38 protein-coding genes are annotated in these 47,334 nt (G+C 60.4%); 20 read left to right on the forward strand and 18 right to left on the reverse strand.

The window, feature by feature from the left end:
* Nucleotides 1–806 precede the first annotated feature (806 nt).
* Complete coding sequence (locus Q0106_RS00755) at nt 807–2,729, forward strand: autotransporter outer membrane beta-barrel domain-containing protein (protein WP_297607608.1); 1,923 nt, start codon at nt 807–809, stop codon at nt 2,727–2,729.
* A gap of 184 nt (nt 2,730–2,913) precedes the next feature.
* Nucleotides 2,914–3,549 carry a trimeric intracellular cation channel family protein gene (locus Q0106_RS00760; protein WP_297607609.1) on the forward strand — a complete coding sequence of 212 codons (636 nt, stop codon included), beginning with the start codon at nt 2,914–2,916 and terminating at the stop codon, nt 3,547–3,549.
* Between the two features lie 309 nt (nt 3,550–3,858).
* Here the strand turns inward: Q0106_RS00760 and Q0106_RS00765 are convergent, their stop codons facing one another.
* Complete coding sequence (locus Q0106_RS00765; protein WP_297607610.1) at nt 3,859–5,940, reverse strand: cation:proton antiporter; 2,082 nt, start codon at nt 5,938–5,940, stop codon at nt 3,859–3,861.
* Nucleotides 5,941–6,184: 244 nt separating this feature from the next.
* Here Q0106_RS00765 and Q0106_RS00770 point away from each other — a divergent pair, with 244 nt between their 5' ends.
* From Q0106_RS00770 to Q0106_RS00790, 5 genes are all read left to right on the forward strand, one after another.
* Entirely contained in the window at nt 6,185–7,267 is a 1,083-nt protein-coding gene (locus Q0106_RS00770; RefSeq protein ID WP_297607612.1) for a glycosyltransferase family 2 protein, read from the forward strand.
* A gap of 51 nt (nt 7,268–7,318) precedes the next feature.
* Complete coding sequence (locus Q0106_RS00775; RefSeq protein WP_297607614.1) at nt 7,319–8,281, forward strand: hypothetical protein; 963 nt, start codon at nt 7,319–7,321, stop codon at nt 8,279–8,281.
* Between the two features lie 56 nt (nt 8,282–8,337).
* Nucleotides 8,338–8,922: an outer membrane lipoprotein carrier protein LolA gene (locus tag Q0106_RS00780; protein WP_297607616.1), complete on the forward strand. Its 585-nt coding sequence runs from the start codon at nt 8,338–8,340 to the stop codon at nt 8,920–8,922.
* A gap of 435 nt (nt 8,923–9,357) precedes the next feature.
* The gene (locus Q0106_RS00785) at nt 9,358–10,932 is read left to right on the forward strand and encodes an FAD-dependent oxidoreductase (protein WP_297607618.1); all 1,575 of its coding nucleotides are present in this window, start codon (nt 9,358–9,360) and stop codon (nt 10,930–10,932) included.
* A gap of 321 nt (nt 10,933–11,253) precedes the next feature.
* Nucleotides 11,254–11,751, forward strand: coding sequence for a helix-turn-helix domain-containing protein (locus Q0106_RS00790; RefSeq protein ID WP_297607620.1), 498 nt, complete (start codon nt 11,254–11,256; stop codon nt 11,749–11,751).
* 67 nt (nt 11,752–11,818) lie between these two features.
* Here the strand turns inward: Q0106_RS00790 and Q0106_RS00795 are convergent, their stop codons facing one another.
* Nucleotides 11,819–12,988 carry an iron-containing alcohol dehydrogenase gene (locus Q0106_RS00795; protein WP_152157984.1) on the reverse strand — a complete coding sequence of 390 codons (1,170 nt, stop codon included), beginning with the start codon at nt 12,986–12,988 and terminating at the stop codon, nt 11,819–11,821.
* Between the two features lie 188 nt (nt 12,989–13,176).
* A complete protein-coding gene (locus Q0106_RS00800; protein ID WP_297607622.1) occupies nt 13,177–14,964 on the reverse strand; it encodes a hypothetical protein in 1,788 nt (595 codons plus the stop codon).
* Nucleotides 14,965–15,186: 222 nt separating this feature from the next.
* Here Q0106_RS00800 and Q0106_RS00805 point away from each other — a divergent pair, with 222 nt between their 5' ends.
* On the forward strand, nt 15,187–15,501 hold the full coding sequence (locus Q0106_RS00805; RefSeq protein ID WP_297607624.1) for a helix-turn-helix domain-containing protein: 315 nt from the start codon (nt 15,187–15,189) through the stop codon (nt 15,499–15,501).
* Nucleotides 15,502–15,518: 17 nt separating this feature from the next.
* Here the strand turns inward: Q0106_RS00805 and Q0106_RS00810 are convergent, their stop codons facing one another.
* The 10 genes from Q0106_RS00810 to Q0106_RS00855 all read right to left on the reverse strand — a co-directional run bounded on the left by Q0106_RS00810 (nt 15,519) and on the right by Q0106_RS00855 (nt 25,521).
* Nucleotides 15,519–16,088 carry a strain DSM gene (locus Q0106_RS00810; RefSeq protein ID WP_297607625.1) on the reverse strand — a complete coding sequence of 190 codons (570 nt, stop codon included), beginning with the start codon at nt 16,086–16,088 and terminating at the stop codon, nt 15,519–15,521.
* A 15-nt stretch (nt 16,089–16,103) separates the two neighbouring features.
* Nucleotides 16,104–16,388, reverse strand: a complete 285-nt coding sequence (locus Q0106_RS00815; RefSeq protein WP_297607627.1) for an acyl carrier protein — start codon at nt 16,386–16,388, stop codon at nt 16,104–16,106.
* Between the two features lie 4 nt (nt 16,389–16,392).
* On the reverse strand, nt 16,393–16,653 hold the full coding sequence (locus tag Q0106_RS00820) for a phosphopantetheine-binding protein (RefSeq protein WP_152157980.1): 261 nt from the start codon (nt 16,651–16,653) through the stop codon (nt 16,393–16,395).
* The gene (locus Q0106_RS00825; protein WP_297607629.1) at nt 16,650–17,450 is read right to left on the reverse strand and encodes a lysophospholipid acyltransferase family protein; all 801 of its coding nucleotides are present in this window, start codon (nt 17,448–17,450) and stop codon (nt 16,650–16,652) included. The genes Q0106_RS00820 and Q0106_RS00825 overlap by 4 nt, the downstream gene beginning before the upstream one ends.
* 16 nt (nt 17,451–17,466) lie before the next feature.
* Complete coding sequence (locus Q0106_RS00830) at nt 17,467–18,285, reverse strand: beta-ketoacyl synthase chain length factor (RefSeq protein ID WP_297607631.1); 819 nt, start codon at nt 18,283–18,285, stop codon at nt 17,467–17,469.
* An 85-nt stretch (nt 18,286–18,370) separates the two neighbouring features.
* Nucleotides 18,371–19,885 (reverse strand): alkaline phosphatase family protein, encoded by a 1,515-nt coding sequence (locus Q0106_RS00835; RefSeq protein ID WP_297607633.1) that lies wholly within the window; start codon nt 19,883–19,885, stop codon nt 18,371–18,373.
* A gap of 74 nt (nt 19,886–19,959) precedes the next feature.
* Nucleotides 19,960–20,829 (reverse strand): ABC transporter permease, encoded by an 870-nt coding sequence (locus Q0106_RS00840; protein WP_297607635.1) that lies wholly within the window; start codon nt 20,827–20,829, stop codon nt 19,960–19,962.
* Nucleotides 20,830–20,854: 25 nt separating this feature from the next.
* On the reverse strand, nt 20,855–21,775 hold the full coding sequence (locus Q0106_RS00845; RefSeq protein ID WP_297607637.1) for an ABC transporter permease: 921 nt from the start codon (nt 21,773–21,775) through the stop codon (nt 20,855–20,857).
* A gap of 3 nt (nt 21,776–21,778) precedes the next feature.
* Complete coding sequence (locus Q0106_RS00850; protein ID WP_297607639.1) at nt 21,779–23,929, reverse strand: ABC transporter ATP-binding protein; 2,151 nt, start codon at nt 23,927–23,929, stop codon at nt 21,779–21,781.
* A 35-nt stretch (nt 23,930–23,964) separates the two neighbouring features.
* Nucleotides 23,965–25,521, reverse strand: a complete 1,557-nt coding sequence (locus Q0106_RS00855; protein WP_152157973.1) for an ABC transporter substrate-binding protein — start codon at nt 25,519–25,521, stop codon at nt 23,965–23,967.
* 248 nt (nt 25,522–25,769) lie between these two features.
* On the opposite strand from Q0106_RS00855, the gene Q0106_RS00860 reads away from it, so the two are divergent.
* On the forward strand, nt 25,770–26,582 hold the full coding sequence (locus Q0106_RS00860; RefSeq protein ID WP_297607641.1) for a tRNA threonylcarbamoyladenosine dehydratase: 813 nt from the start codon (nt 25,770–25,772) through the stop codon (nt 26,580–26,582).
* Between the two features lie 73 nt (nt 26,583–26,655).
* Here Q0106_RS00860 and Q0106_RS00865 read toward each other — a convergent pair whose 3' ends face one another.
* Nucleotides 26,656–27,843, reverse strand: coding sequence for an amidohydrolase (locus Q0106_RS00865; protein ID WP_297607643.1), 1,188 nt, complete (start codon nt 27,841–27,843; stop codon nt 26,656–26,658).
* A gap of 212 nt (nt 27,844–28,055) precedes the next feature.
* Between Q0106_RS00865 and Q0106_RS00870 the strand changes: the two genes are divergently transcribed.
* From Q0106_RS00870 to Q0106_RS00885, 4 genes are all read left to right on the forward strand, one after another.
* A complete protein-coding gene (locus Q0106_RS00870) occupies nt 28,056–28,586 on the forward strand; it encodes a methylated-DNA--[protein]-cysteine S-methyltransferase (RefSeq protein WP_297607645.1) in 531 nt (176 codons plus the stop codon).
* Between the two features lie 114 nt (nt 28,587–28,700).
* Nucleotides 28,701–29,189: a MarR family winged helix-turn-helix transcriptional regulator gene (locus tag Q0106_RS00875; protein WP_297607647.1), complete on the forward strand. Its 489-nt coding sequence runs from the start codon at nt 28,701–28,703 to the stop codon at nt 29,187–29,189.
* Nucleotides 29,186–30,334 (forward strand): efflux RND transporter periplasmic adaptor subunit, encoded by a 1,149-nt coding sequence (locus Q0106_RS00880; RefSeq protein ID WP_297607649.1) that lies wholly within the window; start codon nt 29,186–29,188, stop codon nt 30,332–30,334. The genes Q0106_RS00875 and Q0106_RS00880 overlap by 4 nt, the downstream gene beginning before the upstream one ends.
* A 2-nt stretch (nt 30,335–30,336) precedes the next feature.
* A complete protein-coding gene (locus tag Q0106_RS00885; protein WP_297607651.1) occupies nt 30,337–33,429 on the forward strand; it encodes an efflux RND transporter permease subunit in 3,093 nt (1,030 codons plus the stop codon).
* An 85-nt stretch (nt 33,430–33,514) separates the two neighbouring features.
* On the opposite strand, the gene Q0106_RS00890 is transcribed toward Q0106_RS00885, so the two are convergent.
* Together Q0106_RS00890 and Q0106_RS00895 are read right to left on the reverse strand one after the other, a co-directional pair.
* Nucleotides 33,515–33,943 carry a rhodanese-like domain-containing protein gene (locus Q0106_RS00890; protein ID WP_297607653.1) on the reverse strand — a complete coding sequence of 143 codons (429 nt, stop codon included), beginning with the start codon at nt 33,941–33,943 and terminating at the stop codon, nt 33,515–33,517.
* A 131-nt stretch (nt 33,944–34,074) separates the two neighbouring features.
* Nucleotides 34,075–35,619, reverse strand: coding sequence for an ABC transporter substrate-binding protein (locus Q0106_RS00895; protein WP_297607655.1), 1,545 nt, complete (start codon nt 35,617–35,619; stop codon nt 34,075–34,077).
* A gap of 693 nt (nt 35,620–36,312) precedes the next feature.
* Between Q0106_RS00895 and Q0106_RS00900 the strand changes: the two genes are divergently transcribed.
* From Q0106_RS00900 to Q0106_RS00915, 4 genes are all read left to right on the forward strand, one after another.
* Complete coding sequence (locus Q0106_RS00900) at nt 36,313–37,134, forward strand: SDR family oxidoreductase (protein WP_297607657.1); 822 nt, start codon at nt 36,313–36,315, stop codon at nt 37,132–37,134.
* A gap of 269 nt (nt 37,135–37,403) precedes the next feature.
* Nucleotides 37,404–38,417 carry an ABC transporter substrate-binding protein gene (locus tag Q0106_RS00905; RefSeq protein ID WP_297607659.1) on the forward strand — a complete coding sequence of 338 codons (1,014 nt, stop codon included), beginning with the start codon at nt 37,404–37,406 and terminating at the stop codon, nt 38,415–38,417.
* A gap of 240 nt (nt 38,418–38,657) precedes the next feature.
* The gene (locus Q0106_RS00910) at nt 38,658–39,542 is read left to right on the forward strand and encodes an ABC transporter permease (RefSeq protein ID WP_297607661.1); all 885 of its coding nucleotides are present in this window, start codon (nt 38,658–38,660) and stop codon (nt 39,540–39,542) included.
* A 42-nt stretch (nt 39,543–39,584) separates the two neighbouring features.
* On the forward strand, nt 39,585–40,376 hold the full coding sequence (locus Q0106_RS00915) for an ABC transporter ATP-binding protein (RefSeq protein ID WP_297607663.1): 792 nt from the start codon (nt 39,585–39,587) through the stop codon (nt 40,374–40,376).
* A gap of 96 nt (nt 40,377–40,472) precedes the next feature.
* Here Q0106_RS00915 and Q0106_RS00920 read toward each other — a convergent pair whose 3' ends face one another.
* Both Q0106_RS00920 and Q0106_RS00925 read right to left on the reverse strand, forming a co-directional pair.
* Nucleotides 40,473–41,099, reverse strand: a complete 627-nt coding sequence (locus tag Q0106_RS00920) for a response regulator (RefSeq protein ID WP_297607665.1) — start codon at nt 41,097–41,099, stop codon at nt 40,473–40,475.
* A gap of 46 nt (nt 41,100–41,145) precedes the next feature.
* Entirely contained in the window at nt 41,146–42,996 is a 1,851-nt protein-coding gene (locus Q0106_RS00925; RefSeq protein WP_297607667.1) for a PhnD/SsuA/transferrin family substrate-binding protein, read from the reverse strand.
* 281 nt (nt 42,997–43,277) lie between these two features.
* On the opposite strand from Q0106_RS00925, the gene Q0106_RS00930 reads away from it, so the two are divergent.
* The 3 genes from Q0106_RS00930 to Q0106_RS00940 all read left to right on the forward strand — a co-directional run bounded on the left by Q0106_RS00930 (nt 43,278) and on the right by Q0106_RS00940 (nt 46,890).
* Nucleotides 43,278–45,140, forward strand: coding sequence for an FAD-binding protein (locus tag Q0106_RS00930; protein WP_297607668.1), 1,863 nt, complete (start codon nt 43,278–43,280; stop codon nt 45,138–45,140).
* A 30-nt stretch (nt 45,141–45,170) separates the two neighbouring features.
* Nucleotides 45,171–45,560, forward strand: a complete 390-nt coding sequence (locus Q0106_RS00935) for a cytochrome c3 family protein (RefSeq protein ID WP_297607670.1) — start codon at nt 45,171–45,173, stop codon at nt 45,558–45,560.
* A 271-nt stretch (nt 45,561–45,831) separates the two neighbouring features.
* On the forward strand, nt 45,832–46,890 hold the full coding sequence (locus tag Q0106_RS00940; RefSeq protein WP_297607672.1) for a type II asparaginase: 1,059 nt from the start codon (nt 45,832–45,834) through the stop codon (nt 46,888–46,890).
* Nucleotides 46,891–47,334: the final 444 nt, after the last annotated feature.

The raw sequence follows: 47,334 nt of genomic DNA on the forward strand, positions 1-47,334 counted from the left end.
TGACGTTTCTGCAGGCATCTTAGGAGCGAGTGTAACTTTTGATGGGAAGTTCAGGAAATACGACGATCATTACTGATGCTGCATCCGGGGAAGCCAATCGTTATTCCGGCATCTCTGCAACGACGGGAAATACATCCGTCACGGTTGCGGATGGAAAAACTTTGAATATTGAAGGGACGCTGGAGGATATTCAGGGTGCCGATCGCATTTATTTAGTATCGAGCAGGCCGGGTGCTTCGCTTGATATAACGGGCGATATCAACGGCACATTAAAGACAGCATCCAATGCGTCCATTCGCGGCGTAAGGGCATACGGCGATACCAGGATTGATGGAAAGTTTAATCTCGTCGTCAATGGGGGATCGGGCGATATTGTCGGTGCAGAGGCATGGGAAGGGGGACATCTTCAATTTGCTGGAGAATCAACAGACATCACAGTTAATTCGACGGGAGGACGTGTTATCGGCGTTCAGAATCATACTAGCAATGGAGCAATTATCGATTTTAATGCCGCGCAAACCACCATAAGCGTGGATAATTCCTCTGGGTCGGGCACATATTCTCAGGGCGTTCTGGCGTATCAATCTACAACTAATTTCACTGGAAACGCCACTATTGCAGTAAAGGGAAATACTGCCGAGACTTACGGCGTGGATGTTCAGTGCGATCCGGGAAATAAATTTGATACCGTTGTTAATTTTTCCGGTTCCGAAACAAAAATCGTTGTTTCGGCAAAGAATCATGTATTCGGAGTAAGGCCCTCCGGCGTCCCGGGAGAAATTAATTTCACCGGAGAATCCGCATCCGTGGAAGTCGAATCCGAAAAAGGGGTGGCTGCCGGAGTCTGGACTCAATACGGCGGTCATGCGAACTTCGCTGCCGATGCATCAATCAAAGCTGTTACGCATGGTTCCGGAGCTGCGTACGGCGTGCGCGTGACGAATTACGCCAACTATGCCGGCAATGCAACATTCGAGAAATCCTTGACGATTACAGCGACGGCAGATGAAGCCAGCGCCTACGGCATTCTCAACGATTCGAACTCTAAGGAGGCGGGTTCGTCGACAGATGACGGCATCCTGTCCGTCGCCGGATCCACAGTTATTACTGTTTTCTCGAAGTCGAATCAGGCTGCAGGCATCGCAGCAAGCGGCGATCTCGCGCAGGTGACGCTCGGGAGCGTTGCTGTCCAGGCATCATCTGAATCCGGCACTGCTCTTGGCATTGCAGCAAACAACAGCGGCATCGTTGCGCTTAACGGGGACGTAAATACCATTGCGGCTTCGGGCGCGAGCTCCGTCGGCCTGGCAGCGCAGAAGTCCGGTCAGATCATCATGTCGGGTACAACTACGGCTGCCGGCGAATTGGCTGGCGTGATGATTGACGCGGATTCGTCCATGACGCTTAAGGAAGAGGCGGTTCTCTCAACCAACACGATGTCGAGCGAGGGCACGATCAATCTTGCAGACAGGTCGCTCCTCGCGGTTGCAGGAGAGGTGGGCGGCAGTTCGGAGCTTGGAACCATTGCAGCCGACGGCGCGACGGTAGCTCTCGGAGCCGGCAAGTTTGCGGTTGATTCGCTGAACGGAACCGGCAATACGCTCTATCTCTCGAATCTCAAGTCGACGGATTCCGTCGACATTAACTCTGCGTCATCCCTTACCGTTGCGGCCTCGGGAAGTTCTAATGACGGCTACGCCAATGGCCTCGAAGCATTCAATGCTCTGAAGACGAAAGTCGTTGTCGCCGAAGGCACGGACAATGTCTACGTGGTAGAGGAAGGAACCGTGAATGACGGCATAGCAGCTGCGCAGAACGAAGACGGAACATGGACGACGACGACAAGGGCGAATCAGAAGCTCGTCGGATTCAGTTCGGTCAATGCGCTTTCCGTACTGGCGTGGCGCCATGAGATCAACTCGCTCTCCAAACGCATGGGCGAGCTTCGTGATTCGCCGTCCGGCATTGGCAGCTGGGTGCGTCTCTATGGTTCAGAACAGGAATACGGCGCAAGGAGCATTACAAACAAGAGCACGACGATTCAGGCTGGCGCCGATGTTTCCCTCGGCGACTGGAAGCTTGGTCTCGCAGGCAGCTACACCGACGGCAAGGCGTCTTATGGTCTGGGAGAGGCCGACACGGACAACTACGGCATCGCTCTCTACGGCACCTGGCTGATTCCCTGCGGCGCGTACGTCGACCTGATCGCCCGCTACAACAGGCTCGACAACGATTTCGATCTCAACGGCATGAACGGTTCCTACAACAACAATGCCTGGAGCTTCAATGCGGAGGCGGGATACAAGTTCTCCTTTGCGGAAGAGCGCTTCTTCGTCGAACCTCAGGCCGGCCTGAGTTACGGTCTTGTGGAGGGCGCGAGCTTCAGGACGGAGAACGGCGTGCAGGTCGATCAGGATGATTTCAAGACTTTCATCGGCCGCGCAGGGCTCCGCGCCGGCATGTCCTTCCCGGAAAAGAAGGGCACCATCTACGCGCGCGCTTCCGTTGTTCACGACTTTGAGGGCGACCTTGATACTGCATACCGCTACGGAGCGGTCTCAAGAAATGCCACGCATGATGATCTCGGCGGCACCTGGATGGAATACGGCCTGGGCGCCAATTTCAATCTGACCGAAGGCACCTACATCTACGCGGATTTGGAACGCAATGACGGCGGCCGCGTCAAGGAGAACTGGCGCTGGAATATCGGCCTTCGCCATACGTGGTGATCAACAGGCGATAGGCTTTGAGAGAAGAGAGAGGGGGCATTCTCAAAACGGGAGTGCTCCCTTTTGTTTCTTTTTTTCATGAAAGATGTGGCTGCTCCCGTAAACCAGCCTCTCTCCCGCGCGATAATCATGAAAAGCCTTTCTGCGCATTTCGCGCAGCCCCAAAGCCTTTTGGGAGAAATATATGCAGTCCGGGCTTCTTGAATTCACGGATTTTCTCGGCATCGTCGCCTTTGCGCTCGCCGGGATTCTGGCTGCTGAAAACAAAAAGGTCGATCCGGTCGGCGTTTTCGTCATGGCTTTCACCACCGCCTTCGGTGGCGGGATCATTCGCGACCTCATCATCGACAACCGGCCCATGTACTGGATTGCGCACCCCGAGTACGTCTGGGTGACGCTCATCATGACGATGTTTGCGCCCGCCATCATCCGGCGCTTTCAGGCAAAGGTTCTGCGCGAGCTCTTCATCTGGTCGGACGCGATCGGGCTCGGATTCTTTGCTGCGGGCGGCACGTCGCTTTCCATCACCTGCGGGCTGCCCTATCTCCCGTCCGTGCTTCTCGGCGTCTGCACCGGCGTCTGCGGGGGACTCATGCGCGACGTCTTCCTCAACCGCCTTCCGATGGTAATGTCGGACCGCCAGCCCTATGCCTTTGCCGCATTCATCGGCGCCTGGCTCTATGTCGGCATGCGCGTCCTCGAATGCCCGGAATTCATCTCGCTCTTCGCCTCGACCTTCTTCATCGTGGGACTGCGCATGTTCTGCTGGTACAGGAAGATCATGTTTGCAGATTTCGGCAAATTCAGGCATAAAAGGTAGAACTTCCTGCAAGCCTGTTTAACTTCCCATCACTGAATATCTAGGGAATCGTTGTTTATCAATAAAAATCAATAGATTAAGATTTAAATTGGGAGAATTTCTCAGTGGATGCATAAGAAAAATCTCTGTTATAACAGAGAATCTTCCGGAAATTTCTCCGTTATAACGGAGATTTTTCCAATTGATCCGATGAGTGAATTTGCCTGAAGAGAGAGAATCAGGCAATGAATCCAGGTCTCCTGACGGGAAAAAGCCGGCACGCACCCAAATGCATGCCGGCTTTCTGAGGCTTCAGGATTCAAACGGGCTTCACGGCGCGTTTTTGCCGGTCGGCGCCTGAGGTGGAAGCGCGTCAGAGGAAGCTTCCGTTCCTGCGAGCGGATCCTCCTTTGATTCGTCAGCCTTTGCCTCTTCCGGAGCTGCCGGAGCGGGCTCAGGCTTCGGAGCCGGTTCTGCCGGAGCGGGCTCAGGCTTCGGAGCCGGTTCTGCCGGCTTCGTCTCGCTCTTAGATTCCCCCTGACCGAGCCTGGCCTTGAGGAAGTTGGCGAGCTTTCTCACCGGGCGGGGCTTCTTTTCCGCGTGAGGAACTACGTCCTGAGGGACGGCTTCCTCGCGAAGCTCTTCATCCATCATGGATTCTTCCTGACGGGTTTCCTCGGCATGCGTGCCGATCGGCTCGCCGATGGAGGCGCCGGCCTTGAGGGCCGAGGCCGTCTGGGCGGAGAAGAGACGGGCAGCGGCGTCGATCGTGGAGAGGTAGGTCACGTGTTCGAAGTCGGCTTCCGGCCAGATGCCGCGGCTTTCTGCGGCCACGACGATCGGAAGTTCAGGCGCCACGCGGCGGGCGGCTTCAGCCGTGTGGAAGGCGTCGACCGAGGAGTCGAGAAGCACAAGAAGCCGCGCCTGATGGAGATGCGCGCTCACCCAGGTGTCGTCCTTCGAGGGGTCGCCGAGAATCACGGCGATGCCCTTCGCGGCAAGGTTTTCGGCCGCGGCCTCATCGTCGACGACGGCAACGAGCGGAACGGAGGCCTGATCGAGCTGGAGCGCAAAGCACTCCGTGAGGTTGGCCGGACCCGTGACGACAACCTGGCCCGAAAGTTTCTCAGGAACCGTTTCAGCCGGGAGCGCCTCAAAGGGAGCTTCCCGCATCGCTGCCTTTCTCGCCCAGCTCCAGCGGCTCGTGAGCGCCTTGGAAATCTTAGGTTCGAGCCAGAATCCTACGGGGTTGAGCGCAATGGAAAGAATGGCGCCCGCGACCACGAGGTTCACGAGGTGTTGGTCGGCAAGGCCGAGCCCCGCCGCCTGACCGATCAGGATGAAGGAGAATTCGCCGATCTGCGAGAGGGAGACCGCAACGATGATCGCCGTATGGAGGGGATAGCGCAGCGTGTGGACGAGAAGGAAGGCCGCAAGCGACTTTCCGAAGAGAATGATGAAGAGAACGGCAAGGACCTCAAAGGGGCTCGTAATGAGGATGTGCCAGTCAAAGAGCATGCCGACCGCAACGAAGAAGAGCACCGCGAATGCGTCCTGGAGCGGAATGGATTCCGTGGCCGCTCTGTGGGCAAAGCGGCTCTCGCGCATCACCATGCCGGCGAAGAAGCTGCCAAGCGCAAAGCTCACGTGGAAGATTTCGGCGGCGCCGTAGGCGACGCCCACCGCGACGGCAAGCACAAAGAGCGTGAAGAGCTCTCTCGAACCCGTGCGCGCGACCTGGCCCATTGCCCAGGGGAGCACCCGGCGGCCGATGACGAGCATGATGGCGACGAAGAGCGCGGCGTTGAGGAGCGTCTTCAGAATGACGAATGCGAGGCCGCTTCCTGCAAGGCGCGCCGTGGTGCCGGGCTCGCCCGGGATCATGATGCTTGCAAAGGGCGGCAGCAGAACGAGGATGATGACGGTGGCAAGGTCCTCCACGACGAGCCAGCCGACGGCGATTCTGCCGTCAGAGCTCGCGAGCTTTCCGCGCACGTCAAGGGCTTTGAGGAGCACTACGGTCGAGGCGCAGGAGAGCGAAATCCCGAGCACGATCGCCTCCCCCCATGAGCGGTCGAAGAACCAGTGCGCGCAGAGGGCTCCGAGGAGCGTCGCGATCGCCATCTGGAGCACGGCTCCCGGGACTGCGATGCTCTTGACCGACCAGAGGTCCTTCATCGAGAAATGAAGGCCCACGCCGAACATGAGGAGCATCACGCCGATTTCTGAGAGCTGGTTCGCAAGCGCCGCGTCCGCGAAGACGCCGGGCGTATATTTGCCCGCCGCAATGCCGGCGAGCAGGTAGCCCACGAGCGCAGGCGCCTTCAGGAAGCGTTCTGCGATGAAGCCGAAGACAAGGGCAAGGGAAAACGCAATGACGAGCGTTGAGATGAGAGGAAGAGAGTGTTCCATCGTCGCGCTGGTAAGGTTCGGGGAAAGCGGGGGAATGCTTGCGGCAGTATAGCCTTTGGGAGAGGCATCGCTTACTACCCCGGGTGTAGAAGAAGAAAAAATTGTTCGCGCCCGGAGTTTTTCCTGAGAGAAGATTTATGCGGCGTTGATGTTCAGGCAGTGCGGCAGAAAGTACAATCCCCCCTGACAATCAACACCAAAGCCATTCAACGCTAACGTGCCGGCTTCAGAAGAGTCTGCGCCAATGTCTGAATCCAAAGAAGATAAGCCCAAGCCCGCTCAAGGGTCTTCCATTCCTCCTCAGCAGCCCGCTACGGTGAAGCCCGCGCGTTCGGGCATCCGCACGCCCCCTCAGCCCCAGGTGCCGCAGGTGCGCGTCTGCGCGCTCATACCGGTTTACGATCAGCCCGCGAAGCTCGAGGGCGTGGTGGCACAGCTCCGGCAGCTTTCTCTTCCGGTGATTCTCGTCGACGATGGGTCGCATGAGCCGACAAAGAGTCTCTGCGACCGGCTGGCAGCTCCCTTCGTGAAAGTGATTCATCACCCGGTCAATCAGGGCAAGGGCGCGGCCGTCATGACGGGGTTCAAGGCGGCGTCGCGTCTGGGCTACACGCACGTTCTGCAGGTGGATGCGGACGGGCAGATTGATCTGGCGGTGCTCCCCACATTGCTTCGGCTCATGCAGAAGTACCCGGCATCTCTCATCTGCGGCTATCCGAAATACGATGCGAGCGTGCCGAAGTCCCGCCTCTGGGGGCGAAAGCTCACGAACTTCTGGTGCGCGGTGAACAGCCTCTCGCTTTCGATTGAGGACGCGATGTGCGGTCTCCGGATTTATCCGGTGGCGGCAGCGCTCGATGTCTGCGAAAACGCGAGGCTCGGCCGCCGCATGGATTTTGACCCCGAAATTCTCGTGCGTCTTCTCTGGGCGGGCGTGCGCCTGAAGTACGTGCCGGTATCGGTGACTTACCCAGCAGACGGCGTGAGTCACTTCCGTCCCTTCGGCGACAACATGCGCATCAGCTGGATGCATGCGAAGCTCTTTCTCCAGATGATTACGCGCTTTCCCATCATCATCTGGTCGCGTGCCTTCGGGCGCGATCCGGTCTGCCTCCGCGAAGGAGCGCCCAAGCCCGCCGTGCAGAAGCCCCAGGAAGCAAAGCCCGCTCGTCCCGGAAGACCCCCTCTCGTCGATCCGGAGCGCGCCAGACGGGCAACCCATGCCGCGCAGGCGGCTCAGGAAGCTGCCGAACGCGTGCGCCTTGCCGCCACGGGGAACGCTGCTCAATCCTCGCCCCGCAAAGCCGATGACAGGCCTTCGTCCTGATCGTACTGAACGTCCAGGCCTTTTCTCTTCATAAAGCTTTTTCTGCGACTCATGCCGCCTCACGATCGACCGGAATGGCCGCTCCTCAGGGAGCGCACGAGCACCATCGGAATCCGGATCCTTCTGGCCGTTCAGAAGGTGCTCGGCGACAAAATCCTGCGGCTGATCCTGAAGCCCGTTCTGGCCTCATACTGGCTCACGAGCCCGAGATTGAGGCTGGTTGTTGGAGCGTATCAAAGGCGCGTGGAGAAGCTCGCGCCTTTTCTCTCACGCTTCGGGAGCCCGGAGCCCGGGATCTTTTCCGGCATCGCGCAGCTCGAACACTTTGCGCTCGCGATCTTTGAGAAGTTCGCGGCGTTGTCGGGAGAAGGAAAATCCGCGAGTCTCGATGTCGTCTCTGAGGAAATCTTCAGCTCGGACGGCAAAACTTCCGGAGCCGTGATTCTCACCTCCCACACGGGCTGTCAGGAGCTTCTCATGACGAGCTCCTCGGGTTTCACCGAGCATGAGATCGTGATCCTGCAGCATACGGCGCATGCCAGGAAATTCAATGACCTTCTTGCGAAAGCGGGTGCGAAGCCCCCGCAGGCAACCTTCTTCGAGATCGGGGAGACGCTCTCTCCGGCACTCGTGATGGAGCTCTCGGAACGCGCCGCCAAGGGCGCCTACATCATCCTCGCCGGAGACCGCGTGCCGATGGGGTCTGATGCTGCCGCGAGCGTGAGGTTCCTCGGCGACCCGGCCCGTTTTCCGACCGGAGGCGCGCTTCTTTCGCTTTTGCTCGGCATCCCCTTGAGAATGATGGTCTGCACGCGTTCGGATTTGAAAGAGCGCCGCTACCGCGTGTGCTTTTATTCACTCTGCGAAAAGCCGCCCCGCGTAAGGCGAGCAGCCCGGGACGCGTGGCTCGCGAGCATGGCGGCTCTCTATGCCGGCAGCCTCGAGGCGGAGCTCCTCAGGTCGCCCCTCGACTGGGCCAATTACTTTGATTTCTGGGAGGACTTCCGAAAGTGATGGGACTATTAGATTTTCTGCGCCGGGTTCTTCTTTCTTTCGCGGGGGCCGCCCTCATGCTTGCGATTCCCGCAGCGGGTGCGGCTGAGGTCGATGCGGGAGGAGCTCTCCCGTCCTATGAGGAGCTCCCCGCGCAGGCGCCCGATGAGGCGCTTCTCAAGCCCCTTGCCGCAAAGTCCCTGAAAGGCCGCTTTGAGGAGCGTCGCACGCTCCCCGGGTTCCCGAAACCGATGGTGACGACGGGCGTCTTTGAGCTCACGGGAAAGATCCTCCGCTGGGAAGCCGAGAAGCCTTTTCCGTCGGTCATGACGGCAGGGCCCGACGGCGTGGTGATGGAGGCGGCGGGAGAAAGACAGGTGCTTTCTGCAGCGGACATTCCGGCGGTTGGCAGAATTTCAGAGCTCCTTTCCGGGGTTTTCTCCGGGAATTTTGCGGCGCTCAAGGAAGCGTTCGATCTCAGAGCTGAAAAGCTTGCGGACGGAAGCATTCGAATCGCCGCGCGCCCGAAGTCTCCTGAGCTTGCGAAAGTATTAGGAGAAGTGAGGGCAAAGGGAAGGAGTTTTGTGGAGCGGATCGAGGTGGTGTCGGCTCAGGGAAGGACGGAAATTCTATTTTCGGATGTACGGGTGGAGAACGACTAGATCTGCTACTATCCTTGTCCGATCGACTAAATGCTGGTCTTTTCCCCGCGTGAGTGGGGGTGTTTCCCAGGTTAAAATCTCTTCCTCATCCGTAATAGCCTTTTCCCCGCGTGAGCGGGGGTGTTTCTTTTGTTGATTTTGTCTTCCGGCAAAAAATGGACTTTTCCCCGCGCGAGCGGGGGTGTTCTTAGCAACGATGGGGTTTAACCCATTCGTTCTTATTTTCCCCATCTCGGTGGGGTCGTTTTTCCAGCATTAGTCGATCTCTTCTCCTCGAGCGGCAGATTGATTCAAGATAGAAAACTTCTTGATCAGGGTTTCCACTCGATGCGTAATCCGGATGACGGAAGCAGAACTTGATCGCTCTTAGACTTTTTATTTAGTTGAGGTGCTTTTCAGTACTTCTCAGCTGGATCAAAAAGGAAAGGAGACATCATGAAACTCAATCGTCGTCAGTTTCTGGGCAGTGCAGCCGCCACGGCTGCGGTCGTGGCAGCCCCTGCGGGCGTGGCTGAAGCCGCAGTCGTCGAAAAGAAGACGGACCTGGTCATCATCGGCGCAGGTCTCGGCGGTCTTGCCGCCGGCTTTGCTGCTGTCCGCAAGGGCGTGAAGCCCATCATCCTGGAAAAAGAAGACTTCCTCGGCGGCGCCGGCCTTTTCCCTGAAGGCTCGCTCGGCGTCGGCACCCGGTACCAGAAAGAGCACGGGATCCATACGACCGTGCAGCAGGTCCTTGATGCGGCGCTGCAGTATCACCACTACCGCTGCGATCCGTCCGTCCTTCGTGTCCTGATCGAGGAGTCGAAGGAAACCATTGACCAGATCCAGGATCTCGGCATCGAGTTCCGCGGCATCCGCACGATGTACGATAAGGATGAGTCGCTGATGACCTGGCACCTTTTCAAGGGTGGTGCGGCAGGCGTCATCGCCAAGTTCGTGAAGGAGATTGAATCGCGGGGCGGCGAGATCCGCAAGCGCACGCCTGCGACGAAGCTGATCGTTGACCAGGGACGCGTCGTTGGCGTGGAAGCCTCCGGCCCTGACGGCAAGGTCATCATCCATGCCCGCAAGGTGATCATCGCCACGGGCGGCTTCGCTGCCAACCGGGAGATGCTGGCACAGCATGTTTTTGACTCCTCCGCGATCGGCATGGTCGAGCCGATTTGGCTTCGCGGCCCGGTAGTCGACGGCCGTACGGGCGACGGCATTCGCATGGCTCAGCTCGTGGGCGCGGGTCTTGCCGGTATGCATACGGTGGCTGGTAATGCGCCGTATCTCCCTGATGTTCCTCCGATTCGGCAGTTCGGCGAGGTTCCGGAACTGACTCAGGGACGCTGCGCGCTCGCTCAGCCCTGGCTCTGGGTCGATCACACCGGCCGCAGGTTCTTCAATGAGTCGCGCGGATCAGTTTTCGTTGATGTTTACAACGCAATGACGTCCGCCGGCGGCGTCTCCTACACCATCTTTGACCAGGAAAAGATGGATCGCCTGATCCATAAGGGCGCTGTGCTGCCCTTCAACGCGATCGTCCTCGCGGGCACTCCCTTGAAGGAGCTCCCCAAGACCTGGAAGGTGGGTATGGAACGCGGCTGGGCCTTCAAGGCGGATACGATCGAAGAGCTTGCGCTCCAGATCGGCGTGCCTCCTCAAAACCTTCTCGACACGATGAAGAAGGTAAACAAATACGCCGAACAGGGGCAGGATCCCGAATTCGGCAAGAAGCCGGAGCACCTGGAGAAGTTCAATCTTGAGAAGGGGCCGTACTATGCGCTTAAGGCCATCCGCTGCTTCTTCCTTACGCTTGGCGGCGTGCAGGTGACGCCTCGCTTTGAAGCTAAGACGCCTCAGGGCGATGTGATTCCGAATCTGTACGTTGTTGGTCAGGACATGGGCGGTCTTTACGACTCTTCGTATGACCTTCGCTGCGAAGGTTCGGCCTCGTCCTTCGCCATGACCTCCGGCCGCGTGGCGGCGCTCAACGCCCTTGCAGATATCGAGAAAGGGTTCTAATCGGTATTTTTGATTAGAATCAAAGGCCTCTGCTGAAGAATTTCGGCAGGGGTCTTTGTTTTTATGGCCGCGCTTTACCCGATTATGAGTGCTTCACCGAGATCCGTCTTCACCCTGGCATTTTCAAGCGACAGGATTTTTGCCTCAGTACCCTGGCTGCTCGAGCCTGATGATCAGGCGTTTGAAGCCATGTTCATGAAGTGTCCGCAGAAGATCATGCCTGCACATGAGTTTTTCTTTTTCGGAGTTCAGCGGCAGGTCTTCTATATCGAATCTGGCTTGATCGCTACTTGTTTTGGCAGAGGCGATACTTTTGACCGAATGGCGAGTCTTTTTCGACCCGGCAATCTTCTGGGGGCCCCGAAGGCCGTGCTGCATCCCGGGAAGGATATGCCGCTGATGGCGCTTGCATTGTCGCCGGTCTCAGTCAGGGTCATGGAGGAAGTTGCCTTCATCAAGCTCCTCGAGCAGGATAGTGAGCTCAAGCTCAAGTACCTTATGAGTCTTGCGAAGCATCACGAACGTCAGATCGGAGGGCTTCTCGTCTGCGGCGTCGATCCTTTGCCGCTGCGACTCGCAAAACTCCTCCTGGTGCTTCTCGAACTCGTCCCGGAGGATGCAGATGCGGCATGGAAGCGTCTTACCATCGATGCACGGGTCTCTGAAGTTGCCGAGTTGATTCATGCTACTCGTCCCGCAGTGAGCAAAGTGCTGAATGCCTGGGAGAAGCAGGCGCTCCTCAGAAGGCGGGACGGAAGGCTTGAGCTCGCCTGCGATTACCCGGAGCGCATCCGGGGACTTTTGATTCAGGATGAGTAACCCCAAAACAGTTCAGCCGCCCGAAGGCGGCTGAACTGAATACAAAAATCAAGCAGATGGAGCGGTATTAACGGTAAGCCGCCTCAAAAATCGCCACGGTGTCTTCAAAAGTCAGAGCCACAGGGTCCTGCTCAAAGAGCATGCCGCCGGCAGAGCGGGCTTTCTCAGCAAGCGCCGGGATTTCTTCACGCGTGACGCCGTAGTCGCTCATGCGGAGGTTGTCGACGCCGCAGGCGACCTGAAGGTCATGCAGCGCGCGCAGGAAGTCCGCAGGATGAACGGCATCGCGCACGCCCAGGGCTCGAGCGAGCTCGACAAAGCGATCGGAACGGGCGCCCGTCTTGATCATGTGACCGAAGTAGGCAAGCGAGAGCATGATGAGGCCGGCGCCGTGCGGCAGATCCTGATGGAAGGCGGAAAGCGCATGTTCCATCGAGTGCTGGCTCGTGAGACGTCCGCAGACCATGACGTAGCCCGAAAGCGTGTTGGCAATCGCCATGTGTTCGCGGGCTTCATAGTCGGAGCCGTCTCGGACGGCGCGGGCGAGGCCTTCGGCGCAATGGCGCACGCTCGCGAGCGCATACATTTCGGAGAGGTAGTTGGGGCGCTTCGTGACGTAGCCTTCGATAGCGTGGAAGAGCGCGTCGAAGCCCTGATAGGCCGTGAGCATGGGCGGAACCGAGAGCATCAGTTCCGGGTCGACGATGGCGATCTTCGGCAGAAGCGTCGGATGGCCGATGCCGCACTTTTCCTGCGTGACCGGATTCGTGATGACGCCGCCCGCATCCACTTCTGACCCGGTGCCGGCAGTGGTCGTGATGGCCACGATGGGGATCGGCGTGGCAGTGATCTGCTTCCTCCCGCCCTGGCCCTGCTGGACGTAGTCCCAGATGTCTCCGTCATTCGTGGTGCAGAGCGCAATCGCTTTGGCGCAGTCCATCACGGAGCCGCCGCCCAAACCAATCACGAAGTCGCAGCCTTCCTCCCGGGCGCGGTTGGCGCCGGTCATGACGGTGGTCGAGAGAGGATTGGGTTCGACGATGGCGAGATGCACCCATTCAATCTTCTGCGCATCAAGAGCGGCCGTCACGCGGGCGAGCGCACCGGAACGCACGACCGAGCCGCCGCGCGATGTAAGGAGCAGCGCCTTTTTGCCCGGCAGCTTTTCCGTGCGAAGGGCATCGAGTTTTCCCGGGCCGAAGATGAGTCGGGTGGGCGTCTCAAAAACGAACTGCATCAAGAGTCTCCTCGTTTTGAATTGGGTCTGAGCGGTCGGATGCCGCAGCAGTCGCGATGCCGGGCGGCTGGAACTGGGAAGAAGAGCTCCCCGCAGCCGTCAGGCATAAAAGACCATTTTACGACGCAAGCGCGTTTTGAAAACGCCCGGAGGAAAAAGGCGGGAGCGTAAAAACGCGGTGAAAGACTTCACTTCCTTGAGAAGACAATGGTGCCGCTCGATTGGACGTCTTCAGAGTCTCCGATTTTCTTCCAGGCAAATTTGAGAGAGAAGCTTTCCTCAGACGAAATGCCGCAGGGACATTCAAGCTCGAGTGCAAGCCGCATGCCGGGTGTTGTAACCGCCCGGAATTTGAGCGTCTTCACCTGCGTCGCCTTAAAGTCGCCGCTCACGTGCGCATAGGCGCGGAAAGCCCTTTCGACCAAAAGAAGCTGCGCCACGCCGGGGAGAATCGGAAGTCCGGGAAAGTGTCCCCTGAACCATTCGAGTCCGGGGGAAGCTTCGAGCCTCAGGCGCAGACGCCGGGTGCCTTCTAGAACTTCGTCGCTTTCCAGCAGCCACTCCGGGCGGCGCGGGTCAAAGAGGCTTTCGAGGGCCTTCACTGTAGTCTTTCCCTGAGCATTTGAAGGAAGTTCGTCGACCAACCGCCAGCGTCTGGGGATCGACACTGCCGGAAGATTTTGGCCAAGTTCTTCGCGAAGCTTTCGCACTGCGGCAGCTTTGCCTTCGGCAAAGAAGATGTCCCTCAACTGAGGTGTGGGCTTGAGCACAGCCGCGAGCGCTTCGCGCCTCCCTTCACCAAAGGCAAAGACTTTCGCTTCGCGTGCGAGCCCGCCCTTGACGAGAAGCGCTTCCACTTCAGGGAGCGCAACGCGCTTTCCTTCAATTTTGACGATTCTGTCCGCGCGGCCGAGGAGCGTAAACACCGTGTTGTCCAGGCGAATGCGGTCAGATCCATCGTTCCAGCCTTCATGATCAAGGTGGCGTCCGGAGAGCGTGAGGAGTCCTTCTCCCTCAGGAATCACGCGGCCGTCCTCGAGACGCACGCCCGCAGTGATGCCGGGGACAGTTTTCCAGGGAGGCGTTGAGATTGTCCCGTCACTTTCGAGAGACCGCCTGCGCCAGGCGATGCCGCCTGTTTCGGTGGAGCCTAAGACTTCCATGGGGAAAAGCCCGAGCGCTGCGCGTGCGACCCGGGCGCCCTCGTCATCGAGCGGGCCGGTGGAGGAAAAGGCGAGGATGACGCAGTCTCTCGCATCCTCAAAGAGCTTCGGATCCGTAAAGCGCTTCAGGTGCGCAGGAGCCGCAATGACGACGGCGCGATGTCCGCGGGCTTTGGCTTCCTTGAGCGCTTCGGCCAGATTTTCCGGATAGTGAAGGCGCTTTCCGACGATGAGCGCTTCTGGTGAAAGCAGCGGCCAGAGCGCCCGGAAGAGCAGCCCGTAAATATGCTGCGCGCTCACGGTGCCTAAGACTTCAATGGCGCCAAGGGCAGAAGTGCCTCCAGGAATTCCTGCGTCAATCGATTCGGGTTCGAAAAAGGCCTGCTCGAGGCGCTTTCTGCAGAGCTTTGCCTTTCCTGTGCTTCCGCTCGTTAGAAGAGACAGAAGCGGCGCTTTGTCGTCGAGCAGACCGAGATCATGAGGGGCTGCCAAAGCATTGAAGTCCGAGGTTCTCTCCACCGGCGAAACAAGATGCGCGACCCGGTTCCCGTCATCCATCCCGACGGCGCCGAGCGCGAGGATGGTTTTATCGAGCGCGACACCGGAATCCTCAAGGTGCTTCAGAGTGCCGGGCAGAATGTCTCCGGGCAGGATGACATGAACGCCTGCCGCCCAGAAGCCGAAGAGTGCGGGGAGTAGCTCGAGCGCATCTTCGGAATAGAGCACCGCATTTTCGCGAGTGTTGGGTGGAAGCGCCAGCGCTGCTTCCCGCCAGGCGGCAGTTCCCGCGAGAAAGCCTTTGAACGTAAGCACGCTTCCGTCGGAAAAAATGCCGATGGGCCGATCAGAAGGCTGAAGGGTAAGAATGCGGGAATTGCGGGTTTCGGAGGTCACGGCGCTGCAGGCAAAAGAGTTGGTTGCATTCGCTATTGTGCCTCAGGGATTCCGGAAAGATCAGAGTCGGGAGAATAATGATCCAGGTAAAACTCAATAATCCATAATAAAATATAGATTACTCAAAACAATCTATCTTTAATGATGACTAAAGCCACCCGTTCCACCTTGCTTCCCAGGAAGATTGCAGAGAAGCTCCGCATCGCGGGAGAACAAATCCGTCTGGCGCGTCTTCGCAGAAACTACACGGTGGCGCTAGTCGCGGATCGCGCTCAGTGCTCTGAGCTCACGGTGAGCAAAATCGAGCGCGGGGAGCCCACCGTCTCCATGGGCGCCTACCTGCGGGTGCTCTATGCGATGCAGCTTGCGGACGACATCGAACTGCTGGCGAAGCACGATCCCCTTGGGAGGGATCTGCAGGACCTGAAGCTGCGAAAGAGAGCGTCCTCGAGGTAAAACTGAGGGCGACCGGACTATTTCCTCGCGGCGGCGCGTCGCATGCGGATTCTGCGGAGCAGAAACTCCCCCGCAAAGAGGATGCCGATGAGGACATAGCTCACGCACCCGTTCCAGATCATCCAGAGTCCGCGGTCTCCATAGAGCACCGTGGCAAGCGCAACAGAGCCGTTCAGAACGAAGAACCCGCACCAGACCTTCGTGACGCCGCGGCACCAGCGGACGCCTTCGGGCGGGAGATCGGGCGTGCGGAGTCTCGCGAACTTTTCAACGATGGGTGTTGAGGATAGGGATGAGCCGAAAAGCCAGAGAAGGAAGCCGTTGACCGCGACCGGATAAAAGAGCATCGGCTCCTCGGCATCGAGGATCGCCGAGAGTGCGGCAAGGACAAGCGCAATGCCGGCGAATCCGAGGTTATTCCGCGAGGGCGACATGAGCGCCCGCAGAAGCATGATGCCGGCCAAGGAGAGCGCCACGGGCAGGATCCCGAAGCGGCTTAATCCCCACCAGGCCCAGAAGGGATAAAGGCAAATCAAAAGGGCGGCAGCGCCGCCCGTAATGACGTTCAGAAGTCGGGATGCCGACATGTCTGAAGATGGTCTTTAATCGGCCTTTCCGTCGGCGGGCTCTTCAAGGACGCGCGCGATGACCGCGACGACGTCGCCCAGGGTGCGCACCTGCTTGAAGGCTTCCGGGGAAATGCGGCGGCCGCCGAGATGGGGCTTGAGCTGCACGATCATATCGACCGCGTCGATGGAATCGATGTCGAAGTCTTCGTAGAGACGGGCTTCAGGCTTGATCTTGTCGGCGGGGATCTCGAAATCGTTCACGAGGATTTCGGAGAGGACCTGGTAGACCTTTTCTTCCTGAGGGGTGAAGGTTGTCATGTTCTTAATTCTGCTTATGCGTTTCAATGTAGGCGGCGAGCGTGCGGACGTTCCTGAAGACGGTCTTTGCCTCTTCGCTTTCCGCGGTCAGCGTGATGCCCCAGCGCTTCTTGACGGCAAGGCCGAGCTCGAGGGCGTCGATGCTGTCGAGGCCGAGCCCTTCGCCGAAGAGCGGTTCATCCGGGTCGATGTCCTCAGGCCGGATGTCTTCGAGCCCGAGCGAGGAAATGATGAGGGACTGGATTTCGGAGATCAGATCAGTCATGGCGCATCGGAGGAAGTAGGTTGACGAATCCCGGGGAAAAGTTCTCTGCCTAGGGCGAGCGTAAACCGCCGGGCAGCGAGCCGAGGGCACGAATTATAAAGGTCGAGATAGGGAGCCGCCTGAATCTCGGGAAGCGCTTCAAAGGTGAGCGTCATGGGCTTCTCGGGCAAATGCCACCAGCCGCGGTCCTTGGTGAGCCAGCGCGGGCTCGCGGTGATGCGGACCGGCGTGATCGAGCGCCCCGTGTGGAGCGCGAGCTGCGCGGCGCCCCGGTGAAGCCGCGGCATTTCGCCCTCCGGGAATTCGCTCGGCGTCCGGGTGCCTTCGGGGAATATGACGAAGGCCGTCCCCGAGTCGAGCTCCCGGGCGAGCTTTTCGATCGCATCCGGCCCCTCGGCATTAGAGACGTAGCCGGCGGCGCGAATGGGCGCGCGCGTGAAGATGTTCCTCAAAAGCGACGCCTTCACGATGGTCGTCGCCTCGGGCACGACGGAAAGGAGGCAGACGACGTCGATGAGGGAGGGATGGGAGCAGGCGAGAATCGCTCCCTCTTTCATCAGCGCCTCATGGTTTCTGACCTCTACCCGCACGAGCCGGAGCGCCGTGATGATGGCGACGAAGCGCCCGAACCACCACCGGACGACCGCACGGGCGCGCCGTCGCTCTTCTTCGGGACTCTTAGACGTCATTTTGAGCACGGGCGTAATGAGAAGCCCGAAAATGACGCCTCCGATCCCGAAGAGCGCAAAAGCGAAGGCCGTGCCCGCGAACTGGAAGGGCATCAGAACGTACCGCATGAAGGGCCTCTATGGGTCAGAGAGCGAGTGCGCCCGATTTCGCCCACACCCAGGCCGCATGGCGGTCGAGGTGCGTGAAGAAGGGCGCTTCCGACGCAATGAGCCACCTGAGAACCTCGAGGTTGGCAGGCGTGCCGGCGAGTTCCGCGAGGCGCGGGTCAGGGACTTCGCCGGATTCGAGGGGCCGCGTGGTAATGGCGCAATAGGGGCCCTTCTGCTTTTCCTTCGCCCAGACTTCCGGGTCCGCACTTTCATTCTGGCGCCCGAGGAGGAGTCCCCAGACATGCGTGACGCCGGGCGCATCAAAGTCGACCGGGGGCTTGGCTTCCGCAACGGTCAGAATGACCGTCTCGTGCTGAAGAAGTTCGCTCACGGCGGACTCGAAGGCGGCTTCAGCGCTCCAGGGGCCGTTCGCGAGTGCAGTCAAGGCTCCTTTGTGGCCGAGCGCAATCGAAAGAAGGCTCGCGGGGCCGTTGTGAACGCTCGCCGCAAATTTGGCGGGCGAAAGCGGCTCATCGTGCGCCGTAGCGGTGAGAAGCTCCGTCGCGAGCGCCGCATCTCCCCAGCGGGACGCATAAACCCAGGGGGCGTCGGGCGCTTTCGCGGCGAGGGGCCCCAGCACCTCGGCGAGCGCCCGCCCGAGAGGCGTGAGGCGCCGGCGAAGCATCGCAGGGATCGCAGCAGCTTTCGCCGACGGCTCTTCTGCACCGGGAGGCGCATAGGGCGAGGATTCAAGTCCGAAGGACGGGAGCGAGGCGGCCTCGCGCCAGTCGTCCTTCCCGGCGAGGCCGGGCGCCCAGGCTGCCCAGTCGAGGATCTGTGCGGCGTTCTGCATGAGGATGTGCGATTCCCGAGAAGATTGAAAGCTTCAGATTTTAAAGATTTCCCCGCCGCCTTTCTCCTTTAGCCTCCCCGATGCTTCAGAGCGGCAGTCTTTCCGTTCGTCCGCCCGAAAGCACGTAGCTCCGCCCCTCCAGGGTGAGGAAGTGAAGTGTCTGGGAAAAATCGCCCCTCGCAATCGTAAGCGTTTCCCGGGATGCCGGTGCTCGCCTCGCCGGTGCTTCTGCGGAAAGCGCCTCAGAGAGAATTCTTCCCGTCGGAAGCGGCAGCGGCGCATCGTCGTCGAGGAGCCCCAGCATCGTCATGAGGGTCGCCGCAAAGTCTTCGTGCGTCGCGGGTTCCGGATGGCGTCCGAAGCCGGGGAAGCGGCTCCCCTCAATTGCGAGAAGCGCATGCGTTTCCTGCGGCAGGAGCCCTCCGTGCGCGCCGCTCCCTAAGCAGAGTGCATTCGTCATGACGCAGCGCCCGGTTTCGGGGTCGCCCCTCGGGATGAACCGGATGTCGGGGCCGCGCGGGTGAGCGCTCGAGAGAAGTCCCTCCGAGAAGGTTCCGGGAATGAGGCCCTCGCGGGCGCCGGGACGGTCCGGATCGGGCTGGGAAAAGACCATGCCGACCTCGGGCGAATTCATAAGGGCATCCCGCACGGCTTCGAGCGTTTCCCGCTTCTTCCCCGGCACCCAGATGCCGGAGGTGTATTCGCCGATCAGAATGACGTCGTCTGCCCGGGGTTCTGCGCCCCGCGCGATGTCGCTTCCCGTCAGCACGTGAAAACCTGCATTCTCGAGAATCTCTTCAAAGTCGGCATGCCGCGCGACCTCAACATGGCCGTGGTCCGACATGACGACGAGCTGAATGTCCTTCGCGCGCCCCTGCGTTTCCCACCAGTCGAGCACCCGCCCGAATTCGTGGTCCGCCTGCCGGAGGCCCTCGAGCGTTTTGTCGGAGAAGAGCCCGAGCTCGTGCTCGCTGTGGTCGGGCTCCCCGATCCAGAGAACCGTCGCTTCGGCAAGCCCCTCGGGGCCGTCCTTCAATTCGCGCTCGAAAAAGAGGTCGACCGTGAGCTTCGTGCCGAGCATATCGGGGAATTCGAGCGGGACGCCTTTCCCGTGCGTGCGGATGAGTTCATGCGCTTCTCTCGCCGGAATCGTTTGGTCAAGCGCATGCACCGGAGCGTTGAGGTGGCCCTTAAAGTCCGAGGCATGCACATGCTGGAGCCGCGTGCTCCCCGGCGAATTGGCGCAGTAGATTCGAAGGCGCTTTCCCTCTCGCGCGAGCCGGGCGCCTAAATCCGGTACTGCATAGAGCCCGTGCATGAGGGCGTCGGCTTCCATGACGGAGTTGATGCGGAAGCCTTCAAAGAGGTGCGTCCGGCGCTTTTCGTCCTCGTAGCAGAAGCTGTTGGCGATGACGCCGTGGCGCTCCGGGCGGACCCCGGAAAAGATCGACGGGTGGTTGACGTAGGTTTCCGTAGGGAAGCAGGCGAGGTAGTTCTCCCACGTATGGGACTTTTCCAGAAAGCCCGCGAGCCGCGGCATGTTTTCGGGCGTCGCAAAGTCGGGCCTCAGCCCGTCGAAGCCCACGATCAGAAATTTCAAGGACATCTCAAAAAACATGCCGCACGAGAAAGCGGTTCTGCGTGCGGCATTTCATCCAAAACAATCAAAAAACCTTATCGGCTCTGCGGGTCGAGCTTCTGCTGGACCCAGTCGCCGAGAAGCGACATGGAAAGCGTCGAAATCACAATGACGACGCCCGGAATGACGGCGATCCACCAGGCGGTGGTGAGGTAGTCGCGCCCGAAGCCGAGCATGGTGCCCAACGAACTCATCGGGGGCTGCACGCCCACGCCGAGGAAGGAGAGCGACGTTTCAAGCAGAATCATCCCGGGGAAGTTGAGCGTCATGTTGACGACAAGAGCGCTCGCGATGTTGGGAAGAATGTGCCTCAAAAGGATCCGCCGGGTCGGAATGCCGAGGCTCTCAAGCGCTCCGGCATAGCCTTCGGTATAGGCCGACCGCGCGAGGTTTCTTGCGAGCCTCGCGTACCGGTCCCAGCCGTAGACCGCCATGATCACGATGATCACCTTCACGTCGGTGCCGAGGAAGGCAAGGATCGTAAGCGCAAGCACGATGAAGGGCAGCGACGCCGTAAAGTCGATCCCGGTGTTGACGAGGTCGTCGATGAAGCCCCCGAACCGGGCGGCGAGGAACCCGAGCGCCGTGCCGACGATGGCACCGAGAAGCGTGCCCGTCACGGCAAGGACGAAGGAAAGCCTCAGGGAATAGAGGAGCCTCGAGAGCACGTCGCGCCCGAGCTCGTCGGTCCCGAGCGGGTGCGCGAGCGACGTAAAGGGCGCTACGAGCCTCGACATCAGATCCATGTCCTCGAGCCCGTAGGGGGCGGCGACCGGCGCGAGAAGACCCGCGCAGAAGAAGACGACGAGGATTATGGCCGAGAGCCCGGCGAGCCCGCGGGGCCTTCCGGCAATGATCCGGGAGAGAAGCCCCGGTTTTTGAAGCGTGTCTGTGGCAGCAGTCATTTTCGTTTGATCCCCCGGGAAGCGGTCAGTTTTCCTTCCTCAGGCGCGGATTCACGACGAGGGCGAGAATGTCCATGAGGAGGTTGGCGAGGATGAGGGATGCGCCTGTGGCGAGCACGATCATCTGCACGACCGGAATGTCGCGAAGCGCCACCGACTGAACGAGGAGCTTCCCGACGCCGGGCCAGGAGAAGACTGTTTCCGTGATGACGGCGCCGGCAACGAGGGTGCCGAGGAAAAAGCCGAGAATCGTGAGAATCGAGAGCATTGCGTTCGGGAGCGCATGGAGCCAGATGATGCGGGCCTTCGGGAGCCCTCTCATCTTTGCCGCCCGCACGCACGGGAGCCGCATGGCTTCAAGCATCGCGCTTCTCGCGTAGCGCGAGAAGATCGCCGCTTCTGCGGTCGCCATCGTGATGATCGGCATGATGTAGTGGAGGAGCGTCGCATTACCGTAGGACGGAAGCCACCCGAGCCAGATCGAGAAGACGAGAAGAAGGAGCACGCCCATGAAGAAGTTGGGAACCGCGTAGCCGAAGACCGAGAGCACCATCATGCCGCGGTCGAGCGCGGTGTCGCGATGGAGCGCCGCAATGACGCCCGACGGAATGCCGATGAGAAGCGTCACTATGGCCGTGGGGACCATGAGGTCGATCGTGGCGTCGAGCGCCTCGAGGAAGACGTCCTTCACGGGCTGGCTCGTCGCGTAGCTCACGCCCATGTCGAGCGTGAGCGCCTTCTGGATGTAGACGATGAACTGCTCCCAGAGGGGCTTATTCAACCCCCACTGTTCGCGGAAGGCGTCGAGCGCGATCTGGTCGGCCGAGTCGCCGAGCATGAGGCGCGCGGGGTCGCCCGTCATGTGAAGCCCGAAGAAGACGCAGGCTGCAAGGAGGAGGAGCGTCAGGGCCGAGCGGAAGACAAGTCTCGAAATGAGTGCGAACATGAATCAGTCTCCCGATTGCTGCGAGGGGCCGGGAAGCGGCGCATCGGTGATGAAGGAGTGCTTCACGAAGCAGGCGGTCTGGTGATGGTCGTTGACGGCCTCGAGCTGCGGAACCTCTTTTCTGCAGCGGTCGCACGCGACGGGGCAGCGGTTCGCGAAGACGCACCCCTCGGGGCGCTCCATCGGACTCGGCATCACGCCCTTCGGATAGAAGCGGATCACGTCGTCCTCGGCGCCGGGCGTTGAGGCGAGAAGGAGCCTCGTATAGGGATGCTGCGGGTGGTGGAAGACTTCGTCGACGGGCCCGAGCTCGACGATGCGGCCCAGGTACATCACCGCCGCGCGGTCGCAGAGGTAGCGCACGACGTTCAAGTTATGCGAAACAAAGAGCATCGCCATGTGGGTGGCGGCCTTCAGGCGATTCAGAAGCGCGAGGACCTGGGCCTGAATCGAGACGTCGAGCGACGCCACGGGTTCGTCGCAGACGAGGAGTGCGGGCCGCAGCGCCACCGCTCGGGCAATCGCCGCGCGCTGAAGCTGCCCGCCCGACATGACGCCGGGGAGCTTCTTCGCATTGTGTTCGGGAAGACCCACGGCGCGAAGAACCTGGAGCGCCTTCGTGCATGCGTCTTCGTGGGAGAGGTGGAGGTGCACCTCAAGAGGTTCCGCGATCTGGTCTAGGACGCTCATCCGCTCGTCAAAGCAGCTGAAGGGGTCCTGGTAGATCATCTGCGCGGCGGCTCGCTGCGCTCTCCAGGGAGCGGTCCGGGGTTCGGGATATTCCTCGTCGCGGAATTTGACCGACCCCGAGGTCGGGCGCATGAGGCCGAGCATGAGGCGGGCAAGCGTGGACTTGCCGCACCCCGATTCGCCGACGAGCCCGAGCACTTCGCCGCTCTTAATCTGAAGATCAATGTCCTCGAGCACGTTCCAGGGCGTTTTGCGTCCGAAGAAACCGCGGCGCGCGTAGTAGCAGTGCTTTTTGATCCGGGCGTCGACGATGACGGGGAAGTCGCTCTTCTGAACGCTTCCGAACCCCTTCCGGTCGATTTCCTGTTCGATCCTGATCGACCCCGCGCCTTCCGGAGCCGCAGCCGCGAGCTCCTCGAGCTTTTCGAGGTCGGCCGTGCGCGTATGGGCATTGTCGCAGCGCGTGCACCAGTCGGGCGCAATGGCGATCATGCGTGGAAGATTTTCGCGGCAGCGGGTTTCCGCGAGCACGCACCGGCTCGCGAAGGGGCAGCCTTTCCCCAATTCGGAGGGCGAAGGCACTTCGCCCTCAATGGGCTTTAAGGACCCCCGGGGGCTTTCCATGTCGGGCATGGCATTGAGAAGCCCTTCGGTATAGGGGTGCGAGGGATTGGGAATCACCTTGCTGCAGGGACCCACTTCCATGAGGGTGCCTGCGTACATGACGGCCACGCGGTCGGCAACGTCGCGCGCGAGGTGAAGGTCGTGCGTGACGAGAAGCATCGACATTCCGCGGGCGCGCACGAGGTCTCTCAGTTCCGAGAGGATCTCGCGCTGCACGACCACGTCGAGCGCCGTCGTGGGCTCGTCGGCCAGCAGAAGCTTCGGCGCTCCGATGAGCGCAAGCGCAATCAGCACGCGCTGGCGCATGCCGCCCGAGAGCTGGTGCGGATAGCTCGAGATCCGCTTTTCGGGGGCGGTGATGCCGACCTGCTTCAGGAATGAGATCGCGAGCTCAGTGAGTTCCTTCTTCTTTTCAAAGAGGAGCCGTTCGCTCGCGCGGTCCCGGTAGTCGGGATGACGGTAGACGATGGTTTCAATGAGCTGGTCGCCGATCGTGCGCATGGGGTTCAAAGCCGCCATGGCGTCCTGCACGATCATGCTGATTTCGGCGCCGCGGATGCGGCGGAGCTCCTTTTCAGGGGCGCCTGCGAGTTCGCGGCCCTCGAACCGGATGCTCCCGGTCGTGGTGTTCCTCGACCCCGCAAGGCCGAGGATCGACCTTGCGAGGACGGATTTGCCTGACCCCGATTCGCCGATGAGAGCGAGCGTCTCGCCCTTCGGAAGATCAAGGTCGATTCCGTGAAGCACTTCAACGCCGCTGAAGGCGACTCGGAGGTCCCGGATCGTGAGGAGCGGTTCGGGGTCTGCACGGAGATCGGAGGATAAGTCTGTTTCCTTCATTCTTCTGGTCTTTTTCGGGGTCAGGAATCAGGGGATTACTTGAACTTCAGGTTTCTTGCCGAAAGATCAAGCGCGCCCTGGGTGCCCGGCTCCCAGATCACGTTCTTCTGCTTCCCGTAAATCATCGGAAGCGCGTAGATCGGGCAGGCGAGCGGGTCGGTGAAGAAGACTTCCTGCATTTCCTTCCAGGCGGCCTTGCGGGCGGCCGGGTCGGTCGAGGATTCAAGGATCTTGCCGAGGTCGCCGAACTTCTGGTACTCGGGCGAGTGGACGAAGTAGCCGCTCGCATCCCAGAAGGCGCCCGGCTTCATGCGGCGCCAGAGCTGCGAGGCGGGATCGGGGAAGTAGGCCGAGAGCGACGCATTGTTGATCATGCGGGTGGCGCCCGGGGCTTCAACCTGAGACCAGTTTTCCTTCACCTCGATCTTCACGTTGATGCCGACCGCCTTCAGCATGCCGGCAATCGCCTGGGAAACGGTGAGCTCCTGCGTGTAGTAGCCCGCCTGGATGCGCCAGACGATCTGCTGACCCTTGTACCCCGACGCCTTCACGAGCTCGCGGGCCTTCTGCGGGTTGTAGAGCTTCTTGTCGAGTTCCGGGATGAAGAGGTCGCCGAAGGTCTTTGACTGGAAGCTGTTCGCGGGCGTCGTCTTTCCGCCCATCAGAGCTTCGACGAGGAGGTCGCGGTCGATGGCGTAGAGGAATGCCTGGCGAAGCTCCTTCGTCATGATTTTGTTCGACTTGTCGTCAAAGACGAGGGAGTAGATGTTGTCGATCGGGCCCCCGACCACGTCGATGCGGCCGTCCTTAGACAAGGGCTTCACCTGATCGGGGGGAACCTCGGTAATGAGGTCGAATTCGCCCGAGCGCAGGCCCGCGACGCGCGACGACAATTCCGGCACCTCAACGAAGGAGAGCTTTTCGGCCGGAGCCTTTTCGCCCCAGTAGCCGTCAAAGCGTTTGAGTTCGAGGCGGTTGCCGGTCCTGAAGGAGACGATTTCATAGGGACCGGTGCCGATCGGGTGCTTGATCCAGTTGTCCCAGCCGCCAGCCTTTTTCCAGCCGTCTTCGGAAATGATTTCCGACATGCGCGCGGAGAAGCGGCGTTCAATCAGGGGGTCGGGCGTCTTCATCGTGACGCGCACGGTGTAGTCGTCCACCTTTTCAACGGACTTGAGGCCTCCCAGGAACTCAACCGCAGCGGGGCGTCCCGGGGCGGTGTCCGAGAGGAAGCGTTCGGGGCCGAAGGAGAAGACCACGTCGTCGGCCGTAAAGTCCGTGCCGTCCTGGAACTTCACGCCCTGACGGAGCTTGAATTCGACGGTTTCAGGCGAAATGCGCGTCCAGGAAACCGCGAGACCCGGCTGCAGTTCGCCCGTCTTCTGATCGGCGTGGATGAGCGTTTCGAAAATGGAGAACGCAACGCGCTCGAGCGGATTGTGGTTCTTGCCCTGCGGCTCGATGATGGTCGGCAGCTGAGGCATGGCCACGACCATGTGCTGAGCGCTCGCCCAGGCCTGAGAGGCAAAGAGGCTCGCGGCAATGACGGCACCGGCGAGGATCGACGGGTGCGCTTTGGGGAATTGGGCCATGGCGGATTCCTTGAAAATGGCGTGTCCGGTGATATAAAGACGGGTTCGGGATTTGAAGAACGGTGCCTGGACACTAAGGGGCGCTCGTTATTCTTCCCGCCGGCCATTAAGGTTTGCTTTAAATTGTGTGACGTTTCCATGACGGGCGCGTCCGCCAAAAGGCGTACTCACCCGGGTGATTCGCCCGTAATTACCCGCAATGGGGACGGAATTTCCCTTAATTTTCCTCTTTTCTCTTCATGCGAATTATGACCGAGCGACACGTCATTGATTTTGAAAGACGATTCGGAGGCGTCGCCCGCCTCTATGGAAAGGAGGGCGCTGCTTCCATCCGGGAGACGCACTTCTGCGTCGTGGGCGTGGGAGGCGTCGGTTCCTGGGCGGTGGAGGCGCTCGCCCGCACCGGGGCGGAAAAGTTGACGCTCATCGACCTCGACAATGTGGCCGAGAGCAACACCAACCGCCAGATTCAAGCGCTCGGCGAAGCCTACGGCATGGCGAAGGTGGACGCCCTGAAGGCCCGCATCGCGCTCATCAATCCGAGGGCCGTCGTGTCCTGCGTTGAGGACTTCGTGGACGAGGAGAATGCGGCGGACCTGATCCCCGCGGACGCGATCGTGCTCGACTGCATCGATCAGGTGCGCGCGAAGGCGGCGCTCATTGCGCACTGCCGCTCGAGAAAGCAGTTCATCGTGGTTTCGGGGGCGGGAGGCGGCCGCACCAACCCCCTTGAAATCAAAGAGGGCGACCTCGGGCGCATTTCGGGCGACCCGCTTCTCGCATCGGTGCGCTATCGCCTCAGAAAGGAATACGGGTTCCCGAAGGCGTCGCCCGATGCCGGGAAGCCGGGGAAGCCCCTCCCGCCCCTCTTTCGCGTGCCGGCCGTTTATTCGGCGGAGCCCGTCAAAAAGCCCCTGGGCGACGAAGCCTGCAGCGTGGAGACGACGGCGGGGCTTGCCTGCTCGGGCTACGGCTCAGGGATTGTCGTCACGGCGAGCTTCGGCATGGCGGCCGCTTCAATTGCCATGCGGGAGGCTGTGAGGAGAGGTCCGCAGTCCTGATCCGCATGAAGGGATGAAAAAGGCGCTCCGGACTCGTTCCGTGAAGCGCCTTTCCTGTCAGGACGGATTGAAATTACGCTTTGAGCGGCAGCCGCGCCTCAACGATTGCGCGGAAGGCTTCGACGGAGTTCGCAAGTGCGAGGTCGTTGAAGTCGAACCCCGGATTGTGAAGCGCCGCCAGGTGTTCCTTGTCTCTGAGGCCCACCTTCATGTAGACCCCGGGGACGGCTTCGCTCATGAAGGCGAAGTCCTCGCCGCCCATCGAGGGCTTGGCGTTCGTGACGACGTTCTCGTCGCCGAAAACGGGCTTCAGAGCGTCGATCGCCGCAAGCGCGAGCTTCTCATCGTTGATCTGGGGCGGATAGCGCCTCTGGTAGTCGAGCTTCACGACGCCCCCGAAGGTGGTGCCGATGCCGGAGGTGATTTCGTTGAAGCGCTTTTCAATCAGATCGCGCACCTTTCCGTCGAACGTGCGGATCGTCGCGGAAAGCTCCACGCGCTGCGGAATGACGGTGGGAGCGAGCGGGTCGCCCGCATGCACGTAGCAGCAGGAGACGACGGCGGAGTCGTTGGGATCAACGCGGCGCGAGACGATGGTCTGAAGCGCAAGGATGAGTTCGGCGGCGGCGGGCATCGGGTCGATTGCTTCCTGCGGACGCGCACCGTGGCCGCCCCGGCCCTCGACCGTCATGTAGGCGATGTCGACCGATGCCGTCATGGGGCCGGGCTGAAGGAGAATGGTGCCGAGATCATGCGACGGGTCCCCGTGAATGGCGTAGACCTCCTTGCAGGGGAAGCGCTTGAAGAGCCCGTCCTTGATCATGAGATCGGCGCCCGCCCAGCCTTCCTCGCCCGGCTGGAAGATGACGGCGACGGACCCCGCAAAGTTGCGGTGCTTCGACAAATAGAGCGCTGTTGCCAGAGCCCCCGCCGTATGACCGTCGTGACCGCATAGGTGCGCGCACTTTTCGACTTCGCTCGTCCACGGGTTCTTGGTTTCATCCTGAATGGGAAGCGCGTCCGTGTCGCCGCGCAGACCGATCATGGGTCCGTCCTCGCGGCCCTTGATGAGCGCAACGACGCCGTTCTTTTCAACGCGCTCCACGCGGTCGACGGGGAAGGTCGAGAGAAAGGCCTCAAGCTTTTCTGCCGTCCGGGCCGTATCCATGCCGATTTCCGGATGGCGGTGAAGATCGCGGCGGAATTCAACAATGCGCTCGGCATCCTCGCGGCCGAGAAGCGCTTCAAGCGTGCGTGGCATCTGGGGAAAGCTCCTTAAAGAAAACCAAATCAGAATTTCAGGGTGCTTCCATTATGGGCCCGGGAAAGAAAAGCGGCAGAAGAGGGCGCGGCGGGAAGCTGATCCATGTCCTCCCGGCTCCGCTCTTTCTCGTAGGCCGGGCCGGCCCGGGCGAGCCCGCGTATGATGAGGAGCATGCCGAACGCTTCGAATGTTTGTCAGGAGTTTCTTCCATGGTCGATCCGCTTCTCCAGAATGCCGTCGTTTCAACGCGCAGCCTCACGCTTCCCTGCGGCACGCTCCTTCTCGGCGCAGTTGACGGAACGCTCGCCTTCTGCGACTGGGAGTCGGGCTGGCATCGCGCGACCGTCCAGAAGCGGATTGATCGATTTCTGAAGGGCCCTTATGAAAATCGCCCTGATGCGCTCCTCGACCGCACGGAGGCGGAGCTTCGCGAATACTGGGCTGGAAAGCGCCGCACGTTCGACCTTCCGCTCCTCTTTCTCGGCACCGATTTCCAGAAGGATGTCTGGAATGCGCTTCTCGATATTCCCTGGGGCGAAACCGTGAGCTACGGCGACCTCGCCCGCAGGATCGGGCGTCCTAAAGCCACTCGTGCCGTCGGGGTAGCCGTCGGTGAAAATCCCTTTTCCATCATCGTCCCCTGCCACCGCGTGATCGGGAAGGACGGATCCATCACGGGCTACGGCGGCGGGCTCGATGCCAAGCGCATGCTTCTCGGAATTGAGGGCGTCTCAATCTGAAAGACTACGGGCGCAGGCCCGAAGAAATACATTTTGAAATGATTTGAGGCCATTGAGGAGAAGCTGCGCGAATAATATTTCGGAATACGAACTATTTTGAATCCGAAATTACTCATGAAAGACGCTTCCTCTCCTCCCATAACGCTCCTTTTCGATCTGGCGTTCGCGCTCCTTGTCCGGGGCGCCGAGACGCCGGACCAGGTTTCGGACGTGCGCTCAGGCCGCATTTCCATCGCAAAGGGTCGGATCCTATCCGTCCTCGCGCGGCAGAGCGGCGGACCGGACGGCAGCAAATGCGCGCTGCGCCTCAAGGACCTCGCGGAATTGACGGGCTTCGCGCCTTCCACGGTTTCGGAAGCCGTGGAGGAACTCGCCGCGCTCGGGCTTCTTACGCGCGAGCGGCTTCTGACTGACCGGCGCACGGTGGCGATCCGCATTACGGAAAAAGGGCGTGAGTGCACGGTCGGGAAGGAACTCGCCGCCATCTGGCAGGAAACGACGAAAGGGATTCCGGCGAGCGACCTCGAGGCCTTCTGGCGGGTAGTGACGGAAGCTTCCGGGAAGCTCGAAAAATCAACCGAACGTTCAATTTTGAAATCATGATGACGCCGCACGCTTTCTTTTCGCTTGTCGCCCCGGGCCTCTTTTCGGGCGTTCTTTGCCTGGGCTTCCTCGTTCCGGGCGCTTTCGCTGTTTCTCCGGACGCACCGTCCGGAGCGCCGGGCATGGGCGTGAAGGCCCCGGCAGTGGCCGCAGGGAAGGTCTTTGCGGTCGACGCCCTGCCCGGGCGCCGGTATTCCGCGCGGATCGTGTCGCCTGCGGTTGTGAGCATTACCTCCCGCATTTCGGGCGAGATCATCGAGGCGCCTTTTGCCGAAGGCGGGCGCGTGAAAAAGGGAGATGTGCTTTTCCGGCTCGACCCGGTTCGATACGAGGCGGCGGTGAAAAGCGCCGAAGGCGCGAGAAGGGAGGCTCAAGCCGAGCTCGAGTATGCAAGGCGGTCGCTCGCGCGTGTCAAAAAGCTTTGGGAGCAGAATGCCGAGAGCCGCGACGCCTATGATGCGGCGGTGCGCACGGCAAAGACTGCGGAAGCGGCGCTCCTCGCGGCCGAAGCCAATGAGACGCTCGCCCAGGATGATCTGAAGCACACGGTGATCGCCGCGCCCTCCGCCGGGCGTGCGGGCGTCGCCGCCTTTCCGGTCGGGAGCTGGGTCACGTCTTCTTCAGGAGCCCTCACGACCGTGGCGGCAACCGATCCCGTGCGCGTGCGGTTTGCAGTTTCCATGAAGGATGCGGCCTCGCTTTTCGGCTCTGTCGAAAAGCTCCGCGAGGAAGGAACGGCGAGGATTATGCTCGCCGACGGAACGAAGCTCCCGGGTGCCGCGCGCATAGCGTTCACCGACAACAGCGCAGGCGCGGACACCGATACGCTCGACGTTTATGCCGAGATCTCGAATCCCGATGAAGCGCTCGTTCCGGGAAGCACCGTCGCCGTTGAGCTCGAGCGGCGCGCCCGGGGCGGCGCGCTCGGGGTTCTTCCATCCGCAGTGATGCATGACGAAAAAGGCGCCTGGGTCTGGGTGGTGACGAAGGAGAACCGCGCGGAGAAGCGCCGGGTAGAGATCGAGAGTACGACGGAGTCCGCCGCGATTGTTTCCTCGGGGCTGAGCGCCGGCGAAACCGTCATCACGGACGGGACCCATAAGCCCCGCGAGGGCGAGCCCGTGCGGATTGTCGAAGGAGAGTGACGATGCTCTCGCGAATCTTCATTCTCAGGCCGAGGCTTGCGGCAGTCCTCAACATCATCATCACGCTCGCCGGCATCATCGGTCTCATGAATCTCCCCGTTGAGGAGTATCCCAACATTGCGCCGCCGTCGCTCTTTGTGTCGGCGAGCTATACGGGCGCGAGCGCGGACGTGGTGGAGCAGACGGTCGGGATGCCGATCGAGGACGAGATCAACGGCATCGACGATCTGCTCTATTTTTCGTCGACGAGCTCGAACGACGGCTCCTACAGCTGCTCGGTCACCTTCAGAACGGGAACGGACACGGACATTGCGCTCGTCAACCTCCAGAATGCGGTGAAGCGCGCCGAGGCGCAGCTCCCTTCAGAAGTTACGCGCACGGGGATCCGCGTTGAAAAACGCGGCGACGACAATCTCGGCATGATTGCCTTTCTGACGGACGGCTCGAAGCTCTCTCAGTCCGACCTCGTCAACTACGTGAACGATACGTTGAAGGACGCGCTCGCCCGCGTGGAAGGCGTGTCGTCCGCGGAACTCATGTCGAACCGCTGGAGCGCGATGCGAATCTGGCTTGATCCCCTGCGTCTCGCGGGGCTCGGGCTCTCGGCCGAGGACGTGAGGGCGGCGGTCGAATCGCAGAATCTCGCGGGTGCGGCGGGCTCCATCGGCTCCGAAGGCGCGAGTCAGTGGATCACCTATAAGTTGAACGTCACCGGGCGCCTCAGAACCGTTGAAGAGTTCGAGAACGTCGTCGTCAGAACGGATCCGGAAAAGGGCCGGCAGGTGCTTCTCAAGGACATTGCCCGGGTCGAACTCGGCAGCGTTTCCTATGCGGGCAAAGTCATGCATAACGGCGAGGAGTCCGTGGGCCTCGGGCTCTACCGGGCGCCGGACGCCAATGCGCTCTCGACCATGAACCGCGTGAAGGCGGAGCTCGAGCGCTGGAAGCCCCGCTTCCCCGAGGGCGTCTCCTACGTCTTCGGCTACGACCCCACCGAATTCATCCAGGTCTCGATGGAAGAGATGGCGACAACCCTCATCGCGGCGCTCGCGCTAGTCGTCGGCGTCACCTGGCTTTTCCTTGGCGACTGGCGCGCGACCCTCGTTCCCGCATCCGCCATTCCGGTGTCGCTTCTCGGAGCGTTTGCGGGCCTCTATCTCCTTGGGTTCTCCATCAACACGCTCACGATGTTCGGCCTCATTTTGGTGATCGGGTCGCTCGTCGACGACGCCATCGTAGTGGTTGAAAACACGCAGCGCCTGATTGACGAAGGGCTCGAACCCCGGGAGGCCGCCGAGAAGAGCATGGGGGAAATCACGGGCGCCGTCATTGCGACCACGCTCGTCACGATCGCCTGCTACGCGCCGCTTCTCTTCTATTCGGGCATGACGGGGGAAATCTACAAGCAGTTTGCGGCGAGCATGTGCATTGCGCTCACGCTCTCAACCGTCGTGGCGCTCACGCTTTCGCCGGCCCTTTGCGGCCTCATCCTTCGCCGGCGCGAGGCGGGCTCGGGCGGGTTCCTGCTTCGGGCGGCCGAATCCGGTCTCGGATGGCTGCGCGACCGGTATCTCGGGGGCGTCGGCGTGCTTTTGAAGCACATGACCCTCTCGCTCCTCATTTTCGCGGGGGTCTGCGCGGGCGTCTGGTTCCTCTACCGGAGCCTCCCGGCATCGTTTCTCCCCGCTGAAGACAAGGGCGTCGTCATGGTCAATATGGAGCTCGCTCCCGGTGCGGCGCAGGTCCGCACGGAAGCCGCCATGACCGGGATGCGCGAGAGAATCGCGGCCATCCCGGGCGTGCGCTCCACCATGACGATGTCGGGCATGAGCATGATGAGCGGCTCGGGCGAAAACGTCGCCATGTGCATCGCGGACCTTGACGCCTGGGACAAGCGCACGGCCCCGGAGCGCTCAATCGCGAGCATCATGACGAAGATCCGGAGGTCGACCGAGGACATGGCCTCGGCCGAAGTCACGCCTTTTGCGCCGCCCGCAATCATGGGGCTCGGAGCCATGGGCGGCGTTTCCTTTGAACTCTGCTCAACTTCGGGTACGACGCCTGCTGAACTCGCCCGGACGGCCCAAAGCATCGCCGACGAGCTCGCGAAGTCGGGCGCGGTGCGCTCCGCAATGACGAGCTTCCGCGCGGACACGGTGCAGCTTCGCTTCACGCTTGACCGGGCAAAGGCGGAACTCCTCGGCGTCTCGGCGCAGGACGCCTATTCGGCGCTCCAGAATGCGCTCGCCTCCTACTACATAAATGACTTCACCATGAACAACAACAACTACGAGGTCATCATGCAGGCGGAGCCCGGCTTCCGCGCCAATGCCCGGGACATTGAGGAAATTTCGGTCGTCAATTCGTCGGGCCACCTGGTGCCCCTCTCCGCGATCGGGTCGGTCTCCTACGAGACGGGCGCGCGGGAGCTCTCGCGCTTCAACAAGATGAGCTCGGCCTCGATGAACGTGCAGACGGCAGAAGGCGCGAGCGAAGGCGAAGTCTTCTCCGTCATTGAATCGATGAAGCTCCCCGAAGGCTACACGATTGAATGGACGGGCTTAAGCCGCCAGCAGGTGGAAAATCAGGGGAGGATCGTGCTCTTCACGGGTCTCGCGCTCCTATTTGCCTACCTCTTCCTCGTTGCGCAGTATGAGAGCTGGATGATGCCGGTTTCCGTCATGCTCTCCGTCGTCTTTGCGCTCGCGGGCGGCCTTCTCGGGCTCAAAATCGCCGGGCTCGACCTCAGCATCTACGCGCAGCTCGGGCTCGTCATGCTGATCGGGCTTTCCGCGAAGAGCGCCATTCTGATGGTGGAATTTTCGAAGGTGAAGCGCGAGTCCGGGCTCCCGGCTGATGACGCCGCCGCTGCTGGCGCCTCGCAGCGCTTCCGCGCCGTCATGATGACCGCCTGGTCCTTCATCTTCGGCGTCCTCCCGATGGTGTTTGCAACGGGTGCGGGGTCGGGGAGCCGCGAGGCGATCGGCGTGACGACCTTTTCCGGGATGCTCCTTGCAAGCATCATCGGAATCTTCTTTACGCCCGTCTTCTACGCGTTCCTTGAGCGCGTAATGGATCGCTTCAGAAGGAAGTAAAGCGGGAAGCGCGGGAAAAGAAAAACCCGGCAGAGCTTCTGAAGGCTCTGTCGGGTTTTTCTGTGCTGAATGACGTCAGGCGCGATCAGCGGACGAGACCGTACGGCCACTGGCTCGTGCCGTACATGTTGTAGACGTGCTTGTAGCCCGATTCGACGAGGATGCGCGAGGCTTTTTCAGCACGAACGCCCGAGCGGCAGATCACGAGGACCTTGTCGTCGACGTTCGGAATCGCCTTGAGGCGCATGCCGGGCGTGAAGGTCGAGAGCGGCACGTTGACCGAGCCCTGAATGTGGCCGGAGGCGAATTCGTCGGGTTCGCGGACGTCGACGACGGTGACGCCGGCTTCAATCATCTTTTTGGCTTCTGCCGGGGCAACCTTCGCGTACGCAGGGTTTGAATAGGTAAGGGGAACCGCGGGCTGGGGGTTGACGGGTTCAAGAGCATGGGCGCTCCCGGCGATGCCGAAGGAGAGCGCAGCGGCCGCACAGGCGGCTCCGATTTTCTTCATCATGATGAAATTCTTCAAAAATGAAAAACATTATGGAGGGACGAAGCACGCAATGCGCGTCGTGTCCGCTCCGGAATTGCGGTGATTCTCTCACGAAGCGGTTGCCTGAGGCTTAAAGGCGGCGGGTCTTCGCCTCATTCCGCCCATTCGGCGTCGTAGAAGTCGAAGCTACCGTCCGGCATCACGTGGAAGTTCTTCAATTCCTTTCTGGCAGCTGCGGTCGTCATTTCGAAGACCAGAGGCGCCCACGGCGCGTCCGCATGCACGAGCTTCTGGAGTTCCGCGTAAAGCGCGTCGCGCCTGGCAGGATCCGTTTCTGCAATGGCCTCGTCGAAGAGCCGGTCTGCCTGCGGGTTCCGGTAGTAGGAATCGTCAAGGAGCACGGGCGGCATGTTGCGGCTGTAAAGAAGCGGGCGAAGTCCCCAGTCGGGTTCCGCGGTGGAATTGCTCCAGCCGCGAAGGAAGAGCCGGTGTTCGGACTCCTCGGGCGTTCTTGCGCCGAAGACGAGGCTTCGCTGCCCGGCCTCGAGCGCTCGCGTCGTGACGCGGATTCCGACCTGGGCGAGCTGCTGCTGGAGGAACTGAAGCATCTTCATGCTTTTGCTGTCGTTGTAGGCTGACCAGAGCGTCGTTTCAAATCCCTGCGGGTAGCCGGCTTCCTTCAGGAGCTCTCTTGCGCGCTGCGGGTCATAGGGAAATTCGCCGAAATCGACGGCGCCCTCGATCTGCGCGGGAAGGTAGCCTGTGGACGGGACGGCCATACCGTTGTAGGCGACCTTGACGAGCGCCCTGCGGTTGATGGCGTAGTTCACGGCCTGTCGGACCCTGATGTCGCCGAAAGGCTTTTTTGTTTCGTTCATCGAGATGTAGCGCGTGACGACGGAGGGTATTTTTTCAAGAACGAGATTTTTCCTCCCTTCGAGCATCCGGAACTCTTCGCTCGGGACGGGAGAAATAAAGTCGGCTTCCCCTGTCTGCAGCATGGCGGCCCGGGTGGCATTTTCCGGCACCGGGACCCAGCGTATGGCGTCAAGCTTCGGGAGGCCGTCCGTCCGGTAATGCGGATTCCTGACGACGTAGAGCTCCTCTGTCGGATTGAAGCGCTTGAGCAAATATGGGCCGGTGCCGCAGGCCTTGTAGGCGAGAGCCTGCTTCGAATCTGCGCCTTTCAGAAGGCCCGGGCAAATCATTGCGGCCGTGCCGTTCGAAAGCCTTTGAATGAATCCTGCCGTGGGAGTTTTGAGCGTGAACCTCACGACATAAGGGGAAACGACGTCGACGTGGTCGACGAAGCTGAAGAATGAACGGCGCATGAGCTTCAGATCCGGATTGAGTCCGCGGTCGAAATTGAGCTTCACAGCATCAGCCGTGAATTCCGTGCCGTCATGGAATCTGACGCCGCGCCGGAGCTTGAAGGTGTAGGAGAGGCCGTCCTTCGAGACCTCGTAGCTTTCCGCGAGCTGCGGGACGGGCCTCAGGTTTCTGTCGAACGTGTAGAGGCCTTCGTAGATGGAGCGTGAAACGGATCTCGAGAGGTTGTCGTTGGCATCCCATGGGTCAAGCGTGGTGAACCCGGAAACCACCGCAGCAGTGATCTCGCGCGACTGTGCAGGGTGAGCGGCCAGGAGCGCTGCGGCGCCGAGAGCGGCAAAACCCAGCAGTTTTTTGAAAATAGACATTTTGTTTTTCCTTGATTGCTTCATTAAAAATGAAAACAGGTTGTTTTTTTAATTGATTCGATTTGTGGCTGGTACTTCTGAAAATGGCCAGGCAAAATAAAAAGCGCCGGCTCTTTAATTTGTGGAGCCGGCGCTTTATGCGGTCTTTTTAAATTCCTGAGCGAATGATTATTCGTTCCTTCGTTTATGGACGCACGACGTCAGGCCCGTGGGCATGCGGCAGCGCATACACATGGACGAGATGGCGGAAGCGATTACAGTCGTGAAGGAACGGAACGTCATGATGAAAGACCAAATGTGCATTTCAGCCAGAAAAATAAAATGCACTTTTCTGGTTTTGGATATTGGAATGAAGGGGAATAGGGATAAAACGGAGAGCAATTTGCTCTTTTGCTGTGAATGATTATGCACATGCTGCTGGGTTGCTGTAAACGGGGATTGAAAGCGCGTCCCTTTGAATAAGATTTCAGGCACCCGGTCGAAAGCCAGACAAAACAAGAGAATCGAATTAGGGTTAACCCTTGTTTCGGCAGGAAATGGTACCGTATACAGGGTATCCTGAGACAGCCTCGAAGGATGCTGCAAAGTCGCGGCAATGATCCCCGGAGCGATTCTTCGTTTCAGGCTCGAGCCATAGAATCGCCCGCGAAACCGGAATATGCTTGCTTTTTTCGCGACGAGATGGAGAGAGAAATGACTGAGCCCGGAAAAGTTAGGCGACTCGCCGTCATCACCGGGGCTTCAAGCGGCCTCGGGACTGAGTTCGCGCGGCTCGCGGCCGCAGACGGCTTTGAGACGCTTCTCATCGCGAGGCGCGTGGATCGCCTTCATGCGCTCGCGGGCGAACTGAAGAAAAAGTACGGCGTTGAGGCGCACGTCCTCGGGCTCGACCTCACTGAACCCGACGCGCCCGGGCGCGTGATGGAGGCGCTCGACTCCATTGGTCTCGTGCCCGACGTGCTCGTCAACAATGCGGGCTTTGGGGCTTTCGGTCCCGCGCTCGATATGGATCCGGCGAGGCTGAGGCGGATGCTCGAACTGAATGCCGGAGCGCTCACGGAATTGTCGCTTCGCATCGGGCGCGAAATGCGGGACATGGGACGGGGCCGCATCATGAACGTCGCTTCCACGGCGGCCTTTCAGGCTTGTCCCTATCTCGGGGTCTACGGCGCGACGAAGGCTTACGTGCTCTCCTTCACGGAGGCGCTCGCCGAGGAGCTTCGGGACACGGCCGTGACCGCTACAGCCTTCTGTCCGGGGCCGACGAGGACCGAATTCGGCGACGCGGCGGGGCTCGCGAAGGAGAATGCCTTTGATCTCTGCGAACTCGAAAGCGCGGAGCGGCCCGCTGATGTCGCGGCGCGCACCGGCTGGGAAGGCATGAAGGCAGGAAGGCGCATCGTGATCGACGGCTGGGGAAACCGCGTGATCGCGCGCCTTGCCTGGGCGCTTCCGCGCGGCATTGTTTCGGGCCTTGCGGCATTCGTTCTGAAGCGCCTTAAAACAGAGTCCTGAAATCCGGCGTTTTCCCGTCTGAAGCGCGCCTTCTCATTTGGGTTTCCTCGAATATGCTCCTCAAAATCTTCATTAATGTTGCGCCTTCTTCGGTAGGGCTAGGGATTCCTATCTAGCGCTAAGGCGAAGGGTTCGGAAAGAAGAGCCCGGGGCTCGCGCATAATGAGATAAAGCATCTGAAGCCCTGACGGCGGGAGAGCGGCTCTATTGATCCCTCCCGGCAGGGCTGAACGGAATCCAACCCCGAAGACCGAAGAGGACGAATTCAAATGGAGATATCCACGCTTACCCGCCGCGGGCTCATTGCTGCGGCTGTTGCGGGCGCGCTCGCGCTTGCGGGCTGCGGCGACAAGGGAGCGGCGCCGGCCGCGAATACTGCCGCGAAGGCTGAGCTCACGCCCATCGGCATCGTGCAGCTCGTCGAGCACAGTGCGCTTGATGCGGCAACCCGCGGCATCGTCGACGCGCTTGCTGAACGCGGCTACAAGGACGGCGTCAACATCAAGCTCGATATTCAGAACGCGCAGGGCGATCAGTCGAATCTGCACAACATCGCCAACCGCTTTGTCTCCAACAAGGACAAGGTGATCTTCGCCGTCGCGACGCCGGCCGCTCAGGCAGTGGCCACGGTTGCGAAGGATACGCCGATCGTCGCCACGGCCATCACGGACTTCGTCGCTGCGAAGCTCGTCAAGTCTGACGCCGCTCCCGGCGGGAACGTCACGGGCGTCTCCGACCTCGGCCCCATCGCCGCACAGTTCGATCTCCTCATGAAGCTCGTTCCGAACGCGAAGACGATCGGCACGATCTACAACTCTTCGGAAATCAATTCCGCCTACCAGGTCGACATCCTCAAGAAGGCTGCGGCAGAAAAGGGCGTTGAAGTGCTCGAAGCCACCGTTTCCAACGTGAACGACATCCAGCAGGCGGTTGCGAGCCTGAAGGACAAGGTTCAGGGGCTTTATCTCCCGACCGACAACGTCATCGCTTCCGCGGTGCCGGCCCTCGCCAAGGTCGTGAATCCCGCGAAGATCCCGGCCGTTGCCGGCGAAATGGGCATGGTGGGCGCAGGGTGCTTGGGCTCCATCTCGGTCGACTACTATGAGCTCGGCAAGATGACGGGCCAGATGGGCGCCGATATTCTCGAAGGGAAGAAGAAGCCCGCCGATACGCCGGTCGAGCACGTGAAGACGGGCGTTCCCGTCTTCAACATGAAGACTGCGCAGGCGATCGGCCTCACGATCCCTGAGGAACTTAAGAAAGGCGCGAAGCTTTTTGAGTAGCGCCTCCCGAAGGCGCCGCGCCTGAAATAGAGCGGAGCAAGAGCGGGGAGCTTCCCATCAGAAGAGGGAAGCTTCCGCCCCGGGCTCCGCTTTATTTTTTTGATGGGCCGTCCGGAGGGCCGTATTTCTCCGGGATTTGTTTTTAAAATTTCACTTTTTTCCACGAAGAAAACCAAAGGCGCATTCCAGAAGGCCTGAAAAAGCTTCCCCGCGCCGGCGCGTACCTAGAAAGGAATTTTCATGCTTGATCTCATCCTCTCCACAGTCGGTCAGGGCCTGCAGTGGTCCGTTATGGCGCTCGGCGTCTTTCTGACCTTCCGCATTCTCGATATTGCAGACCTGTCGGTTGAAGGCACCTTCCCCCTGGGGGCTGCGGTTGCCGCGACCGCGATCACCTCGGGGCTCGGACTTCCGGCGGCCTTCCTCCTCGCGCTCATTGCGGGCGCGCTCGCAGGCGCCGTAACCGGCTGGCTCACGACGAAGCTCAGGATCCCGGCGCTTCTTGCCGGCATTCTCACGATGATCGGACTTTATTCGGTGAACCTTCACGTGATGGGAAAGTCCAACATCGGGCTTCTGCAGGATGAGACGGTCTTCACGATTCTTGAAAACGGGCTCGGCCTCTCCGTTTCGCTCTCGGGCCTCATCGTCGGCGCCATCTTCGCCGTCATCGTCTCCGTCATCATCTACTGGTTCTTCGGCACCGAGCTCGGCACCGCCATCCGTGCGACGGGCTTCAACCAGCAGATGGCCCGCGCTCAGGGCATCAGCACCAACACGATGATCGTCCTGGGGCTCGTGATCTCGAACGCCCTCGTGGCGCTCTCGGGCGCGACCGTCGCCCAGGCGAACGGCTTTGCCGACGTCGGCATGGGTGTGGGCACGATCGTGATCGGGCTCGCCTCGGTCATCATCGGCGAAGTTCTCTTTGCGCCCAAATCCTTCAAGACGAGCCTCATTGCCGTCATCATGGGCTCGATCATCTATCGTCTCGTCATCGCCTTCGTCCTTGAGATGGGCATGCCTCCCAACGACCTCAAGCTCTTTACGGCCGTGCTCGTCGCCTTCGCGCTTGCGCTCCCGCTCATCAAGGGGAATCTCGCGGGTCTGAAGCGCCGCGCCTGATGCAGGGTCTCTCAGAAACGAATTCAAAGGACGAAACGAAAAATGCTCGAAGTCAAAAACGTACACAAGACTTTCTTTGCCGGCACGGCCAATGAGAAGAAGGCCCTCCGCGGCGTCACCTTCACGCTCGATGACGGCGACTTCTGCACGGTGATCGGCTCGAACGGCGCGGGTAAGTCGACGACGCTCAATGCGATTGCCGGGGTCTTTCCGATCGACAGCGGCAATATCGTGATCGACGGCACGGACATCACGAAGATGCCGGAATATAAGCGCGCCGCCTTCATCGGCCGCGTCTTCCAGGATCCGATGAAGGGCACCGCCGCCGGCATGATGATTGAGGAGAACCTCGCCATCGCCGACCGCCGAGGCCAGCGCCCGACGCTGCGCTGGAGCGCGAGGCCCGAGCGCACCGAATACTTTACGAAGCTCGTGGCGAGTCTCGGCCTCGGGCTTGAGAACCGCATGACGGCGCATGTGGGCCTGCTCTCGGGCGGCCAGCGCCAGGCGCTGACGCTTCTGATGGCGACGCTCGTGCGCCCGAAGCTTCTGCTTCTTGACGAACATACGGCGGCGCTCGACCCCAAGACCGCCGCCAAGGTCCTCGACATTACGGAGCGCATCGTGAACGAGCAGAAGCTCACGACCCTCATGATCACGCACAATATGAGGGATGCGCTCCGCTACGGCAACCGCCTCATCATGATGCACGACGGGCGCCCGATCCTCGACGTGAAGGGCGAGGAAAAGGCGAAGCTGACCCCTGTGGATCTCCTCAAGTTCTTTGAGAAGGCGGGCGACGGGGTCTCCGACAAGATGCTGCTCGCGAGCTGATCGGGCGCCTGATGCGCTCTGCAATAGAAAAAGCGGAAGATTTTCCATTTTCGGAGTCTTCCGTTTTTTTCCTGCTTTTCGAAAGGAAGGTCGCTGCTAGCGCAGGAGCTCCTCAAAGCCCGCGATCACATCGGAAAACTGCCTCAGGTTGTGCACGCGCAGCTTATGGTAGATGTTGTTGCGGTGGCCCTGAATGGTGCGGTCCGAGAGCGAGAGGTGCTCGGCAATGTCGTGGTTGGCGAGCCCCTGGGAGAGAAGCTTCGTGATCTCGCGCTCTCTCGGGCTCATTTCGCTGAGGATCGCCTCTACGGCTTCGCGCGAAAGGCCGCCCGACGATTGAGCCATGCTGATTTCTGAAGCCGCTTCAATGGCGGCTTCTAGCGCTTCGGCGTCGACGGGCTTTTCGAGAAAATCGAAGGCTCCCATCTTGAGCGTGCGCACGGCGGTCGGGACGTCGGCGTGCCCCGTGATGAAGATGATGGGAAGCGTGAGATTCATCTCCTTCATGCGCGTCTGGAGCTCGAGTCCCGACATCCCGGGCATGCGGATGTCGAGAAGAAGGCAGCCGGGCGGGGTCGAGCGGTAGTTCTTCAGAAAGTCCCCCGCGCTCGCATGGCACTCCGTCTTCCAGCCCTTGCAGGCAAGCATGAAGGAGAGGGCATTGCGGACTTCCTCGTCGTCGTCGACGATGCGGATGAGGACGTTCTCCTTGGGTGCGGGCATAGTGTTGTTTCCTTAACTGGCTTCGCTTTCATTCTCGCCTGCGGCTTCAGGCAAGCGGGAGCGTCACGCGGGCGATGAGGCCGCCCTTCGGACGGCGCTCGAATTCAAGATGGCCGCCCGAGGCTTCGGCAATCGCGGTTGCGATCGGTATGCCGAGGCCCTGGCCGGCGGATTTGGAGGTAATGAGCGGCGTCGTGAGGTCGCGGAAGGCTTCGTCCGTGAGAAGCCGTCCTGAATTCTCGACGGTAATGACGAGGGTTCCCGAGGCGCCTTCGAGGGGGTCGGCGGAAATCCTGACGAAGGGGCTTTCGGACGTGCCCGCAGAGGCTGCCGCTTCAAAAGCGTTTTTGAGGAGGTTGTTGAAGAGAAGCTCAATTTCGAGGCCGTCCCCCCTGACCGAACGGTCGGCGAGGCCGGAGGCGGAAAAGTGGACGTCGCCCGTAAGGTCGGGCGAGATCCCGGTGTAGATCCGGTCGACGGCGGGCATGAGCGGCACCGAGGCGTCGCGCTTCGTCTGGTTCTTGGAGTAGCTCCGTACTTTGGCCACGATCTCCTTCGTGCGCTCAATCCCCTTGGCGATCCCGGCGCGGCTTATTTCAAGGAGCTTTCGGTCGGGGTTTTCGCTCTGAAGGAGCGTCTTCATGCCTTCAGAGTAGTACTGAACGGCGGCGAGCGGCTGCGCGAGCTCGTGGGCGATGAGGTTCGAGAGCTGCCCCACGACGGTGGCCTTCTGCATGCGCTCCATCCGGCCATGGAGCTCTTCGACGCGCGCCTGCGCGGCGCGCTCTTCGGCGATCGACTTTCTCAGTTCCGCCGTGCGGATCCGCACCAGGTAGGCGACGCGGGAGCTGTGAAGCGCAAGGCCCAATACAAGGAGAAGCGCAAGCACGCACTCCGCCCAGTGGTTCTTGATCCATTCCTCGACGGTCGGGTTCCTCAGGTACGCGTAGTTTTCGATCTTGAGCTCCCGATAGAGGCGGTTCACGGGCCTCAGGTCGGTGGCGACGCCCCATTTGTGGCCCGGAGCGATTTCAGGTATCGACAGGAGCGTCTTCGCAATGATGTGCGCAGCGCCCGGCGCCGATCCTTCCATGACGGACACCATGATGTTGGGATAGGTGCGCGAGGTGTGCACGCAGTTGAGGGTCGGGTCGATTCTCGGCTCGAGCACCCGGTAGCGGCTGCGGATTTGCTCGGGGAGGCTCTCGAGCCAGCAGGCGCGCACCATGGCGACGTCGGCTTCGCGCGTATCGAGCCTCCTCGCGATGGAGCCGTTTTCGCTGTCCCCCGTGTAGTGAATGTTCGAGAAGAAGTGTTCCGGGTCAAAGCCCCGCACGGCAATTTCGCCGAGCCCCGTTCTGAAGCTCATGAAGGCCGTGTTGTAGCTCGCGGATAGCCTCGTCCCCTGCAGATCCTCGATTTTCTGAAAGCGATCGTCGTCGCTTCGCGTGATGATTGCTGTCGCCACGCCCGTATTGGGATTGGGCTGAAGTTCCGTAATGAGCGTTGCGAGCGCGACGACGCCGTAAGGCTGCATGCGCATGCTGAAGCCCGAACTTGCAATGAAGACGTCGATTCCGCCCGTGCGGATCAGATTTTCGAGTTCCGTTGAGGGAATTCTCGGGCGGACTTCAACGGGATAGGGCGCAAAGGCGCGTTCGATCGTTTCGAGCGTCCGCGTGAGCGCAAGCGTCGTCTCCGGGGTCTCCCAGAGCGAAATGATTCCGACTCTGAGAGGACGCTTCTGATAGAGCTGCGCCGTTGCCTGAGAGACGCCGTCAAGCTCGGCCGCCCGGATGCCGCCAGATGAGAGCGCCGCTGCGAGCGGGAGGAGACAGAGGAGAGTCCGGGCGAGCTGCCCCGGCGAGCGCGCCGCAGTCAAGCATTTGAGCCTCATTTGAAATCCGTATAGCAGGATTGTTCTTTATTGAATTTTATGAGAAATGCGCTCGCAGCGGGCGAGTCGAGAGTGGTCGGGGAGGCGAAAAAGATTGATGAATGTCACGCTACTCGAGTATCCCGGCTGAAAAGATACGAATCAGCAGGAGATGCAGTCCGGAACAGTTGATTTCCGGGATGCGGAATCCCCGGCTAAAGCTTCAAACAGCTTCATTCATAAGAATCGGACCGCTCTTCAGACTTCGGATGCATGAGCGGACCGCCAAAAGGAGAAAAAGCATGTCTGCGAATCTTTCCCGTCGTTCCTTCATAGCTGGTTCCGCCGCAGTGGGCGGCATGATGTTCGGCATGTCCGGCAGCGCTTCGGCGAAGGTCCCCGCCAAGTGGGACTTTGAAGCCGACGTGGTCGTTGTGGGTGCGGGCGCCGCCGGCATCCCGGCCGCCATCCGCGCGAAGGAAGCGGGATTCTCCGTCCTCGTGGTCGACGCCAACTACGATATCGGCGGCCACGCCATCATTTCCCAGGGCAACACGCTTCTGGGCGGCGGCAACGCCATGCAGCAGAAGTTCGGCATCAAGGATGACCCGGAAACGGTCTTCAAGGACCTGACTGACTGGTCCGTGACGCTCCCCAACGGCTTTGCCGACTACCGCTTCAACGACCGCGACATGCAGCGCATGATTGCCGACGAAATGGTCCCGACCTACGACTGGCTCGTGAAGATCGGCGTTCCCTTCCTCGACAAGAAGCCCGACAATGCAGGCGCCTACGGCGCGGGCTGCTCGGCTCCCCGCGAACTGCACTTCTCGTGGACGAAGGGCGCGTCGCTTGAAGCCCCTGCCGGCACTTCCGGCACGGTTCTGATGCGCAGCCTCGAGGAGGCCGCCAGGAAGGCGGGCGTCAAGTTCCTCATGAACTACTACATGGACGACATCGTCCAGGATGAAAAAGGGCGCTGCGTCGGCTTCAAGGCTCACCGCACGCCGAAGGTTCTCCCTGACGGCACGGAACTCAAGGGCTTCCGCGCAGCTGAAGACATCGCCTCCACCGCGAAGGAAATCACGGTTCATGCCAAGAAGGCGCTCGTTCTCGCAACTGCCGGCTACACCGACCACGTTCCCTTCCGCCGCATGGTCGACCCGCGCCTCACGAAGGAATTCGCTTCCGCCGCCTGCGAATATTCGCCGCAGGACGCCTCGGGCACGCTCGCTGCCATGCGCTGCGGCGCCGGCCTCTGGGGTCTGACGAACGCCTATACGGAACGTCCGATTTCGCTCACCCGCGGCGCCGTTGTCGGTGTTCGCGACACGTACCTGCGCTGGGCTCCGGAATCCCCGATCTTCCCGCTCGTGAAGCACTCGGGCGTGGCGCTGCGCAACTGGCAGAACGCGATCGTCGTCAACTGGGTCGGCAAGCGCTTCTTTGAGGAAACGTCCTCCGCCGGCCTCACCGCCGACAGCGCGAAGCTCACGTCCTACGGCACCGCCAACTCCACCCGCGGCCTCATGAACGGCACGAACGGCGCCTTCTTCAAGGGCACCGACAAGGATCCGTACATCCAGGGCAACTGGAAGAACATCGACCGCACGAAGTACAACCCGATCAACTTCATCGCGGCTGCGCTCCAGATCAACGAGGGTTCGCACGCTCCGGACTGGTCTGCCGGTCCCCAGTGGGCGATCTTCGACAGCGAAGCCGTCAAGCGCGAACGCATGCACACGGACGAGAAGTCAGTCGACCCGGAATACTTCTTCAAGGCCGATACGATTGAGGAACTTGCCGAGAAGATCAACACGAATCCGTGGATGAGCCACAAGATGGATCCGAAGGTTCTCGCCGAAACCGTGAAGACGTACAACTCCTACGTCGACCAGGGCAAGGACCCGGACTTCGAGAAGCCCACGCCGCAGTATAAGATCGAGAAGGGCCCCTTCTACGCCGCCTGGACTTCGGTGACGCTCCACGACTGCTACTGTGGTCTCCACGTCAACAACGCCTGCGAAGTGCTTGACTGGGAAGGCGAAAAGATCCCGGGCCTCTACGCAGCGGGCGAAGTGACGGGCGGCAGCTCCATGCACGGCCTCTCGCGCGGCCTCGTCCAGGCTTACGTCCTCGGCAAGACCTTCGCGTCGCTCAAGTAAATCCTTCAACCTTTAAGAGACCCAAGAGCCATGAAAAAGACCCCGCTTTTAGCGCTGGCGCTCTCCTGCGCCGTCATGGCTCTCTCGGCTCTTCCCGAAGCTTACGCGGCAGAGAAGGTCACTTCGGAACAGTGCCTGATGTGTCATGGCGGAAGCTTCGACGCGCTGAGAGAGCAGACGAAAAACTGGAAGGACGAGTTTGATACCCCGGTTCAGCCCCACCAGTACCTCGACCCGAATGCGGCGAACCCGCATGCAGGCGCGAAGGTGGTGCCGGACTGCCAGGGGTGCCACGAAGCTCATCCCTTCCCGATTCCGAAGGACTATAAGCCGAAGGAAGCTACGCTTTCGATGTGCTACGGCTGCCACCATATGGAGAACTTCCAGAAGTGCAGCGATGCAGGCTGCCACGAGAAGTAGTTCATCACTCATTCAATTTCTCTCTCCCTTCAGCGAATGAAGCCTGAATCGCAGCTATGGGGCTTCATTTCCTGGAAGGTACTTCTCAATCCCGGTCTTCTGGTCTCTCCCGAGAGATCGAAAGGCCGGGATTTTTTGCGGTCTTCGTATTTTTCCGGGCTGTTCGGCAGTGATCTGGGTCTGATACCGTCGATTTGTTCCGGGTCTCTCAGAAACGAGTCGGAAGACTTGTCCTGAGAAGCCCGGCAAACCACCCGCCAAAGGAAAAAATATGAATTTCTTCAAAAAAGCCGCACTTTCAGCTGCCATTCTCCTCGCGGCCGCATCCGCCTCAGCCGCGGATCTCCCCAGCGTGAAGATTCTCGCTACGGGCGGCACGATCGCCGGAAGCGCAGCTTCCGCCACCCAGACGACGGGTTATGAAGCAGGCAAGATCGCCATCCAGACGCTCATTGACGCCGTTCCTCAGATCAAGGAGGTCGCCGATGTTTCGGGCGAGCAGATCGTGAAGATCTCGTCCAACAACATGGATACGCCGACGCTCCTCAAGCTCGCAAAGCGCTGCAATGAGCTCCTGGCGCAGAAGGACGTCGACGGCATCGTGATCACGCACGGCACCGATACGCTTGAGGAAACGGCCTACTTTCTGAACCTCACGGTGAAGAGCGACAAGCCCGTCGTGCTCGTGGGCGCCATGCGTCCCGCCACGGCGATTTCTGCCGACGGCCCGATGAATCTCCTGAACGCCGTCCGCGTTGCGGTCAATAAGGACTCCATCGGCAAGGGCGTCCTCGTTGCCATGAACGACGTGATCAACAACGCCCGCGACGTGACGAAGACCAATACGACGAATGTCGCCACCTTCCGCGCGCCCGATCTCGGCAACATCGGCTACATCGCGGGCGGGAAGATCATGTACTACAAGGAGTCGCTTCGCCGCCATACGGCGAAGTCCGAGTTCGACGTTTCGAAGCTCGAGACTCTCCCGCGCGTCGACATTCTCTATTCGCATGTGGGTGACGACGGCGTGCTCGCGCGAGCTGCTGTTGCGGCCGGTGCGAAGGGGATTGTTCATGCCGGTACCGGAAACGGCAGCATTCATCAGAATACTGAAAAGGAACTCGTAAATGCCCAGAAGGCTGGCGTTGTGATCGTGCGCAGTGCCCGCGTCGGAACCGGGCCCACGGTGCCTTCCGTTGCGCGCTACACCGAAGAGAAGTTCCTTGATGGCGACACGCTCTCTGCTCAGAAGGCGAGACTGCTTCTGCAGCTTGCCCTCACGAAGACGAGCGATCTGAAGGAAATTCAGCGCATGTTTGACGAGTATTGATGTTTTGATGGGGATTCCGGCGGGGAAGATGAGGGCAGACGGAGTGTCTTATCGATCCGCCGGAAATTGGAAGAGGGCGTAGAGGTGTGTTTGGGGGCTGGATGGGGTGGTTCGTTTGTCAAGAGATTTGGATCGTCGATTGAGCGCTATATTTCATGTGTTTACGTGATAAAACAAGTAGTTACATGATTTATGAATGGGGGTTTCAATTTGTTTGCTTATGCCGGATTAACCCTTAATTCCATACTAACCCTCGTTGTGTTTTCACCAAGAAACCGGCGGATAAATTGAAAAACGTGATATTTCGCTGATGGATAACATACAATAGAACTGTTGTTTAAAGACGACGATTGTTTTTGGCTCGAAAACAGCGATTGAATATTATGTTTGCCCCGAAACTCATAACGCGCTCGGGTAATTAAGCACCGTTCCCATCGGTTAAGA

The organism is uncultured Sutterella sp., from assembly GCF_937923675.1.
Lineage (GTDB): Bacteria > Pseudomonadota > Gammaproteobacteria > Burkholderiales > Burkholderiaceae_F > Sutterella.

What these genes read in the sequence shown, in the direction of transcription:
- Q0106_RS00885 (WP_297607651.1), top strand. Translation starts at nt 30,337, where the DNA reads ATGCTCTCGCGAATCTTCATTCTCAGGCCGAGGCTTGCGGCAGTCCTC.
- Q0106_RS00850 (WP_297607639.1), bottom strand. Translation starts at nt 23,929, where the DNA reads ATGAAGGAAACAGACTTATCCTCCGATCTCCGTGCAGACCCCGAACCG.
- Q0106_RS00875 (WP_297607647.1), top strand. Translation starts at nt 28,701, where the DNA reads ATGAAAGACGCTTCCTCTCCTCCCATAACGCTCCTTTTCGATCTGGCG.
- Q0106_RS00780 (WP_297607616.1), top strand. Translation starts at nt 8,338, where the DNA reads ATGCTTGCGATTCCCGCAGCGGGTGCGGCTGAGGTCGATGCGGGAGGA.
- Q0106_RS00860 (WP_297607641.1), top strand. Translation starts at nt 25,770, where the DNA reads ATGACCGAGCGACACGTCATTGATTTTGAAAGACGATTCGGAGGCGTC.
- Q0106_RS00895 (WP_297607655.1), bottom strand. Translation starts at nt 35,619, where the DNA reads ATGTCTATTTTCAAAAAACTGCTGGGTTTTGCCGCTCTCGGCGCCGCA.
- Q0106_RS00890 (WP_297607653.1), bottom strand. Translation starts at nt 33,943, where the DNA reads ATGATGAAGAAAATCGGAGCCGCCTGTGCGGCCGCTGCGCTCTCCTTC.
- Q0106_RS00940 (WP_297607672.1), top strand. Translation starts at nt 45,832, where the DNA reads ATGAATTTCTTCAAAAAAGCCGCACTTTCAGCTGCCATTCTCCTCGCG.
- Q0106_RS00825 (WP_297607629.1), bottom strand. Translation starts at nt 17,450, where the DNA reads ATGCGGTACGTTCTGATGCCCTTCCAGTTCGCGGGCACGGCCTTCGCT.
- Q0106_RS00770 (WP_297607612.1), top strand. Translation starts at nt 6,185, where the DNA reads ATGTCTGAATCCAAAGAAGATAAGCCCAAGCCCGCTCAAGGGTCTTCC.
- Q0106_RS00870 (WP_297607645.1), top strand. Translation starts at nt 28,056, where the DNA reads ATGGTCGATCCGCTTCTCCAGAATGCCGTCGTTTCAACGCGCAGCCTC.
- Q0106_RS00820 (WP_152157980.1), bottom strand. Translation starts at nt 16,653, where the DNA reads ATGACTGATCTGATCTCCGAAATCCAGTCCCTCATCATTTCCTCGCTC.
- Q0106_RS00845 (WP_297607637.1), bottom strand. Translation starts at nt 21,775, where the DNA reads ATGTTCGCACTCATTTCGAGACTTGTCTTCCGCTCGGCCCTGACGCTC.
- Q0106_RS00900 (WP_297607657.1), top strand. Translation starts at nt 36,313, where the DNA reads ATGACTGAGCCCGGAAAAGTTAGGCGACTCGCCGTCATCACCGGGGCT.
- Q0106_RS00905 (WP_297607659.1), top strand. Translation starts at nt 37,404, where the DNA reads ATGGAGATATCCACGCTTACCCGCCGCGGGCTCATTGCTGCGGCTGTT.
- Q0106_RS00815 (WP_297607627.1), bottom strand. Translation starts at nt 16,388, where the DNA reads ATGACAACCTTCACCCCTCAGGAAGAAAAGGTCTACCAGGTCCTCTCC.
- Q0106_RS00935 (WP_297607670.1), top strand. Translation starts at nt 45,171, where the DNA reads ATGAAAAAGACCCCGCTTTTAGCGCTGGCGCTCTCCTGCGCCGTCATG.
- Q0106_RS00915 (WP_297607663.1), top strand. Translation starts at nt 39,585, where the DNA reads ATGCTCGAAGTCAAAAACGTACACAAGACTTTCTTTGCCGGCACGGCC.
- Q0106_RS00810 (WP_297607625.1), bottom strand. Translation starts at nt 16,088, where the DNA reads ATGTCGGCATCCCGACTTCTGAACGTCATTACGGGCGGCGCTGCCGCC.
- Q0106_RS00785 (WP_297607618.1), top strand. Translation starts at nt 9,358, where the DNA reads ATGAAACTCAATCGTCGTCAGTTTCTGGGCAGTGCAGCCGCCACGGCT.
- Q0106_RS00790 (WP_297607620.1), top strand. Translation starts at nt 11,254, where the DNA reads ATGGCGAGTCTTTTTCGACCCGGCAATCTTCTGGGGGCCCCGAAGGCC.
- Q0106_RS00840 (WP_297607635.1), bottom strand. Translation starts at nt 20,829, where the DNA reads ATGACTGCTGCCACAGACACGCTTCAAAAACCGGGGCTTCTCTCCCGG.
- Q0106_RS00805 (WP_297607624.1), top strand. Translation starts at nt 15,187, where the DNA reads ATGATGACTAAAGCCACCCGTTCCACCTTGCTTCCCAGGAAGATTGCA.
- Q0106_RS00795 (WP_152157984.1), bottom strand. Translation starts at nt 12,988, where the DNA reads ATGCAGTTCGTTTTTGAGACGCCCACCCGACTCATCTTCGGCCCGGGA.
- Q0106_RS00855 (WP_152157973.1), bottom strand. Translation starts at nt 25,521, where the DNA reads ATGGCCCAATTCCCCAAAGCGCACCCGTCGATCCTCGCCGGTGCCGTC.
- Q0106_RS00910 (WP_297607661.1), top strand. Translation starts at nt 38,658, where the DNA reads ATGCTTGATCTCATCCTCTCCACAGTCGGTCAGGGCCTGCAGTGGTCC.
- Q0106_RS00865 (WP_297607643.1), bottom strand. Translation starts at nt 27,843, where the DNA reads ATGCCACGCACGCTTGAAGCGCTTCTCGGCCGCGAGGATGCCGAGCGC.
- Q0106_RS00765 (WP_297607610.1), bottom strand. Translation starts at nt 5,940, where the DNA reads ATGGAACACTCTCTTCCTCTCATCTCAACGCTCGTCATTGCGTTTTCC.
- Q0106_RS00920 (WP_297607665.1), bottom strand. Translation starts at nt 41,099, where the DNA reads ATGCCCGCACCCAAGGAGAACGTCCTCATCCGCATCGTCGACGACGAC.
- Q0106_RS00930 (WP_297607668.1), top strand. Translation starts at nt 43,278, where the DNA reads ATGTCTGCGAATCTTTCCCGTCGTTCCTTCATAGCTGGTTCCGCCGCA.
- Q0106_RS00925 (WP_297607667.1), bottom strand. Translation starts at nt 42,996, where the DNA reads ATGAGGCTCAAATGCTTGACTGCGGCGCGCTCGCCGGGGCAGCTCGCC.
- Q0106_RS00760 (WP_297607609.1), top strand. Translation starts at nt 2,914, where the DNA reads ATGCAGTCCGGGCTTCTTGAATTCACGGATTTTCTCGGCATCGTCGCC.
- Q0106_RS00830 (WP_297607631.1), bottom strand. Translation starts at nt 18,285, where the DNA reads ATGCAGAACGCCGCACAGATCCTCGACTGGGCAGCCTGGGCGCCCGGC.
- Q0106_RS00775 (WP_297607614.1), top strand. Translation starts at nt 7,319, where the DNA reads ATGCCGCCTCACGATCGACCGGAATGGCCGCTCCTCAGGGAGCGCACG.
- Q0106_RS00880 (WP_297607649.1), top strand. Translation starts at nt 29,186, where the DNA reads ATGATGACGCCGCACGCTTTCTTTTCGCTTGTCGCCCCGGGCCTCTTT.